Source organism: Streptomyces sp. NPDC053427 (genome assembly GCF_044544985.1).
Classification (GTDB): domain Bacteria; phylum Actinomycetota; class Actinomycetes; order Streptomycetales; family Streptomycetaceae; genus Streptomyces.
This window is the reverse complement of record NZ_JBITYA010000022.1, coordinates 1-43,699: the sequence shown is the minus strand read 5'-3', so window position 1 is coordinate 43,699 and position 43,699 is coordinate 1. Positions and strand designations below refer to the sequence as shown.

The window sequence follows — 43,699 nt, the reverse complement described above, 5'->3', positions numbered from 1 at the left end:
GGTGACCGTGGTGGGTTCCGTGGTGGCGATCGTCGGGATGATCGGCCGCGTGGGCCGCGTCGTGATGATGAGCGGGGCGGCGGTTTCCGGCGTGATGACCGGCGCGATGACCGTGGTGGCGAGCGCGGTGGTGACCGCGGCGGGTTCCGTAGGGACGACCGTCCCTCGGGTGGTGACCGTGGTGGGTTCCGTCGGGACGACCGTCCGTCCGGTGGTGACCGTGGTGGGTTCCGTGGTGGCGATCGTCGGGATGATCGGCCGCGTGGGCCGCGTCGTGATGATGAGCGGGGCGGCGGTTTCCGGCGTGACGACCGGCGCGATGACCGTGGTGGCGAGCGCGGTGGTGACCGCGGCGGGTTCCGTAGGGACGACCGTCCGTCCGGTGGTGACCGTGGTGGGTACCGCGGTGGCGACCGGCGCGACGACCGGCGCGACGACCGTGGTGGGTTCCGGCGGGATGACCGTCCGTCCGGTGGCGACCGGGGCGGGTTCCGGCGGGACGAGCGTCCGTCCGGTGGCGACCGCGGCGGGTTCCGCAGGGACGATCGGCGGGATGAACGTGGCGGCGAGCGCGGCGGGTTCCGTCGGGATGACCGTCCGTCCGGTGGTGACCGTGGTGGGTACCGCGGTGGCGACCGGCGCGACGACCGGCGCGATGACCGTGGTGGGTTCCGCAGGGACGACCGGGGGCCGCGTCGGGACGACCGGGGTGGGTTCCGTCGGGACGATGAGCGTGGGCGCCGGCCGTACGGTGCGGGGCGCGGGCGTGACGACCGGCGCGATGACCGGCGGGATGGGCGTCCGGACCGGGAGCCGATCAAGCGGATCCCGATTCCGGACGACGTCACCGGTGAGGAGATCGACAAGGATGTGCGGCAGGAGCTGCTGAGCCTGCCGAAGACGCTTGCCGAGGATGTCGCCAAGAACCTGGTGATGGTCGCCAAGCTGCTGGACGAGGACCCGGAGAAGGCGTACGGGTACTCGCGGGTGGCGCTGCGGCTGGCGTCGAGGGTTGCGGCGGTGCGGGAGGCCGCGGGCTTTGCGGCGTACGCGGTCGGCAAGTACAGCGAGGCGCTGGGGGAGTTCCGGGCGGCGCGGCGGATGACCGGCGGTGTCGAGCTGTGGCCCGTCATGGCGGACTGCGAGCGCGGTATGGGCCGGCCGGAGAAGGCGCTGGCGATGGCCGGTGAGCCCGAGGTGCAGCGGCTGGACCGGGCCGGGCAGGTCGAGATGCGGCTGGTCGCGGCGGGTGCCCGTCGGGACATGGGGCAGGCGGACGCGGCGGTGGTGACGCTGCAGAGCCCTGAGCTGGCATCGAATGCCGTGCACCCGTGGACCGCGCGGCTGCGGTATGCGTACGCGGATGCGCTGCTGGAGGTCGGGCGCGAGGGCGAGGCGCGCGACTGGTTCGCCAAGGCGCTCGAGGCCGACCAGGCCGGTTCGACGGATGCCTCGGACCGACTGGCGGAGCTGGACGGGGTGCAGTTCACCGATGCGCTGGAAGACGGCGACGAGCTCGGTGAGGACGAGGCCGAGGGCGCCGATGAGGGCGCGGGCGCCGCTCGCGATGAGCGGTCCGAGCAGGACTGAGCGAGGCTGAGCAGGGCTGAGCGGTAAAGCGAAGGGCGGGATCCCGAGGGGATCCCGCCCTTCGGCGTTTGGGGGGTCAGGGGGCGTAGGGGGCGATGGGGTTGCGGAGGGTGCCGACGAGCTGGAGGGCGCCGGCCGGGTCCTGGAGGTCGACCATCTGCTGGTTGTCGCGCAGCTGGAGGCGGTTGAGGCAGGAGAGGGCGAACTCGTCGGTGAAGAGGTCGTATTGGGCGAACTTGGCGGCGAGGTGGGGGTGGGCGGCCTGGTAGTCGGTGATGCAGTCGGCGACCGTGCGCCAGAAGGATTCCTCGGTGAGGATGTCGCGGTCGGCGAGGGTGCCGCTCAGGAAGCGGAAGAAGCAGTCGAAGACGTCGGTGAAGAGGGAGAGGAGCTTTTTGTCCTCGGGGACGTCGGCGCGGATGCGTTCGACGGTCGGCGGCAGGACCGCGGCGGGGTCCATGACGGCGATTTCTTCGGCGATGTCCTTGAAGATCGCGCGGGTCACCGCGCCGTCCTCGAGGACGAGGATGACGTTCTCGCCGTGCGGCATGAAGACCAGGTCGTAGGCGTAGAAGGAGTGGAGGACGGGGGTGAGGTAGGCGTCGAGGTAGCGGCGGAGCCAGGTGGTGGGTTCCAGGCCGGACTCATCGATGAGGGCGGCGGTGAGGGAGGCGCCGTCGGGGTCGGTGTGGAGGAGGGACGCCATGGTGGCGAGGCGCTGGCCGGGTTCCAGGGTGGGGACGGGGCTTTCGCGCCACAGGGCGGCGAGCATTTTGCGGTACGGGGAGCCCTTGTCGGTGGCGGCCTCGTACCGGCGGTGGTGGTAACCGATGGCGGCGCGTTCGCGGATGATCGAGAAGCGGGCGGCGCGGAAGGTGTCGTCGGCGGCGATCAGGCGGGCGAGCCAGTCGTTGATGGCCGGGGTGGCCTCCATGTAGGAGGCGGAGAGGCCGCGCATGAAGCCCATGTTGAGGACGGAGAGGGCCGTCTTCACGTAGTGCTTGGTGGGGGTGGTGGTGTTGAAAAAGGTACGGATGGACTGCTGGGCGAGGTAGTCGTCGTCGCCGGGGCCGAGGCACACCAGGCGCTGCTGGGCGACTTCGGCGGCGAAGGTGACGGAGAGCTTGTTCCACCACTGCCAGGGGTGGGTGGGGAAGAAGAAGTAGTCGGAGGGGGTGAGGCCGAGGTCGGTGAGGGTGGTGGTGAAGCGGGTGCGGGTGGCTTCGTCGAGTTCGGAGTGGATGAGGGTGTCGTAGTCGAGGTCCGTGCCGGCGGTGAAGGTGGCGTGGTCGCGGTGGGCGGCGAGCCAGAGGAGGCGTACGGGGCTCGCGGTTTCCGGGGCGTAGGCGTGGTACTCGTGGATGCCGAAGCCGAGGCGGCCGTTGTTGGCGACGAAGCAGGGGTGGCCCTCGGTCATGCCGGTCTCGATGGCCTGGAAGCCGGAGGTGGCGAGTTCGGTGGCGGTGGGCCGGTCGGCGGCCAGTTTGTAGGCGGTGCCGGAGAGGGTGGAGCTGATCTCCTCGAGATAGACGGGGAGGATCGAGGGGGTCAGGCCCAGGGTTGTGCGGAGTTCAATGAAGAACTCCAGGGCGTCCAGGGGGAGTTCGGTGTGGTCGTCGCGGTGGCGGGTGATGCTGTCCGCGTCGATCGCCCAGTGGTCGAGGGCCTGTCTGCGGGCGGCGAAGCGGTATGCGGTGCTGCCGTCGTCGCTGTGGACGGTGTAGTGGCCGTCCGGGGGGAGGCGCTTGGGGGTGAGCAGCCGTTCGTGGGCGAATTCGGCCAGGGCCTTGCGGATCAGAAGGCGGTTGGCGCGGGCCCACAGGTCGGGGGTGAGGTGGGCGACGGCGTCCTGGGGGGTGGGCCGGGTGCCGGCGGTCATCGGTGGTCTCCTCGGGTGGCCAGGAACTGGTCGCGGGTGCAGGTGCTGAGGTAGGCGTCTTTGGAGGGGAGGCTGACGGTGCGGACGATCTCGAAGCCGACGGCCTTGTTGAGGCTGTGGACGGCGGTGTTGCGGGCGTCCGGTTCGACGACGACGCGGTGGGTGGCCGGGTCGGCGAAGAGCATGTCCATGACGGTGGTGATGACGGCGTGGGTGAAGCCGTGCAAGGGGGTGGCGGTGGGGGCCGTGAGGAAGTGCATGCCGACGTCGCCGGGTTCGGCGGCGTGGATGCCGACCAGTTCGCGGTGGGCCGGGTCGTAGCGCTCCATCAGGAAGGCCGGGGTGCCGTTGTGCAGGCCGAGGAAGGCGTCGTGGAAGGGGTCGGCGGCTATCCGTGTGAATTCCTTCTCCACGGCGGCGAGGTCGCAGTCCTGCATCAGCCAGAAGACGGCTTTGGGGTGGGTGACCCAGCCGTGGAGCAGTTCGGCGTCGGCGGGCGGGTCGACAGGCCGTAGGGAGAAGTCCCCGAGTGCGGGGTCGGTGCGGGTGAACAGGGGGGTGGTCATGCGGGGATCTCCAGGGGGTGGTGCGGGGCGGCCGGGGCGGCGAACTCCTGGAAGGCGATGGCCTTTTCGACCGGGTAGTACTCGCGGCCGAGCAGCTCGCGGATGATGCAGGAGTTGCGGTACGCGGCCATGCCGAGGTCGGGCGTGACGAAGCCGTGGGTGTGCAGCTCGGCGTTCTGCACGTAGATGCCGTGGCCGGTGGTGTCGATGCTGTAGTTGCGGGCGACGTCGTAGCGGCCGGCGTCGTCCCAGGCGATGCGGTCGCGGACCGGGGCGAGGAAGTCCGGTACGCGGTAGCGGTAGCCGGTGGCGAGGATCAGGCCCTGGGTGTCGAGGGTGAAGTCCTGGCCCTGTTCCTCCTGGCGCAGGCCGAGCGTGTAGGTGCCGCTCGCCGCGTCGTAACTCGCCTGGTTCAGCGCGGTGTTGGTGAGCAGGCGGGTGGGGACGGGGCCCGCGAGGTTCTTCTGGTAGAGCAGGTCGAAGATGTCGTTGATCAGCTCGGAGTCGATGCCCTTGTAGAGGTGCTTCTGGGTGGCGTTGAGGTGGTCGCGGGTGGCCTGCGGGAGGGCGTGGAAGTAGTCGACGTACTCCGGGGAGGTCATCTCCAGCGTGAGCTTGGTGTATTCGAGGGGGAAGAAGCGGGGGGAGCGGGTGGCCCAGGTCAGGTGGTAGCCGTGGCTGTCGATGTCCTGGAGGAGGTCGTGGTAGACCTCGGCCGCGCTCTGGCCGCTGCCGACGATGGTGATGCTGTCCTTGGCCTGGAGGGTTGCCTTGGCGTCGAGGTAGTCGGAGTTGTGGAGGAGGTCGCCGCCGAGGTCGCGGCAGGCGTCGGGGACGTGTGGTGGGGTGCCGGTGCCCAGGACGAGCTTGCGGGCGCGGTGGGTGGTGCGGTCGCCGGTGGGGAGGTGCTCGGCATGCACGACGTACAGCTCTTCGCTCTCGTCGTACTCGACGCCGGTGACCTGCTGGGCGAAGCGGACCGAGTCGAGTCTGCCGGCCGCCCAGCGGCAGTAGTCGTTGAATTCGGCGCGCAGCGGATAGAAGCTCTCGCGGATGTAGAACGGATAGAGCCGCCCGGAATCCTTGAGGTAGTTGAGGAAGGAGAACGGGGAGGTGGGGTCGGCGAGCGTCACCAGGTCGGCCATGAAGGGCACTTGGAGGTGGCTGCTGTCGAGCATCATGCCCGGGTGCCAGTCGAAGGCCGGCTTGTTGTCGAGGAACAGGCCGTTCAGTTCCTCGATCGGGTCGGTCAGGCAGGCCAGGCCGAGGTTGAAGGGGCCCAGGCCGATGGCGATGAAGTCGTACGGGGAGGGGTGCGGGGCGGACACGGGGTCTCCGATGGGGATGGACGGCTCGGTGGGGGCAGCTCCCATGCCCTTGAGGCATGGGGGAGGGTCAGCGGGCGCTGAGGGCCGGTGCGGCGGCCTCGGCCAGGTAGCTGCCGGCGTGCTCGGCGATCAGGTCGAGGACGGTGGCGATGTCCTCGAGCGTGGTCTCCGGGTTGAGCAGGGTGAACTTGAGGTAGTGGCGGCCGTCGACGACGGTGCCCGCGACGATGGCGTCGCCCGAGGCGAACAGGGCGTCCCGGGCGTGCAGGTTGACCTGGTCGCTGAGCTCGGGGTCCCGGTCGGCGCCGGGTACGTAGCGGAAGACGAGGGTGCTCAGCTGCGGTTCGGCGACGACGTCGAAGCGGGGGTCGTCGTGGAGGAGTTTCCAGGCGTCCGCGGCGCGGTCGATGACCTCGTCGAAGAGTTCGCCGAGGGCCCCGGCGCCCATGATGCGCAGGGTGAGCCAGAGTTTGAGGGCGTCGAACCGGCGGGTGGTCTGGATCGACTTGTCGACCTGGTTGGGGATGCGCCGTTCGGCCATCCGGCGCGGGTTGAGATAGTCCGCGTGGTAGGTGACGTGCTTCAGGGTGGCGCGGTCGCGGACCAGGACGGCGCTCGAACTGACCGGCTGAAAGAAGGACTTGTGGTAGTCGACGGTCACCGAGTCGGCGCGTTCGATGCCGGTCAGCAGGTCACGGCGGCGGGAGACCAGCAGGCCGCAGCCGTAGGCGGCGTCGACGTGCATCCAGGCGCCGTGCCGGGCGCACAGGTCGGCGATGTCCGGGAGCGGGTCGATGGAGCCGAAGTCGGTGGTGCCGGCGGTGGCGACGACGGCCATGGGGATCAGGCCCTCGCGCTGACAGTGCGCCAGCTCGTCGGCCAGGTCGGCGGTGCGCATCCGCTTGTGCTCGTCGGTCGGGACGGTGATGACGGCCTCCGGGCCCATGCCCAGCAGGGTGGCCGCTTTACGGATGCTGAAGTGGCTGCATGCGGAGGTGAGGATGCGCAGCCGGGGCAGGACGTCGGTGAGCCGGGTGTCCGGCGGTGTGGCGTCGCGGGCCAGCTCGTGGCGGCAGGCCTCGTCGCGGGCGAGCAGCATGGCCTGGAGGTTGGACTGGCTGCCGCCGCTGGTGAAGATGCCGTCGGCGAGGTCGCCGAGGCCTATGCGGTCGGCGGTCCAGTCGATCAGCCGGCGCTCGATCAGGGTGCCGCCGGCGCTCTGGTCCCAGGTGTCCAGGGAGGAGTTGACGGCGGCCAGGACGGCCTCGCCGATCAACGCCGGGATCACCACGGGGCAGTTGAGGTGCGCGAGATAGCGCGGGTGGTGGAAGTAGACGGCGTCGCGGAGGTAGACCTCGTCGAGTTCGTCGAGTGCGGCGGCCGGGTCGTACAGGGGCGCTTCGAGGTCCACGGCGGCCACGGTGGGCGCGAGGCCGTCGACGGATATCCCGGTGAACGGGCGGTCGGTGGCGGCGATTTTGGCGCTGACCCGGGCGACGGATGCGGTGACGGCGTCGCGGTAGCGGGCCGCCGTGGCGTTGTTGAGCAGATGGCTTCTGCTGTCGGCCGGTTCGGCGGGGGATGCGCCGGCGGGCGACGGATCCTCGGCAAAGGGCACGAGGAGAGTCATGAAGGTGTCCTCCTGATACGGGTGTGACCACGTCCTGCGCAGGGCGGAGGGGTGCGCAGAGGCAGGAAAACCCACCCGAGCGACGTAGTTAGGTAAGCCTAACCTAACTAATCGCTCGGGTGGGTATGGGGTGTCTTCCCCGGGAGGACGGCCCGCGGTGGGGTCAGTTCGTGTCGTCGTCCAGCGTGCGCAGGACGAGACCGGTGGCCGGCTTGGGGCCGAAGGAAGTGGACTTGCGCGGCATGGTCACGCCGCGCTGGGCGAGTTGACGGACCGTGTCCTCGGACGTGGCGCGCATCAGGACGGCCGTGCCGCCGTGCCGGGCGGCCTGCGCGACGGCGGCCTCGGTGTGATGCAGATAGCCGATGTCCGACGGATGGTCGGGAATGCGCCAGACCTCGTCCAGGAGGACGGAGTGCAGAACGGTGGCATCCAGCCGCCGCCACGCCTCGGGCCGGTCGGTGCGGACCGTACGCGCGAGCAGCCCGGGATCGGGACGGTCCAGGAGGTGGAAGGCGTCCGGCCCGCCCGCGAGGACGAAGGCGTTGCCGGGCGTCTCCTCCAGGGCCTCCAGCGCGGCGGACAGCTCGCCGGGCAGCCGGCGGACGCGGAAGGCGTCGCCCACCCCCGCCAGCGCCTTGCTGAGCGGCAGATGCGGCAGTACGCGGTGGATCGCCCGGACCTGGAGCGGATAGCGGGCGGTGTCGACCAGCAGCACCAGGCCGGACGCCCAGGGGGAGGCCGAAGTGGCGTCCGGCTGCTGCTCGTAGAGCCGCTGGTAGGTCGCCCAACGGTGGTGGCCGTCGGCGATCAGGGCCTCCCGGTGGGCGAGATCGTCGTCGATGGCGGCGAGGTCGGCGGGGGCGGTGACGGCCCACAGGCGGTGCGCGAAACCGTCCTCCGTGGTGGTGGCGAGCAGCGGGGCGCTCTGCACGGTCCGTTCGATCACGGCGGTGGCGCCGGTGGCCGTGCCCTGGCCGCGGTAGGAGAGCAGCAACGGCTCGAAATTGGCGGCCGCCGCACGCATCAGCGCGGCCCGGTCCTCGACCACCTCCGGGATGACGTCCTCGTGCGGCAGCACCGGCCCGTCCAGGCGCAGCGCGCCGATCAGCCCGCGTTGCAGGATCTCGCCGCTGCGCTGCTCGTACACGTAGAGCGCGGGCCGCTCGTCGGGCGTCAGGATGCCCTCGTCGCGCCAGCGGCGCAGGGTGTCGGCGGCCTGGCGGTGGCGGGCGGCGGGCTCCGGGGCGTGCGGCAGGATCAGCCGGACGATGTTGTAGGGATCCGCGGTCTCCAGTTCGCGCACGCCGTCCGGCCGGACCACGACGTCGTACGGCGGGGAGGTGACAGCGGTGAGGCTGCTGACCCGTTCCGGGGCGTAGCGCAGTCCACGGAACGGGAGGAGGCGAAGGCCGTCGGTGCTGGTCATTGAAGAATGCTATGCGGATCGGGCGATGAGGGAAGATCGGGGTACAGCCCGGGATCGGCCGGAAATTTCGGCTGGATTTCGGCTGGCGAAGCCGGGGCGGGCAAGGTCCGGTACGGCCCCCGGAGGGCGGGTGTCCGGGCGCGCGTCGGACACTGGGGGGACGACGTGTGGGAGCGAGGAGCGAGACGGCATGAACGAGCAGGATCGCAGGCAGCCCGACGGGTGCGAGCGCGCGCTGAACGAGGCATACGACACCGCGCTGCTGGATCTGGACGGGGTCGTCTACGCCGGCGGGGAGGCCATCGCGCACGCCGTGGCGTCGCTGACGGCGGCGCGGGAGGGCGGGATGCACCTGGCGTATGTGACCAACAACGCAGCCCGCACCCCGCAGGCCGTCGCCGATCAGCTCACCGGCTTCGGGCTGCCGACCGGCACGGACGATGTGATCACCTCGGCGCAGGCGGTCGCCCGGCTGATCTCCGAGCAGGTGCCGGCCGGCGCGCGGGTGCTGGCCATCGGGGGCGAGGGGCTGCGGGTGGCGCTGCGCGAGCGGGGGCTGGAGCCGGTGGCGTCGGCGGACGACGACCCGGCGGCCGTGGTGCAGGGCTATGACCCGACGCTGGACTGGGGGCGGCTGGCGGAGGCGGCGTACGCGGTGCAGCGCGGGGTGCCGTGGTTCGCGTCCAACACCGATCTGACCATTCCCAAGGAGCGCGGGATCGCCCCCGGCAACGGCGCGTTGGTGGAGGTCGTACGGATCGCCGCGGGCGGCGCGCCCCAGGTGGCGGGCAAGCCGCAGCCGCCGATGCACCGGGAGACCGTGCTGCGGACCGGCGCGCGGCGGCCGCTGGTGATCGGCGACCGGCTCGATACGGACATCGAGGGCGCCTGCAACGGCGGGGTGGACTCGCTGCTGGTGCTCACCGGCGTCACCACGGCCGCCCAGCTGCTGGCCGCGCCGCCGCAGCACCGGCCGACGTATGTGGACGCCGATCTGCGGGGGTTGCTGGCGCCGCAGCCGCCGGTGACGCCGGAGGACGGCGGCTTCCGGTGCGGCGGCTTCCGGGCCGGGGCGGCCGGGGGCGCGCTCGTCCTGGAAGGTGACGGGGCGCCGCTGGACGGGCTGCGGGCGCTGTGCGCGGCGGCCTGGACGGCGGCGGGGGACGGCAGTTGCGCGGCGGACGCGGGGAAGGCGCTGGCGCGGATCGGGCTGTGAGGAGCGGGGGCCCGCCGGGTGCGCGGCCCTCGCTCGACGGCGGTTCAGGTTCAGTCCTCGTCGGACGGGGCGGCCGCGCCCGCCATCAGCTCCGCGATCAGGTCCTCCTCGGTGGCGCCGCGCCGCCAGTAGCCGGTGAACTTCACCGCTCCGCGGTCGATTCCGCGCTCGCGTACGAGATGCCGGCGCAGGGCCTTGACGGTCCCGGCCTCACCGGCGATCCAGGCGTACGGGGTGCCCTCGGGCAGCTTTGCGGCGCGCACCGCGGACAGCACCGGTTCGGGGTGCGCGGCGCCCGCCCCGTCCCGGACGAGCCAGGTGATGTCGGCGTCGGCGAAGGTGGGCAGGTGCTGCCGGTCGTCCTCGTGGTCGATCTCGATCCAGACCTTGGCGTGGGTGCCCGGGGAGAGCCAGGACAGGATGCCGGCGATGGCGGGCAGCGCCGTCTCGTCGCCGGTGAGCAGGATCCAGTCGGTGCCGGCCGGCGGGCGGAAGTCGATGCCGCCGTTGTCCTCGACGGCCGGGGCGAGGACGGTCAGCCGGTCGCCGGGCCGGGCGGCGGCGGCCCAGCGGGAAGCGGGCCCGCCCGCCGTGGACGGCGTTCCGCCGCCGGCGCCGTGCAGCGCGAAGTCGACGTCGAACTCCCGTGGCTCATGGCGCTGTTCGCGGATCGTGTACGAGCGCATCACCGGCCGTTCGGCCGGGTCCTGCGCCCGCCAGGCGGTGTACCAGCCGTCGCCGGTGTCGTCGAAGACCGGCCGGTCCTGGTGGGGCTGCGGGAGGAAGAGCTTGAAGCGCTGGTCGCGACCGCCGGACGCCAGCGCATCCAGCCGTTCGCCGCCGAAGGTGATGCGGACCACGGAGGTGCTCACCCGCAGGGCGCGGACGACCTGGACATCGAAGAAGCGGAAGGGCGCGGTGGCGGGGGCGGCGGTCGTGGTCATGTCGGGGACCTTCCGTGGCGGTGGCGGGGGGTGGGATGCGCCCGCGGTGGACGCCGGGCTCGGGGCCCGCGGTACACCGCGGCCGGGTGTCACGTGGTCTTCTCGGCGCCCTCGATGGCCCGGGCGAGCGACTCGATGAGCGGTGCGGCGCCCGCGTAGGAGAAGCGCGGCTCGCTCGACCAGGGCGTGATCTGGCCGGCCTTGACGGCGGGCAGCTTGGCCCAGGAGGGCTTGGCGGCGAGGTCCTTGGGCTGGAGGGTGGCGGTCCGGTTGTCCAGCAGCAGGACATCGGCCTTGTACTTGTCGGCGTTCTCCCAGCTCAGGCTCTCGAAGTAGCCGCCCTTGTCCAGGTGGTCGGGGACGATCAGATCGACGCCGAGGGACTTGTAGTACATGAGGTCGGCGTTGATGCCGGGGTTGGAGGCGTAGAAGAGGCCGGGGCTGCCGGAACAGGCGAGCACCTTGACCGGGTTGCTCCTGGCGGCCTTGCGCAGCGCGGCGGAGGCCTTCTCGAAGCGGGCCTTGGCGTCGGTGACCTTCTCAGCCTTCAGGTCGGCGCCGAGCGACTTCGCGAGCGCGGCGTACCGCTCGATGATCTTGAGGAGCGGGACCCGCGCGGAGGTGAGGGCGACGGACTCGGCGAGCGGTGTGATCTTGCCCTTGCTGTCGTCCGGGACGAACCACAGCGCGCCCGGCTCGTACATGTTGGTGACCAGCAGATCGGGGTTCAGGCTCGCGTACTTCTCGACGTTGAACTGGTTGTAGGCGTTGCCGATGATGGTGACCTTGCGGATGTCGAGGTCGCCGGCCTGCGGGTCGGGCTTTCCGTTCTGGAGCCGGGTCGGGCCGAAGACGCCGACGATCCGGTCGTCGATGCCGAAGTCGTGCAGCGCGGCGGCGGTGCCGGTGAAGGCGACGATGCGCTGCGGGGTGTTCTTGAGGGAGACCTTCTTCCTGCGGTCGTCGGTGAACGACCAGGGGCCGCCCTGGGCACCGCCGTTGGCGCTCCCGGAGCCCTTGCCTTTGCCGCAGGCGGCGAGCAGGGCGCCGATGCCGACGGCGCCGCCCGCGGCCAGGATGCCGCGGCGGGACGGGGTTACGCTTCGGGAGGTGCTCATGGTGGTGCGGCTTCTCTCTGGAGGCGGGCAGGGCGGGGCCCGGCACGGGGTGCCCGCAAGATGAATGTGAGGGTAGGCTAACCTAACTACCGTGTTGGTTGACAGTCCCCCCGAAGCGCCCACGGCCCCGGCCCCGATGGCGCCGCAGCGTCGGCACCTCACGCGCTCCGCGGGGCTGGCCGCCTCCGTGGCCCTCCTGGCTGTCGTCACCGTCGCCGGTATCGCCGTCGGCGCCAAACAGATCCCCCTCGACCAGGTCTGGCACGGGGTGTTCCACTACTCCGGCTCCGACACCGACGTCGTCATCCGCGATGTACGGCTGCCCCGCACCCTGCTCGGCGTCATCGTCGGCGCCGCCCTGGGCCTGGCCGGCACGGTCATGCAGGCGCTGACCCGGAACCCCCTCGCGGACCCCGGAGTCCTCGGCATCAACGCCGGCGCCTCGGCCGCGGTCGTCTCCGCCATCAGCTTCTTCGGCGTCACCTCACTGACCGGCTATGTGTGGTTCGCCTTCGTCGGCGCCGCGGTCGTCTCCGCCGCGGGGTACGTCCTCGGCGGCACCCGCAGCGCCACGCCCGTACGCCTCGCCCTGGCCGGCACCGCGCTCACCGCCGTCCTCACCGGCTACCTCAACGCCGTCAACCTCATGGACACCGCGGCGCTGGACAAGATGCGCTTCTGGACGGTCGGTTCGCTGGCCGCCGCCACCATGCCGACCGTCACCGAGATCGCGCCGTTCCTCGCGGTGGGCGCCGTCCTCGCCCTGCTGCTCGCCCGGCCGCTGAACGCCATCGCGCTCGGCGACGACCAGGCGCGCGCCCTGGGCACCAGGCTGACCCGCACCCGCGTCCTGGCGATGCTCGCGGTCACCCTGCTGTGCGGCGGTGCGACCGCGGTCTGTGGCCCCATCGTCTACGTCGGCCTGATGGTGCCGCACGCCGTACGCGCCGTCACCGGGCCCGACATGCGCTGGATCCTGCCGTACGCCGCGGTGCTCTCGCCGGTGCTGCTGCTCGGCGCCGACATCCTCGGGCGGGTGGTGGCCCGGCCGGGCGAGCTGCAGGTCGGCATCGTCACGGCCGTCATCGGCGGCCCCGTCTTCATCGCTCTCGTACGACGCCGGAGGATGGCCCAGCTGTGAGCGCGACCAGGACGCCCGAGAAGGGCACGAGACCTGCGGCGCGGGCCGCCCGGCGGATGATTTCGGTACGGACCCGGCGCGGGCTCGCACTTCGGCTGGACGTACCGGCCGTGACCGCCTGCCTCGTACTGCTGGCCCTCGCGCTGGCCGCCGCCGTCGCGCTGATCGGCACCGGCGACTACCCGATGACGCCGGGCGAGGTGCTCACCACGCTCACCGGCGGCGGCAACCCCGGCCAGGAATTCATCGTCCAGGACCTCCGGCTGCCCCGCGTCCTGGTGGGACTGCTGGTCGGCGCCGCGTTCGGGATCTCCGGCGCGGTCTTCCAGACCGTCTCCCGCAACCCGCTCGGCAGCCCCGACGTACTGGGCTTCGCCCAGGGGTCGTCCGTCGGCGCCCTGATCGTCATCGTCTTCTTCCAGGGCGGCACCTTCGCGGTCGCCGCCGGGTCCGTCGTCGGCGGCGTGGCCACCGGCATCGCCATCTTCCTGCTCGCCTGGAAGCGCGGCATCCAGGGCTACCGCTTCGTGCTCGTCGGCATCGGCGCCTCCGCGATGCTCTACGCCGTCGTGCTCTACCTCCTGACCAAGGCGAACATCGTCGAGGCGACCCGGGCCACCACCTGGATGAACGGCTCCCTCAACGGCCGGGACTGGGACCAGGTCCGGCCGCTGGCCGCGACCTGCGCCGTACTCGTCCCGCTGCTCCTGCTCCACGGGCGTCCGCTGCGGATGCTGGAGATGGGCGACGACGCCGCGTACGCGCTCGGCGTACGGGTCGGCCGGGTGCGCACCGTGACACTGCTGGCCTCGGTCCTGCTCGTCGCCTCCGCCACCGCCGCGGCCGGGCCCATCGCCTTCGTGGCCCTCACCGCACCCCAGCTCGCCCGGCGCCTGAGGCTCCCCCGCCGGCTCGGGGGCGCCTCGGGCGGCCCCCTGCCCGGCCCCAACCTGCTGCCCGCCGCCCTGATGGGCGCCCTGCTCCTGGTCGCCGCGGACTGGGTCTCGCAACGCCTCTTCGGCGCCGACCAGCTGCCGGTGGGCGTGCTGACCGGCGTCCTCGGCGGCGGCTATCTGCTGTGGCTGCTGGCGACCGAGCGCAGGGCGGGGCGGATGTGAGAGCCACAGGCGGCGCGCCGGACGCCGGCCGGACAACAGCAGTGATCACGACAATCCCAGGAGCCATGCAGTGAGCCGTCTCGCGGCCGAGAACGTCACCCTCGCCTACGACCAGCGGGTCATCGCCGAGAACCTCTCGGTCGCCGTCCCCGACCACTCCTTCACGGTCATCGTCGGCCCCAACGCCTGCGGCAAGTCCACGCTGCTGCGCGCCCTGTCACGGATGCTCAGGCCCAGCTCCGGATCGGTGCTGCTGGACGGCGCTGCGATCTCCTCGCTGCCCGCCAAGAAGGTCGCCCGGACGCTCGGGCTGCTGCCGCAGACCTCCATCGCCCCGGACGGCATCACCGTCGCCGACCTGGTGGCCCGCGGCCGCTACCCTCACCAGGGCCTGCTGCGGCAGTGGTCGGCCGAGGACGAGCGGATCGTCCAGGAGTCGATGGCGGCGACCGGCGTCGGCGAACTGGCCGGACGCTATGTCGACGAGCTCTCCGGCGGCCAGCGCCAGCGCGTCTGGATCGCCATGGCACTGGCCCAGCAGACCCCGCTGTTCCTCCTGGACGAGCCGACGACCTACCTGGACATCCAGCATCAGATCGAGGTCCTGGACCTGTGCGCGGAGCTGCACGAGGAACAGGGACGCACCCTGGTCGCCGTGCTGCACGACCTCAACCACGCCGCCCGCTACGCCACCCACCTCATCGCCATGAAGGACGGCGCCGTCATCGCCGAGGGCGCGCCGTCCGACATCGTCACCGCGGAGCTGGTGGAGCGGGTCTTCGGGCTGTCCTGCCAGGTCATCGACGACCCGGAGACCGGCACCCCGCTGGTCGTCCCGGCGGCGCGCCGGCACCGCAGGGCGGTCGTGGCGGCTACAGCAGCGTCCTGAGGCGCAGCAGGTCGCGCAGGCTCGCTTCCAGCTTGATGCGGCCGCTGCCCCAGGCCCGGGCGAAGTTGAGCCTGCCGTCCACCAGCGCCAGCAGGTCTTCGCCGGCCATGGTCAGACGGATCTCCGCGCGGTGCGGCGGCCGGCCGGGGACGCTGGTGACGTCCTTGATGGTGCCGTCGGCCAGGCGGCCGAGGAACGTCACGTCCAGGTCGGTGATGCGGCAGCTGAGCGAGCGGTCGAGTGCGGCGGCGCTGCGTACCTTGCCGTCCGCCGTGGTCATGTTCTGGGCCAGCCGGTCGAGCGCGGCGCGGCACTGGTCGAGGGTTGCCATCGCGAGCGACGATACGCCAGGTCGTGGGCGGCCCGTTCGTCGTCGGCGAGCCGGAAGGGGCGACGCGCACGATCCCGCCGGGGGACGGCGTCCGGGCGGTGGGCGGGTCGGCCGAGGTAGCGTCGGGGGTATGCAAGAGCCGACGCCCGGCCAGGAGCCGGAGGCAGCCGCGGAGGACGCGACCGGGGAACCCGCGGGGGCCGCCGGCGCCGAGCCCGCGTGGACCCTCGCATCCGGGACGCCCGACGGGACGCCCGCCGGGCCGCAGCCGCTCGGGGTCGCGGTCACGGCGACCGGCGACGCCATGGTCGACGCCCAGCTGCGGCGTCTCGCCGATGCCGACCACCTCCCCGCGAGCGGCCACCTAGAGGTGTACGAGGATGTCCACCGTGGGCTGCGCGATGCGCTGGCCGCTCTCGACCAGCGCCCCGGGCCGCCCGCCCCTTCCTCGACGACGCACGACAACAGGAGCTGAACCACAGGTGGCAGGAGTGGCACGACGCCGACTCGACGCGGAGCTGGTGCGCCGCAATCTGGCCCGCTCGCGCGAGCACGCGAGCCAGCTGATCGCCGCCGGACGGGTGACCGTCGGCGGGACCACCGCGACCAAGGCGGCCACCCAGGTCGAGACCAGCGCCGCGGTGGTCGTACGCGAGGACGCCGGCGACCCCGATTACGTCTCCCGCGGCGGCCACAAGCTCGCCGGTGCCTTCGCCGCCTTCGTCCCGCTCGGCCTGGAGATCAAGGGCCGGCGGGCCCTGGACGCCGGCGCCTCGACCGGCGGCTTCACCGATGTCCTGCTGCGCGCCGGAGCCGGGCACGTGGTCGCCGTCGACGTCGGCTACGGACAGCTCGCCTGGTCGCTGCAGAGCGACGACCGGGTCACCGTGAAGGACCGTACGAACGTCCGCGAGTTGACGCTCGAGGCGATCGACGCGCAGCCCGTCGACCTCATCGTCGGCGATCTCTCCTTCATCCCCCTCGGCCTGGTCCTGCCCGCGCTCGTCGCCTGCGCCGCCCCCGACGCCGACCTCGTCCTGATGGTCAAGCCGCAGTTCGAGGTGGGCAAGGAGCGGCTGGGCAGCGGCGGGGTGGTGCGCAGCGCGGAGCTGCGCGCCCAGGCGGTGCGCGGCGTCGCGGCCCGCGCCGCCGAGCTCGGGCTCGGCGTACTTGGCGTGACCGCGAGCCCGCTGCCCGGACCTTCCGGTAATGTCGAGTACTTTCTGTGGCTGCGCGCCGGGGCGCCAGCACTCGACCCGGCGGATGTCGACCGTGCAGTGGCGGAGGGGCCTCGTTGACCACAACCAAGGCAGTTGAAGGCAGCGCAGCACACGAACACAACGACGCGAAGCGGACGGTCTTCCTGCTCGCGCACACCGGCCGCCCGGCGGCCATCCGCAGCGCCGAACTCGTCGTCCAGGGACTGCTGCGCAGCGGCATCGGCGTGCGGGTCCTGGCGGAGGAGGCCGCGGACCTGCCGCTGCCGCCGGAGGTCCAGCGCGTGGAGTCCGAGCAGTGCGCGGCCGAGGGCTGCGAACTGCTGGTGGTGCTCGGCGGCGACGGGACGCTGCTGCGCGGCGCGGACTTCGCCCGCACGTCCGGGGTGCCGATGCTCGGCGTCAACCTCGGCCGGGTCGGCTTCCTGGCGGAGGCCGAACGCGACGATCTCGACAAGGTCGTCGACCGGGTCGTCACCCGCGCGTACGAGGTCGAGGAGCGGATGACCCTCGATGTCCTGGTCCGCAACAACGGCAGCGTCGTGCACACCGACTGGGCGCTGAACGAGGCGTCCGTGGAGAAGGCCGCGCGGGAGCGGATGCTCGAGGTCGTCACCGAGGTCGACGGCCGGCCCGTCTCCCGCTTCGGCGGTGACGGCGTGGTCTGCGCGACCCCCACCGGCTCGACCGCGTATGCCTTCTCGGCGGGCGGCCCGGTGGTCTGGCCCGAGGTCGAGGCCCTGCTGATGGTCCCGATCAGCGCCCATGCGCTGTTCGCCAAGCCGCTGGTCACCTCCCCGCGTTCGGTACTGGCGGTCGAGGTCCAGCCCAAGACCCCGCACGGTGTGCTGTGGTGCGACGGACGCCGCTCCGTCGAACTGCCCGCGGGTGCCCGCGTGGAGGTCCGCCGCGGCGCCGTCCCCGTACGCCTGGCCCGGCTGCACCATGCCTCCTTCACCGACCGCCTGGTGGCCAAGTTCGCCCTGCCGGTGGCCGGCTGGCGGGGGGCGCCGCACTAGGGCGAATCCGCAGACCTCCGCCCTCCGCCCGTCGCCCGTCGCGTGCCGGGCCCGCTGGTGCGGAGATCCCTGCCGGGGCCGCTCGCTCCCGGGCGGCCCCGCGCCCGGGAGCGAGCGGGCGCGGATGCGTGCCGAGTCGCGGCGGGCACCGAGCTCCTTGTCGGTGAAGTCGGGGGTCGGACCGTTCCGCACCCGGACGCCTTCCGTTTCCATGGGGACACCCTTCGCTTTCCCGGGAAGATCTCGCGTTTCCTTTCGTGACTCAGCGTGACGGACGAGCGGGGGCCGCACCATGAGGAATCCCGCAGGGTTCCGGTGGGGTTTTCCGCAAGGTGTCGGGCGGGAGACAGCAGGAGACAGGGGGAGGCCGTCGCGGGGTGGCCCCCGGACCTCGTAAGGTCGTATCCGTGTTGGAGGAGATGCGGATCCGGTCCCTGGGCGTCATTGACGATGCCGTTGTCGAGCTGTCCCCGGGCTTCACGGCGGTGACGGGCGAGACGGGCGCGGGCAAGACCATGGTCGTCACCAGCCTCGGCCTGCTGCTCGGCGGGCGCGCGGACCCTGCCCTGGTGCGGCTCGGCGCCAAGTCGGCGGTCGTCGAGGGCAGGGTGACCATCCGCCCCGAGACGCCGGCGGCCGTACGGGCGGAGGAGGCCGGCGCGGAGCTGGACGACGGGGCGCTGCTGATAAGCCGTACCCTCTCCGCCGAAGGCCGCTCCCGGGCGCATCTGGGCGGCCGGTCCGTCCCGGTCGGGCTGCTGGGGGAGTTGGCGGACGACCTGGTCGCCGTGCACGGCCAGACCGATCAGCAGGGCCTGCTGCGCCCGGCCCGCCAGCGCCAGGCCCTGGACCGCTACGCGGGGGACGCGGTCGCGGTCCCGCTCGCCAAGTACACCTCCGCCCACAAGCGGCTGCGTGCCGTCGCCGCCGAGCTGGAGGAGCTGACCACCCGGGCCCGCGAACGCTCCCAGGAAGCCGATCTGCTGCGCTTCGGCCTGGACGAGATCGCCGCCGCCGAGCCGCAGCCGGGCGAGGACACCGAGCTCGCCGCCGAGGCCGAGCGGCTGGGCCACGCCGAGGCGCTGGCCTCCGCCGCGACCGCCGCGCACGCCGCGCTGGCGGGCAACCCCGAGGACCCCGAGGACGTCGACGGCACCACCCTGGTTGCCGGCGCCCACCGCGCACTGGACTCCGTACGCAGCCACGACCCGGAGCTGTCCGCGCTGGCCGACCGGCTCGGCGAGATCGGCATCCTGATGGCGGACGTGGCGGGCGAGCTGGCAAGTTACGCGGACGGCCTGGACGCCGACCCGCTCCGGCTCGCCGCCGTCGAGGAGCGCCGCGCCACCCTGAACCACCTGACCCGCAAGTACGGCCAGGACATCGCGGGCGTCCTGGCCTGGGCCGAGGAGAGCGCCGCGCGGCTGGCCGAGCTGGACGGCGACGACGACCGCATCGGCGAGCTGACCGCCGAGCGCGACGCGCTCCGCGCCGAACTGGGGGACCTGGCACAGGTGTTGACCGACGCCCGGACGGCGTCGGCGAAGCGCTTTGCCGACGCGGTGACTGCAGAGCTCGCCGAACTCGCCATGCCGCACGCCCGGGTGAGCGTGCAGATCCGGCAGACCGAGCTGCCCGACACGGCGGACGGCGCCGACGGCATCGAGGTCGGCGGCCGCGTGGTGGCCTACGGCCCGTCCGGCGCCGACGAGGTCGAGCTCCTCCTCGCCCCGCACCCGGGCACCCCGCCCCGCCCCATCGCCAAGGGCGCGTCCGGCGGTGAGCTCTCCCGCGTGATGCTCGCCGTCGAGGTGGTCTTCGCCGGATCCGACCCCGTACCGACCTACCTCTTCGACGAGGTCGACGCGGGCGTCGGCGGCAAGGCGGCCGTCGAGGTCGGCCGGCGGCTGGCCCGGCTCGCGAAGTCGGCACAGGTCGTGGTCGTCACGCACCTCCCGCAGGTCGCGGCGTTCGCGGACCGGCAGCTCCTGGTGGAGAAGACCCACGACGGTTCGGTCACCAGGAGCGGGGTGACGGTCCTGGAGGGCGAGGAGCGGGTCCGTGAACTCTCCCGGATGCTGGCCGGCCAGGAGGACTCCGAGACGGCTCGGGCGCACGCCGAGGAACTGCTGGAGACGGCCCGTACGGGGCGCTAGGCGGCGCCCGTACACGAGGAGCCGGCCGACGTCCCCGCCGCAAACCCGCAGCTCCGCGCACCCCTGGACCGCCGCCCCACAAACCGGCGCACCCGCGCAAAGCGTCCCCTGCCGCTCCTTTCGGGACGGGCCGCGTCATCCCGGGCCGGCGGCCGGAGCCGGGCGCGGCCGGGCAGCTCCCGCCCCCTAGGGTGACGGGAAGTTGAGCCCGGCACGGTGCCGGGGGAGGGGAGTGACATGGCGGCGGCAGGCGGCAGGGCACTGGGGCGGATCGGGGCGCTGCTCGGGGCCGCGGGGGCGACCCGCGCCGCGTACGGCGCGCTGCGCAAGCATCCGCCGGGCGGCGCCGTCCTGTGGGACCGGAAGAACTACGCCGGGCGGACCGTCGACCTGCATGCCGGACTCGCGACGGCCACCGGCACCGCGCTCGCCGCCGCCACCGCACCGGGGCTGTCCGCCCGCACCCGGGGCGCCACCGCGCTCGCGGTACTGGCCGCCGGCGGCTGCGGGGCGTACGACGACGTCTTCGGCGCCGACGACGCCCGGCGCGGCTTCCGGGCGCACCTCTCGGCGCTCCGCCAAGGGGAGGTCACCAGCGGGGCGGTGAAGCTGTTCGGCATCGGCGCCGCGGGGCTCGCCGCGGGCGCCCTCCTCAAGCGTCGCACGGCCGACAGGCTGCTGGCGGGCGTGGTGATAGCGGGCTCGGCCCATCTGGTGAACCTCCTGGACGTCCGGCCGGGCCGGGCGACCGGCGCCGTACTGGCCATCGGCGCACCGGGGCTGCTGCGCCGGGGAGAGGCCGGGACGCTGTCCGCCGCGCCCATGGGGGCCGCGGCCGCGGTGGTCGGCGACGACCTCGGTGAGCGCACGATGCTCGGGGACGCCGGGGCGCATGCGCTCGGCGCGGCCCTCGGTGTCGCCATCGTCGCGGGCAACGGGCGCAAGGGGCTGGCCGCGCACGCCGCGGGACTGGTCGCCGCCGCGGCGGCCGGGGACCGCGTCGGCCGGGCGGCGGCCGCGATCTGAGACCGGCCATCGCGGGACGGTGCACCACGTCGGCCGCCGGGCCCGCCCGGAGCGTCGATTTCCGGCCTGCTGTTCCGCTTCGCGGCGGCCGGCGAACGGGGGGTTTGTCGCCCATGTGGGTGATCCCGGGGCGGCGAGGGTGAGACATCCCACCGGAACGGCGCCCGCACGGTGCCGAACCGGTGCCCCGGGGCTGGCATCCTGGGCGCGGTGCGCGGGCCCGGGCGCGCTCGTTCCGTCCCGCCCGCTCGGGGGACGTCGTGCGCATCCACCGGCAGCGTGCCGCAGCGCCTTGTAGTACTCGGACCGCACCACCGGTACGGTCCGTACCGTCCCCCGACCCAGGAGCCCCGACCACGTGACCAGCACCCCGACCTCGTCGCACGGGCAGTCGCCGCTGCGCACGGTCCAGGTGCTCGGGCACGGCAGCGCCGGCAGCGCGGCGCACGTCCGCTCGCTGGCCGAAGGGCTGGTCGCGCGCGGCGTGCGGGTCACGGTCTGCGCCACGGCCGACGCCGAGCAGACCTACGGCTTCACCGCCGCGGGTGCACGGTTCACGCAGGTCAGCCCCCGTATGGACCCGGCGGCCGTGGCCTCGCTGCGCAGCGCCTGCTGGGACGCCGACCTGGTGCACGCGCACGGGCTGCGGGCCGGACTGCGGGCCTCGATGGCGCTGCGCGGGCTGCGCGGACCCCGGGGCGCGCGCGTCCCCCTGGTCATCACCTGGCACACCAAGGCGCACACCGAGGGCGCGCGGGCCGGGCTCGTGCATCTGATGGAGCGGCGGGTGGCCCGCGCCGCCGCCGTCGTCCTGGGAGCCTGCTCCGACCTGGTGGACCGGGCGCGCGAGCGGGGCGCGCGCGACGCCCGTCTGGCGCCGGTCGCGATTCCCCGCCCCCGCCCCGGCCATGCGCCGTCCGAGCCCGAGGATCATGACCGGATGCGGCGCAAGGAGCGGGCGGAACTGGGCGCGGTGGACCGGCCGTTGCTGCTCGCCGTCGGCCGCCTCGAGCCCCACCAGGGCCATGATCTGCTGCTGGACACGGCGCACGCCTGGTCCTCGCTGGACCCCCAGCCGCTGCTCGCCATCGCGGGCGAGGGCGGGCAACGGGCGGAACTCCAGCGGCGGATCGACACCGAACGGCTGCCGGTCCAGCTGCTGGGCCGCCGCGACGACGTGCCCGAACTCCTCGCCGCCGCCGACCTGGTGGTGCTGCCCAGCCGCTGGGAAGCCCGGTCCCTGATCGCGCAGGAGGCGCTGCGGGCCGGCGTCCCGCTGGTCGCCACCGATACCGGCGGCACCCGCGAACTGGTCGGGCCGGCCGCGGAACTCGTCCCCTACGGGGATGCCGCGGCCCTCGCCCGCAGCGTCCTCGGCCTCCTCGCCGACCCCGTACGCCGGGACGCGCTGGCCGCGGCGGGCCGCATCCAGGCGGCCGGCTGGCCGAGCGAGGACGACACCGTCGCGCAGGTCCTGAGCGTCTACGACGAGCTGACCGAGCCGCTGCAGGCGGTCTGAGGCGGCGGAAGCGGCCGCCCGGCACGCCGGACACGGCGCGGCGCCGGACGGATAGGGTCGCGGCACCTGACCTCGAACGACGGGAGATCGCCGTGCCCACTGCGGTACTGGGGTTTGCGCTGTTCGCCCTGCTCATGACCATGACGCCGGGTCCCGACACCCTTCTTGTGCTGCGCAATTGCGTACGGGGCGGACGGCGTACGGGCGCCGCCACGGCCCTCGGCGCCGCGATCGGATCGCTCGCCTGGGCGGTCGCCGCGGCGGTCGGTCTCGCGGCGGCGCTGCAGCGGTGGGACGCGGCGTTCACGGTCGTGCGGCTGGCGGGTGCGGCCTATCTGGTGGTGCTGGGCGGGCAGGCGCTGTGGGCCCACCGGCGGTCCGGGGCGGCGGCGGGGGACGGGGCCGCGCGCGCCGTGACGGAGGCGGCGGACCGTACCGCCGCGCCGCTCGGACCCGTACGCGCCTTCCGCCAGGGGCTGTTGAGCTGCCTGCTCAACCCCAAGGTCGGCATCTTCTTCGTCGCCGTGGTGCCGCAGTTCCTGCCCGAGGGGCAGTCGGTCCTGGGGGCGACGCTGCTCCTGGGGGTCGTCGACGCGGTCATAGCGGCGGGCTGGCTGCTGCTGGTCGTCGGCTGCGCCGGCCGCCTGCTGGACCGGCTGCGGCGGCCCCGCGTCCACCGCAATCTGGAGCGCACGACGGGCGGGGTGCTGGTCGCGCTCGGCGTCGGCACCGCGGCCGACACCGTCGCGGGGTAGCGCGCCCTCGGAACCCGCGCCCGGCAGGGACCGTGGGACCGCGCCCGGCGCGGGCGCCTACGGCTTGTCCGTATGGCGCCTGGCACGGAGGGCCAGCCGCAGCCCCAGGACGGTCTGGGGGTCGTCCAGGTCGGTGCCCAGGAGCTGGGAGATGCGGGCCAGGCGGTCGTAGAGGGTCTGGCGGTTGACGTTCAGATCGCGGGCGGTCTCGGCCTTGCGGCCCGCGCTGGCCAGGTAGGCCTCCAGGGTCGGCAGCAGCGGCTGGCGCGCGCTGCGGTCGTGGGTGAGCAGGGGGCCGATGGCGCGGTCCACGAAGTCGGCCAGGACGCCCTGTTCGCCGTGTTCGCGCATCCGCCACAGCAGCAGCTCGATGTCCAGGCGGCGCGCGTCGTACCAGGGCTGCTCGGGCAGGCCCTGGGCCGCGGCCGCCGCCTCCGCCGCATGCCGGAGCCCGGGGCCCGCGGCCGCCCAGTCGCCCGCCGTGCCGACGACGACCACGGGGCGGTGCCCGGCCGGGCGGTCGAGGCCGGCGCGGACGACTCCGGCGCGCAGGGCCTCGGCGATGCGGTCGGCGAGCGCGTCGCGGTCCTGGCCCGCGCGCAGGGCGACGAGCATCGGCACGCGGCTCTCCACCGGCCGCACGCCGAGGAGCACGGCCACCCCGGGGGCGGCGAGTTCCTCGCGCAGCGCCTGGGCGAGCAGGGCCCAGCTGCCCGGGGTGGGGAGCCCGGCGGGCAGCCGCATGACGACCGGGAGCACCGGTTCCGCGCCGGGGCGGAAGCCGAGCAGGCGGGCCTGCGCGGGGGCCTCGGCCGCGGAGATGCGGCCCTCGGCCAGATCGGCCAGGAAGTCGCCGCGCCCTCGGGCGGCCAGTACCTCCTCCTGACGGGACTGGAGCAGGACCACGGCGAGGAGGTCGGCGGCGCGCTCGGCGGCGATCCGATGGACGGGCGCCAGAGGGGCGTTGACCGGGAGCAGGACCAGACGGGCGCGGACGGCGTCGGGGCCGTGGCCGCCGCCGGGGATGTCGATGCGTACGCCGGTGTCCCGCAGGCCCTCCCAGGCCAGCAGGGGGTCGGCCTCGGCCGGCCCGTCCTCGTCGCCGCTGCCCGGGCCCGCCGCATAGAGCGGGCTGCCGTCGGGGGCCTCCAGGCAGAGGGGGTTGCCGGTGAAGACGGCGAGCAGCCGCAGCACCTCGGGGGCGCCTCCCCCGCGCAGCAGGACGTCCGTGCACCGCCGCAGGATCTCGTCGGCCCGGCGCAGCAGCGCGTAGTGGCTGTTGATGATCTCGGTGTGGATGGCTTCGGTGACGGTGACGTACGGGACCTCGCGGTGCAGCTGGATCAGCGGCAGGCCGCAGTCCCGGGCGCTGTCGATCAGCGCCGAGGGCAGCGATTCGAAACGAGAGCCCAGCTCCACGACGAGAGCGGCGATCTCGCGGTCGGCGAGCTTGCGGATGAAGGCGCGCTGCTCCGACGGCCGGGTGCCCAGCCCCAGCCCGGTGGTCAGCAGCAGCTCGCCGCCCTTGAGCAGCGAGGCGATATGCGGCACCTCGCCCGCATGCACCCAGCGCACCGGCCGGTCCAGCCGGTCCTCACCGGCCAGTACCTCCGGCAGGCCGCGCCGCAGCGCGGGCAGCTCCAACGCCCTGCGTACCGTGATCTCGGCTTCGACTTTCGCTTCCGGCCCCATGGCGACGAACGGTACCCGTAGTCCGCTATCCGGAGTTGCACGGTCCGGATGGCAGCACGCCAGCGGCGGGCGGCGGACCTCACGCCGATTCGCGCACCACCAGCCGCGCCTCCGTGATCACCGGCGCGAGCTCCCCGGCGTCCGTCCCCCCGGCGTCCGTCCCTCCGGCCCCCAGCCGTCGCAGCAGGAGACGGGCCATCAGCCGGCCCATCTCCTCGACGTCCTGCCGCACCGTGGTCAGCGGCGGATCCGCCCAGCCCGCGGGCTCGAGATCGTCGTAGCCGACCACCGCCACCTCGTCCGGCACCCGGCGCCCACGGGCCCGCAGGGTGCGCAGCGCGCCGTTCGCCATCAGGTCGGAGCAGGCGAAGACGGCGTCCAGATCGGGCGCGGCATCGAGGAGTTCGGCCATGGCGCGCTCGCCGCCGCGGGCGGTGAACCCGCCGTCCGCGATGAGCCGCGGGTCGGGCTCCGCGGTGCCCAGGGCGTCGCGGTAGCCGTCCAGGCGGTCCAGCGCCGACGTCTGGTCGAGCGGCCCGGTGATCACGGCGATCCGGCGGCGGCCGCGGCCGAGGAGATGGCGTACGGCCTGACGGGCGCCGTCGCGGTTGTCGGTGTCGACGTAGAGCGGCCGCGGGTCGCGGTCGGCGCCCGCCCAGCCGGGGCGGCCGCCGTAGACCGTGGGCAGTCCGGCGCGTTCGGCCATGGCGGGCAGCGGGTCGTCGCCGTGCAGCGAGAACATCAGCGCGCCGTCGACATGGCCGGCCGCCAGATAGCGCCCGATGCGGCCGTAGTCGTCGCGGTGCTCGACGAACAGCAGCAGGAGCTGGGTGTCGGCGGCGGACAGTTCGCGGCTGATGCCGCGCAGCTGGCGGCCGAAGAACGGGTCGGAGAAGACCCGGGTCTCCGGCTCGGCGATGATCACGGCGACCGCGCCGGTGCGGCGGGTGACCAGGGAACGAGCCGCGCTGTTCGGGACGTATCCCAGCTCGGTCACCGCCCGGCGCACCCGTTCCTGGACCGCGGCCCGTACGCCCGTACCGCCGTTGACCACGCGGGAGACCGTCGCCCGGGAGACTCCGGCGCGCGCCGCGACGGCCTCCAGCGTCGGCCGGGGGCCGTGCGCCGTGTGCGGACCGTTGCGTTCAGAGGTCATCCGGCACCGTCCAACTCCTTTTTCTCCGCGATGACTTGACGGTATGCCGCCGAGTCGGCAGGGTTCCCCTTGGATGCGGGGTGAGAGCGCTCTCATGCCGCGCACTCCTCAGAACTCCTCACTACCCCCCACTGTGCGAGGAGAATGTCATGAACATGAATATCGGCGTAAGTATGCGCCGGAGCGCGAGCGCGGGCAGGAGAAGCCCGAGAGCGGTGCTCCGTGCCGCGAGCGCCGCCCACGAGATATCCGTCGCCCGGCCCGCCCGTGTCCGGCCCGCCCGGACCAGGCCTTCCCATGCCCGGCCCGCCCGTCCCCGCCCCGCCCGGACCCGTACCGCACGGCAAGGAGCCGCCTCGTGATCACTCGACGCACCCTCCTCGGCGGTCTCGCCGCCGGTGCCGCCGCCGCGTCCGGCCTCACCCTCGCCGGCCGCGCCCTCGGCACCCCGGCCCCCGACGGCCGGGCCACCGCGGGCCTGCCCCTGCACATCGTCAACAACACGGGGGAGTACGCGAATTCCTCGGTATGGGTCTACATCGTGGGCAACGACGGCACGCAGCAGGTGCACGTCACGCCGGACGGCGAACTCAGGCCCGTCGCCGTCGCCGACAACGGTCCGGACGGGTTCACCGACTACGCCATACCGCTCGCCGGCAGCGGCGCCACGACCCTCCAACTGCCCCGGATGTCCGGACGGATCTACACCGCGCTCGGCGGCAAGCTCAAGTTCAAGGCCGTCGAGGACGGCAACGGCAAGGCCGCGCTCGCCTATCCGGCGGGCTGGGTCGCCTCCGACCCCAATTACGACGTGCTGCACGACTGCGCCGAATTCACGTACAACTCCGGCGGGATGTACTGCAACACCACCATGGTCGACATGTTCAGCGTGCCGCTCGCGATCGGGCTCAGCGGGGCCAAGGAGCAGACCACCGGCACGCTCAAGGACGGTGCCCGCGCCAAGGTCTTCTCGGACGTCAAGGGTGCCGAGGGATTCGACCGTCTGGTCGTCGGCGACACGCGCGTGATCGCCCCGGGACACGGCCTGGACAGCGGACTCTTCGCCGGGGACCACCTCGCGCCGGCCATCGACGAGGCCTGGTCGGCCTACGCGTCCAAGGACCTGAAGGTGACCACGAACGCGGGCACCTTCACCGGCCGGGTCGTCGGCGGCAAGCTCTCCTTCACCGGCCCCGGCACCGTCGCGTTCGACAAACCCTCCACCCGCGACGTCCTCTTCTGCGACGGGACCCTCGCCGCCCCCAACGACGGCACCCTCGGCCCGGTCGCCGCCATCCTGGGCGCCGCCCTCAACCGCTCCACGCTGACCACCCAGGCCGCCCAGCCCACCACCGACCCGACGGCCTTCTACCGGGAGCGGCTCACCAACCACTACGCACGGGCCATGCACGCGGCGACCCGGGACGGCAAGGCGTACGGCTTCGCCTTCGACGACGTCGCCGGGTTCGCCTCGTACATCGAGGACGGCGCCCCGAAGGAGCTCACCCTCACGCTCACCCCGTTCTGACCCCGTTCCGACCCACCCCGTGCGGCCCCGCGCGTCCGTACCCTGTGCCGTATGTCAGGTACCGCACAAGCTTGCAACGGCCCCGCCGACGGTGGCGATCCCGCCGGCAGCGAAGGTCCCGCCGGCGGACGAACTCCGGACGGCGGGCCGGCACACGGAGCGCAGGGCGCCGCAGCCCAGGACCCGACGGCCCAGCACGCCATGGCCCGAACCCGCATAGCCCAGGACCCGGACGCCGCGACCGTTGCCGCCGCGCAACGACGCACCGTCCGGGTCCTGATGTCCGCGCAGGTCGTGTCCGGGATCGGGATGGGCTCGATGCTCTCCTCCGGCTCCCTGCTGGTCGGCCGGCTCACCGGATCCGAGGCCGCGGCGGGGCTCGCGACCACCTTCATCACCCTCGGCGCGGCGCTGCTGGGCATCCCGCTCGCCGCGCTCTCCCGCTCCCGGGGCCGCCGCGCCGGTCTCGGCGCCGGCTGGCTGCTCGGGGCCGCGGGCTCGCTGCTGGTGCTGGTCGCCGCCCGGCCCGGCTGGTCCGCCCTGGTGTTCGCCGGCATGCTCCTCATCGGTTCCGCCACCGCCGCCAACCTCCAGTCCCGTTACGCGGCCGCCGATCTCGCCGAGGACGCCCACCGGGCGCGCGCCCTGTCCCTCGTCGTCTGGGCCACCACGGCCGGCAGCGTCATCGGCCCCAACCTCAGCGGCCCCGGCGAGCCGGTAGCCCGCGCCCTGGGCCTGCCCGAGGAGGCGGGCACCTTCGTGTTCTCGGTCGGGGCGTTCCTGATCGGATGGCTGCTGATCTGGGCGCTGCTGCGTCCGGACCCGCTGCTTCTCGTGGCCGCCAGGGCACGGGCCACCGTGGCACCCGGCGGTGCGGCACCGGTCCCTGGCGGCGCGGCACCGGCCCCCGGCGGTACGGCACCGGCCCTCGGCGGTACGGCACCGGCCCCCGGCCCCACGGCGGCAACCCCGAGCGCCGGGCCCGAACCCGCCGCCCCCTTCACCGCCCGCCTCACCGCCGCCCTCCGGCACGTCCGTGCGGCCCCCGCGGCGCGGCTCGGCCTGGCCGCCGTCGTCCTCGGGCATGTCGTCATGGTGTCCGTGATGACCATGACGCCGATCCATCTCGCCCACCACGGTGCGGGGTTGAGCGTCGTCGGCTTCACCATCAGCCTGCACATCGCCGGGATGTACGCGCTGTCGCCGCTCGTCGGCTGGCTCGCCGACCGGATCGGCCGGATCCGCGTCATCCTCATCGGCCAGGCCGTCCTGCTCTGCGCCGCCGCCGTCGCCGGCACCGCGGGCGGCACCCAGTGGGCCACCGCCACCGGCCTGTTCCTCCTGGGCCTGGGCTGGTCCTGCGCCACCGTCGCCGGCTCGACCCTGCTGACCGAGTCCACCGAGGCCGCCCACCGCTCCGAGGTCCAGGGCTTCTCCGACACCCTGATGAACCTGGCCGGGGCGGGCGGCGGCGCACTGGCGGGCGGCATCGTGGCACTCATCGGCTACGGCGGGCTGAACGCGGCCGTGGCGCTGCTGATCCTGCCGGTCGTCGTCCTCGCACTGGCCCCGCGGACGCGGGACTGAGGGGCGGCCCGCGGGACTGGTCACCGAAAGTCCCTCAGGGACCGGTCACCGAAATCCCTCGCGGGCCCGGTGCCCGAAAACCCGTAGGGGCTGGTCAAACAGATCCCGTAGGGGATACGCGGCCCCCCTGCGGGGCCACAACGCGGCGCGACGCGGGGAGTATTCCCGGTGGCGTGGCACGGGGGACCCCCCGCGGCGGCGGCGCAGGAGCATTCCCGTGGAGCGGGCGGTGCAGGAGCATTCCCCGCGCCGCCGCGCCCCGCAGGCGTGTCCCCCTGCGGCCCTACCCGCCCCCGTACGCCCCGCTGGCCGTCAGCCGCAGTGCCGTGTCGATCAGCGGGACGTGGCTGAACGCCTGCGGGAAGTTGCCCACCTGCCGCTTGAGCCGGGGGTCCCACTCCTCCGCGAGCAGGCCCAGGTCGTTGCGGAGCGCGAGCAGCTTCTCGAAGAGCTTGCGGGCCTCCTCCACCCGGCCGATCATCGCCAGGTCGTCGGCGAGCCAGAAGGAGCAGGCCAGGAACGCGCCCTCCTCGCCCTCCAGGCCGTCCACGCCGAGGTCGTCCTCGCCGGATGTGGGGTAGCGCAGGATGAAGCCGTCCTCGGTGGACAGTTCGCGCTGGATCGCCTCGATGGTGCCGATGACGCGCTTGTCGTCCGGCGGCAGAAAGCCCATCTGGGGGATGAGGAGCAGCGAGGCGTCCAGCTCCTGGGAGCCGTACGACTGGGTGAAGGTGTTGCGCTCCTTGTCGTAACCGTTCTCGCAGACGTCCCGGTGGATGGTCTCGCGCAGGTCCTTCCAGCGCTCCAGCGGGCCGTCGACGTCGCCGGACTCGATCAGCTTGACGGTGCGGTCGACGGCGACCCAGGTCATGACCTTGGAGTGGACGAAGTGCCGGCGCGGGCCGCGGACCTCCCAGATGCCCTCGTCGGGCTCGTCCCAGTGCTTCTCCACCCACTGGATCAGCTTGAGCTGGAGGAGGGAGGCGTAGTCGTTGCGGGCCAGCCCGGTCATGTGCGCCAGGTGCAGCGCCTCGGTGACCTCGCCGTAGACGTCCAGCTGGAGCTGTCCGGCGGCGCCGTTGCCGACCCGTACGGGCTGCGAATTCTCGTACCCGGGAAGCCAGTTGAGGTCGTTCTCGCCCAGCTCCCGCTCGCCGGCGATGCCGTACATGATCTGGAGGTTCTCCGGGTCGCCGGCCACCGCCCGCAGCAGCCATTCGCGCCAGGCGCGGGCCTCCTCGCGATAGCCGGTGCGCAGGAGGGAGGAGAGGGTGATCGCGGCGTCGCGGAGCCAGGTGAAGCGGTAGTCCCAGTTGCGGACGCCGCCGATGCACTCGGGCAGGGAGGTCGTCGGCGCGGCGACGATGCCGCCGGTCGGGGCGTAGGTCAGCGCCTTGAGGGTGATCAGGGAGCGGACCACGGCGTCACGGTAGGGGCCGTGGTACGTGCAGTGCTCGACCCACTCGCGCCAGAAGTCCTCGGTGGCCACCAGCGACGCCTCCGGATCGGCCAGGGCCGGTGGCTGCTTGTGCGAGGGCTCCCAGCTGATGGTGAAGGCGATCCGGTCACCGGGGGAGACGGTGAAGTCGGAGTACGTCGTCAGATGCTTGCCGTAGGTCTCGGCCTCGGTGTCCAGCCATACGGAGTCGGGCCCGGCGACCGCGACGGTGCGGCCGTCGACCTTGTGGACCCAGGGCACCACCCAGCCGTAGGCGAACCGCATCCGCAGCTCCGAGCGCATCGGGACGCGGCCGCTGACGCCCTCCACGATGCGGATCACCTGCGGGGCGCCGTCGCGCGGCGGCATGAAGTCGATCACCCGTACCGTGCCGCGCGGGGTGTCCCACTCGGATTCCAGGACGAGGGAGTCGCCCCGGTAACGGCGGCGGTCGGCGGCCTTGGGGCCGGCGCCGGGACCGTAGGCCGGACCGATCCGCCAGAATCCGTGCTCCTCGGTGCCCAGCAGCCCCGCGAAGACCGCCGGTGAGTCGAAGCGGGGCAGACACAGCCAGTCGACGGTGCCGTCCCGGCACACTAGAGCGGCCGTCTGCATATCGCCGATGAGTGCGTAGTCCTCGATGCGCCCGGCCACGTGCATCTCCCGTCGAACTGGAGTGACGCCCCCCATGGGACGTGTGTGCTGTCCGTCCTGCCCATGAAACGTCGCCGAGCAGCGGGACCGGAAATCGGGCGGGGGTGGTGCCTTCCCGGACGGCTCGGAAGCGAGTGTCCGAGCAGGATACGACGCAGATGAGCGTTCCGCGCGACGCTCGCGACGAGTGGGGTGGTCCGATCGGGTGGCCTGTGTCACCTGGATGTAACGATGCGTGGCCGGGCGCGACCATGCCCGGTCGCTGATAGCCTGGTACCCCGTGGACCGGTGGGCACGAGAACCCCCGAACCGCAGCGACGGCACCCCTGAAAACCCCGGACGGCGCCGCTTCGCACCTCTCCACCTCGCGACCACGGGAGCCCCCTCTTGGCCATGCCGCCCACTGCTTCTCGAATGAATGCAGCCTCGACGACCAAGCACCTCTTCGTCACCGGGGGCGTCGCCTCCTCGCTCGGCAAGGGGCTCACCGCCTCCAGCCTGGGTGCGCTCCTCAAGGCGCGCGGCCTGCGGGTCACGATGCAGAAGCTCGACCCGTACCTGAACGTCGACCCGGGAACGATGAACCCGTTCCAGCACGGTGAGGTCTTCGTCACGAACGACGGCGCCGAGACCGACCTGGACATCGGTCACTACGAGCGTTTCCTCGACGTCGACCTCGACGGCTCCGCGAACGTGACCACCGGCCAGGTCTACAACACCGTGATCGCCAAGGAGCGCCGCGGCGAGTACCTCGGCGACACCGTGCAGGTCATTCCGCACATCACCAATGAGATCAAGCACCGCATCCGGCGGATGGCGACCGACGACGTCGACGTCGTGATCACCGAGGTCGGCGGCACGGTCGGCGACATCGAGTCGCTGCCGTTCCTGGAGACCGTCCGCCAGGTCCGCCACGAGGTCGGCCGCGACAACGTCTTCGTCGTGCACATCTCGCTGCTCCCCTACATCGGCCCGTCCGGTGAGCTCAAGACCAAGCCGACCCAGCACTCCGTCGCGGCGCTGCGCAACATCGGTATCCAGCCCGACGCGATCGTGCTGCGCGCCGACCGCGAGGTGCCCACCGCGATCAAGCGCAAGATCTCGCTGATGTGCGACGTGGACGAGGCCGCGGTGGTCGCGGCCATCGACGCGCCGTCCATCTACGACATCCCCAAGGTCCTGCACACCGAGGGCCTGGACGCGTACGTCGTACGGAAGCTGGACCTGCCCTTCCGCGATGTGAACTGGACCCAGTGGGAGGACCTGCTGGACCGCGTCCACAACCCCGACCACGAGGTCAAGGTCGCGCTGGTCGGCAAGTACATCGACCTGCCGGACGCCTACCTCTCGGTCACCGAGGCGCTGCGCGCCGGCGGCTTCGCGAACAAGACCCGCGTGAAGCTGAAGTGGGTCACCTCCGACGACTGCAAGACCCCGGCGGGCGCCGCCGAGCAGCTCTCCGACTGCGACGCGGTCTGCATCCCCGGCGGCTTCGGCGACCGCGGTGTGGACGGCAAGGTCGGCGCCATCACCTACGCCCGCGAGAACAAGGTCCCGCTGCTGGGCCTGTGCCTGGGCCTGCAGTGCGTGGTCATCGAGGCGGCCCGCAACCTCGCCGGCATCAAGGGCGCGAACTCCACCGAGTTCGACCCGGGCGCCGCCGACCCGGTGATCTCCACGATGGCCGAGCAGATGGACATCGTCGCCGGTGAGGGCGACATGGGCGGCACGATGCGGCTGGGCATGTACCCGGCCAAGCTCGCCGAGGGCTCGATCGTGCGCGAGGTGTACGACGACCAGCCCTACGTCGAGGAGCGCCACCGCCACCGCTACGAGGTCAACAACGCCTACCGCGGTGAGCTGGAGAAGAAGGCCGGGCTGCAGTTCTCCGGCACCTCCCCGGACAACAAGCTCGTCGAGTACGTCGAGTACCCGCGCGAGGTGCACCCCTACCTGGTCGCCACCCAGGCGCACCCGGAGCTGCGCTCCCGCCCGACCCGCCCGCACCCGCTCTTCGCCGGGCTGGTGAAGGCCGCGGTTGCGCGCAAGACGGCTACCGGGACGGGCTCCGCGAAGTAGCGCACCGCACGACGGATACGGTTACCGGGGTACGGCCTCATCTTTCGAGGTCGTGCCCCGGTTTCTGCGTCGGTACGGGCACATACAGGAGGACGGGACATGGCGATCAAGGACACCCCCGAGGAGTGGACGGTCACCGCGACCACGACGCCGTTCACCGGGAACAAGACCAGCGTGCGCACCGACGAGGTCGTCATGCCGGACGGCAGCACCGTCACGCGCGACTACCAGGTCCACCCCGGCTCGGTGGCCGTGCTCGCCCTCGACGGCGAGGGACGGGTGCTGGTACTGCGCCAGTACCGCCACCCCGTACGCCAGAAGCTGTGGGAGATCCCCGCCGGGCTGCTCGACATCCCCGGCGAGAACCCGCTGCACGCCGCGCAGCGCGAACTGTACGAGGAGGCGCACGTCAAGGCCGAGGACTGGCGGGTGCTGACCGATGTCTACACCACGCCCGGCGGCTGCGACGAGGCCGTGAGGATCTTCCTCGCCCGGGACCTGTCCGAGGCGGAGGGGGAGCGGTTCGAGGTCTCCGAGGAGGAGGCCGACATGGAGCTGGCGAGGGTCGCGCACGACGAACTGCTGCGCGGGGTGCTCGCCGGTGAGCTGCACAACAACTGCCTGGTGGTGGGGGTGCTGGCGCTGGCCGCGGCCCTGGGCGGCGCGGGACTGGACGCGCTGCGGCCGGCCGACGCGCCGTGGCCGGCCCGTCCCTTCGAGGCCTGACCGGCCGGTCATCGGCCCGTTCCGCACCGGTCCGATGATCTGTTGTTCCGATCGAGTGACTCAACCGCCGTGCTCAACGCGGATGGTGACGGATCGTGAACTACGCTCGGCATCGATCCCGTCGGCGATCGCGGTGGGGTCGTACGCGCAGGTGGACGGGAGCGTGGCCGGTGAGGGATCAGGCGGTGGGCGGCGGGCAGCGCCCGCCGGAGGCGACCAGCCGGCCGGCCGGGGGTGCCGCGACCGCGCCGTCCCGTCGGGCATCGGGGCCCCGCCGGGACGGCGCCAGCGTCCCCGCGCCCGCCGCCCCGCCCGCCGCCCGGATCGCCGGCCGCCGCCGTGAGCTCAAGGCACTCCGCGCCGACATCGAACGCACCGGCCTGGACACCCTCACCGGCCGCCGGGGCACCCGCAGCCGCGTCCTGCTCATCGCCGGCCGGCCCGGCTCCGGCCGCACCGCGCTCGCCGAGGCGCTGCTGCGCGAGCTCGCCGCCGACTACCCCGACGGGGTGCTCAGCGCCACCCTCACCGGCCGGGACGGCGAGCCGGCCGCCACCGACGCCATCGCCCGCGAGCTGCTCGACGCGCTCGGCACCGCCGCCCCGCCCGGCGCCGCCGAGGACGAGCTGAGCGAACTGCTGCGCGGCGCGCTCGCCGGGCGCCGCGCGCTGCTCTTCCTGGACGACGCCCCGGGCGCCGAACAGGTCGAACCGCTGCTGCCGGACGCCCCGGACTGCCTGGTCGTGGTGGTCTCCCAGGGGCCGCTGACCGGCATCCCCGATGTCCGGCCGTGCACCCTGGGCGGCCTGGACGCCGCGGCCGCCGTCGAGATCCTCGCCCGCTACGCCGGGCCGACCCGGATCACCGTCGACCCGCGCACCGCCGACTCGGTCGCCGAAATGTGCGCCGGCCAGCCCGCCGCCCTGGTGCTGGCCGGCGGCTGGCTCGCCGACCGCCCCAAGTCCTCGCTCGCCGATCTGTACCAGGCGCTGGCCGCCGTACCGCTGCCCGAGGGGCTCTCCAGCGGCGCCCGCCCGCTGGTCCGCGCCTTCCGGCTCGCCTACGAGGCGCTGCCGCCGCCCGCCGCCCGGATACTGCGGCTGACCGTCCTGGCCCCGGGCTGCCTGGTGGACGCCCCGACGGCGTCCGCGCTGGCCGGCTGCTCGGTCTCCACAGCCGGGGCGGCGCTGGCGGAGTTCGCCGCGCTGGGCCTGCTGCGCCCCGGGCAGGACCCGGTGGACGCAGCCCCCGACGGCGCCGTCGGACACCCCCGGTACCGGGTCCCCGGCTGTCTCGCCCCCCTCCTGCGCACCCTGCTCGAGGACTGCGAGCGGCCCACCGACATCCAGCTGGCCCGCGCCCGGATGCTGCAGCGGACCGTACGGCTGCTGGTGTCGTGCCGGGCGATGAGCGAGGAGCCCGGCTCGCCCGCGCGCCAGAAGGTCGCCGGACTGCCGCGCTCGCTGCGCTTTCCCTCCCGGGCCGCCGCCGCGGACTGGCTGCGCGGCCGGCGAGCGGTGCTGCTGGACGCCGCCCGGATCGCCGTCGCGGACGGTGAACTCGACACCCTGGACCGGCGGTTGATGGCCGCGCTGACCCGTACGCTGCTCGCCCACCAGGGTCCCGAGGCGGCCGCACCCGACCTCTACGCGCTGCACCGACTCGTCCTGGAGGTCGCCGAGCGGCGCCGGCTGCCGCGCGAGAAGGCCGCCGCGCTGCTCAATCTCGCGGACCTGGACGCCCAGGCCGGACGTACCGCCGCGGCGCTCACCCGCTACCGCGGCGCCCTGGAGGCGGCCCGCGCGGCGGGCGATGCGGTGGCCACCGGGCGGGCGCTGGAGTCGCTGGGCGGTATGTACGGCGAGCTGGGCGACTGGCAGCGGGCCGCGGACTGGTACGGGCGGGCGCTGGAGCTGCGGCTCGCCCGGGGCGAGCGGGCGGACGCGGCGCGGCTGCACGGCCGGATCGGCGGCGCGCACGCCCAGGCGGGCCGGTGGGACGAGGCGCTCAGGGAGTTGCGGGCCGCCGCGCGCACGTACCGCAGGGCCGGTGATCTTGCCGGCCAGGCGCGGGCGGCCGGCGAGCTGGCGCGGGTCCAGGAGTGTGCGGGAACACCCGAGGAGGGGCTGCGGACCGCCCTCGAGGCCCTCGAAACCGTCCGGAAAGCGGGCGACGGACCACTGGAGGCGGCACTCCGGCTACGGATTGCGGACACCCTCGAGCGGCTCGGCGACCCAGCAGCGGCACGGCTCCATCGTGCCGCTGGAGAGCGACTTCTCGAAGATCACCCCGACTGACCTACGAAATCGGTAGTGGCACTCGCAAGAATTATTGCTTTACAAGGCTAGACAAGAAGAGCTCCTTCAATAGACTGGGTGGGCCGCGTACGGCGCGGTCAGTTCCGTCATGCACCGCATGAGGGGATAATTCCTCCTGCAAGCTCTCTTTCAAGGACCGTGATCGACGTGAAGGTCGGTATCCCCCGCGAGGTCAAGAACAACGAGTTCCGCGTGGCCATCACGCCCGCCGGAGTCCACGAGCTCGTTCGCCACGGCCACCAGGTCGTCATCGAGAAGGACGCCGGTCTCGGCTCGTCCATCACGAACGAGGAGTACGTCGCCGCCGGCGCCGCCATCCTCGACACCGCAGACGAGGTCTGGGGCACTGCCGACCTGCTGCTGAAGGTCAAGGAGCCGATCGCGGAGGAGTACCACCGTCTCCGCAAGGACCAGACGCTCTTCACCTACCTGCACCTGGCCGCCTCCAAGGAGTGCACGGACGCGCTGCTGGAGTCCCGTACCACCGCCATCGCCTACGAGACCGTCGAGACGGCCGGCCGCGCGCTGCCGCTGCTCGCCCCGATGTCCGAGGTCGCGGGCCGCATCGCCCCGCAGGTCGGCGCGTACCACCTGATGCGCCAGGCCGGCGGCCGCGGCGTGCTCCCGGGCGGCGTCCCGGGTGTCCAGGCGGGCAAGGCCGTCGTCATCGGCGGTGGCGTCTCCGGCTGGAACGCCGTGCAGATCGCCGTGGGCCTCGGCTTCCACGTCACCCTGCTCGACCGGGACATCAACAAGCTCCGCGAGGCCGACAAGATCTTCGGCACCAAGGTGCAGACGATCGTCTCCAACGCCTTCGAGCTGGAGAAGGCCGTCGTCGAGGCCGACCTCGTCGTCGGTGCGGTCCTGATCCCGGGCGCCAAGGCCCCGAAGCTGGTCACCAACGAGCTCGTCGCCAAGATGAAGCCCGGAAGTGTCCTTGTCGACATCGCGATCGACCAGGGCGGCTGCTTCGAGGACTCGAAGCCGACCACCCACGCCGAGCCGACCTTCCAGGTCCACAACTCGGTCTTCTACTGCGTCGCCAACATGCCCGGCGCCGTGCCGAACACCTCCACCTACGCGCTCACCAACGCCACGCTGCCCTACATCGTGGAGCTGGCGAACCGCGGCTGGGTCGAGGCGCTGCGCCGTGACCCGGCGCTGGCGAAGGGCCTGAACACCCACGACGGCAAGGTCGTCTACCCCGAGGTCGCCGAGGCGCACGGCCTCGAGTCGGTGGAGCTGCGCACGCTCCTCGGCTGATAAAGCGTCAATCAAGCGCGTCAAACCGCTGTGCACCCGGCCGGGCCTTGTCGACAAGGCCCGGCCGGTCGTATGTGCGACACGCCGAGGACCGGTCGTCGGCCGACGGGCTCCCAACTCGCCGTGAACGTAACCCTTTAACCGATTCGCGACCCCCCGAAACATTGGGCGGATACCGCCTGCGCCCTTGACATCGAGGGGTCCGGTTACCGACACATCGTGCCGGGTCCGGTGGATTGTGTTGCTGCGAACGCCCGACACGCCATAGAGTCGCCAACCGTCGGCATGGTGCCACGCTGACCTATCGATAAGTTTCCTGGTCACATCCAAGGAGGTAAGACGACTTGTGAATGAGTCGACATTTTCTCCCGGAGGTGGTCGGCCAGGAGCGGTTGCACGGGGCCAGGGTCCCTCGGGGCTCGAGGCTGTCGGCTCCGTCGCGGTCCACACCTTCGCAGCCCACCAGAGCACTTCCTCGACAGCCCACCAGAGTATGGACGGCCATCACGTGAACGCCATGGCCGGCGACCGGGGCAGTGGAGATCCCGCCCGTCTCGCCGACTACGACGACCTGCCCGAGGGGCACTTCTACGATCCGGACGCGGAGTACGAACCGGATCCCGAGTACGCGGCGACGCTCGCGCCCGACGCGGCCCGTCAGCGCCGCGAGCGCGTCGGCCCGACCGGACGCCCGCTCCCGTACTTCCCCATCCCGGGACCGCTTTCGGACCACGGCCCGGCGAAAATCATCGCGATGTGCAACCAGAAGGGCGGGGTCGGCAAGACCACCTCGACCATCAACCTGGGCGCCGCACTCGCCGAATACGGACGACGGGTGCTGCTCGTCGACTTCGACCCGCAGGGCGCCCTGTCGGTCGGGCTCGGCGTCAACCCGATGGAGCTCGACCTGACGGTCTACAACCTGCTCATGGAGCGGGGCATGTCGGCCGACGAGGTGCTCCTGAAGACCGCGGTCCCCAACATGGACCTGCTGCCCAGCAATATCGATTTGTCAGCGGCAGAGGTGCAGTTGGTCAGCGAGGTCGCGCGCGAGTCGACCCTGCAGCGCGCCCTGAAGCCGCTGCTGGCCGACTACGACTACATCGTCATCGACTGCCAGCCGTCCCTCGGTCTGCTCACCGTCAACGCCCTGACGGCCGCTCACAAGGTCATCGTGCCGCTGGAGTGCGAGTTCTTCGCGCTGCGCGGTGTCGCGCTGCTGACCGAGACGATCGAGAAGGTCCAGGAGCGGCTCAACCCCGAACTGGAGCTGGACGGCATCCTGGCGACGATGTACGACTCCCGTACCGTGCACAGCCGCGAGGTCCTGGCGCGCGTCGTCGAGGCCTTCGACGATCACGTCTACCACACCGTCATCGGCCGCACGGTGCGCTTCCCGGAGACCACCGTCGCCGGCGAGCCGATCACGACGTACGCCTCCAACTCCGTCGGTGCCGCCGCCTACCGCCAGCTCGCCAGGGAGGTGCTCGCCCGGTGTCACGCCGAGTGAGTCTGCCCGGAGCCGACGAACTGTTCCGCACCACCGGGGGGACGGGACTGCAGTCCTCGCCGCCCCGTCGGCCGGCGAACGGTTCCCCGGCGGGCGGCTCCCCGGCGGCCGGCGAGCCGCCCCGGGTGCCCGCACCGGCCGGTGAGGCCGATCCGGCCGGGGAGGCGGCGCAGGCGTCCACCGCCGTACGGCACGCCGACGCCCCGGCCGCCGACGGCGGCCGCACCCCCACGTCCCCGTCGTCCGCTCCGGCCGAGCACAGCGGCCGGGCGGCGGACGCGGAGGCCCCCAAGGGCCACCGGCCGCAGCCGAGCCAGGCGAGCCAGGAGGCGGCCGCGGCGGTCGCGCAGAGCGGCGCACAGGCCCGCCGCCGCGGCGGCGGGCGGGGCGCCAACCGCCGCCCCAGCGGCCGCGAACGGCACGACGAGAAGATCACCGTCTATGTCTCCGCCGAGGAGCTCATGGACCTCGAACACGCCCGCCTCGTACTCCGCGGCGAACACGGCCTGGCCGTCGACCGCGGCCGGATCGTCCGCGAGGCGGTCGCCGTCGTCCTCGCCGACCTGGAGTCGCGCGGGGACGCCAGCATCCTGGTGCGGCGGCTGCGCGGGCGCTAGGCGCGTACCCGGTAGCCTGCCCCTTCGATGCCGACGACGAACGACCACGCCTCCGCTCCCCGCGCCCGCCGCCCTCTGGGGCGCGGCCCGGGGACGGACCCGGCGCAGGAGCCGCCGGCGGCCGCGGTGGACGACCCGGCCGCGCCACCGACACCACAGGCCCCCCAGGACGCACCGGCGGCCGCCGCCGCGCCGCAGCAGGACGCCGTACCGGACGATGCCGCACCGGCCGCCGCCGTACGGAACGACGCCGCGCCGGACGCCGCCGACGGCCCCGTCGCCGAGCCCTCCGCACCCGGCGACGGCAGGTTCACCGTCCGCCTGGACAACTTCGAGGGCCCCTTCGATCTCCTCCTCCAGCTGATCTCCAAGCACAAGATGGACGTCACCGAGGTCGCGCTGTCGAAGGTCACCGACGAATTCATGGCACACATCCGGGCCATGGGGCCGGACTGGGACCTGGACCAGACCACCGAGTTCCTCGTCGTCGCGGCGACCCTGCTGGACCTGAAGGCGGCCCGGCTGCTGCCCGCCGCCGAGGTGGAGGACGTGGCCGACCTCGCGCTGCTGGAGGCCCGTGACCTGCTCTTCGCGCGACTGCTCCAGTACCGCGCCTACAAGCGGATCGCGGACATCTTCGGCGAGCGGCTGACGGACGAGGCGCGGTGCCACCCCCGCACGGTCGGGCTGGAGCCGGAGCATGCCGAGCTGCTGCCCGAGGTGGTCATCAGCATCGGGGCGGAGGGGTTCGCCAAGCTGGCCGTCAAGGCGATGCGGCCCAGGGCCAAGCCGCAGGTCTATGTCGATCACATCCACGCGCCCCTGGTGAGCGTGCGCGAGCAGGCCGAGGTGGTGATGGCGCGGCTGCGCGCGGCGGGCGAGGCCGACTTCCACGAGCTGGTCGCGGACGCCCCGGACACCCTCACCGTCGTGGCGCGTTTCCTGGCGCTGCTGGAGCTCTACCGGGAGCGGGTGGTCGTCCTGGACCAGGAGGAGGCTCTGGGGGCGCTGACGGTCCGCTGGACGGGCGCGGAGGGGGCGGCGCCGGTCGTGACGGACGAGTTCGACAAGCCGGCGGGGGAGCGTGCGGCGGAAGCCCGGGAGGGCGAGGCCCAGGAGAGCGAGGCCCAGGAGAGCGAGGAGAGCGCATGACCGGCGTGGAAGGTGCCCACGAGGACGCGTACGGGGCCCACGAGGACGCGTACGAGGTCCAGGAGGCCGGGGGCGCGGCATCCGGGGGCCCGGCGCCCACCGGAGCGCTCGGCGTCGCCGAGCTGCCGCTCGGGCCCGCCCTGGAGGCCGTCCTGATGGTCGTCGACGAGCCCGCGACCGAGGAGCACCTGGCGAAGGTCCTCCAGCGCCCGCGCCGCGCGGTGGCCCTCGCGCTGCGCGAGCTGTCCGACGACTACGCCCGCCAGGGCCGCGGTTTCGATCTGCGCCTGGTGGCCGGCGGCTGGCGTTTCTACTCCCGCGCCGAGTACGCGGACGCGGTGGAGAGCTTCGTCCTGGACGGCCAGCAGGCCCGCCTCACGCAGGCCGCATTGGAGACTCTGGCCGTGGTCGCGTACCGTCAGCCGGTCAGCCGTTCCCGAGTCTCGGCCGTACGCGGCGTGAACTGTGACGGTGTGATGCGCACGCTTCTCCAGCGCGGCCTGGTGGAGGAGGCGGGGACGGAACCTGAATCAGGTGCGATCCTGTACAGGACGACGAATTACTTTCTGGAGCGGATGGGCCTGCGCGGCCTGGACGAGCTCCCTGAGCTCGCACCGTTCCTCCCGGAGGCGGACGCGGTCGAGGGCGACTCCCCGGAAGGTATCCCGTCGTTCGACGTAGACGACAGCGGCGACTCTCAGACGGATCATTGATGCGAAGCAGCGGCAGGAACAACAGGGACAGCGGCAGCGGCAGCGGTCGGGGCAACTACCGTGGCGCGGACGGCGGCCCCTCCCGGCCCAAGGCCGGGGGCAAGCGCGACGACAAGCAGCAGCGCGCGGGCCGCCCCCGTCCCGAGGAGCGCCGCTACGACGTGGGCGGATCCGGCGGCTCCACGGAGCGCAGGGACGAGCGCGGCGGCGGCCCCAAGAGCGGCGGCAGCCGGGGCGCGGCGGCCCGCGGCGGCGCCAAGGGCGGTCCCCGTACGGGCGCCAAGTCGGCTCCGGGCGGCAAGGGCGCGCCCCAGCGCGGCCGCGGCCAGGCGCCTTCCCGGCCCCGTGAGCTGGACGCCAAGATCGAGGAGCGCAACCGCGCCCGCCACAGCAAGCCGCAGGTCAAGACCCCCAAGACCTTCCCCGGCGCCGAGCAGGAGGGCGAGCGGCTGCAGAAGGTGCTGGCCAGGGCCGGTATGGGCTCGCGGCGGGCCTGCGAGGAGCTGATCGACCAGGCGCGCGTCGAGCTCAACGGCAAGATCGTCACGGAGCAGGGCGTCCGGGTCGACCCGGAGAAGGACGAGATCAAGGTCGACGGCCTGACGGTCGCCACCCAGTCGTACCTCTTCTTCGCGCTGAACAAGCCGGCCGGCGTCGTCTCCACGATGGAGGACCCCGACGGCCGCCAGTGCCTCGGTGACTACGTCACCAACCGCGAGACCCGGCTCTTCCACGTCGGCCGTCTCGACACCGAGACCGAGGGCATCATCCTGCTCACCAACCACGGCGAGCTGGCCCACCGCCTGACCCACCCCCGCTACGGCGTCAAGAAGACCTACCTGGCGGCCATCCAGGGCCCCCTCCCGCGCGACCTGGGCAAGCAGCTCAAGGACGGCATCCAGCTGGAGGACGGCTACGCCCGTGCCGACCACTTCCGGGTGGTGGAGAACACCGGCAAGAACTACCTCGTCGAGGTCAGCCTCCACGAGGGCCGCAAGCACATCGTGCGCCGGATGCTCGCCGAGGCCGGCTTCCCGGTCGACAAGCTCGTCCGGACGGCCTTCGGGCCGATCGCGCTGGGCGACCAGAAGTCGGGCTGGCTGCGCCGGATGACCAACACCGAGGTCGGCATGCTGATGCGCGAGGTCGAGCTCTAGCCGAAACGGCTTGCGGCGCGGCCCCACCACCCCTTAACGTCATCATGACATTAAGGGGTGGTTTTCATGGGGGACGCAACGGGGGACCGGCGGTCCACTGCCACCGGCGCGCTCATCGGGCTGGCGCTCGGTGACGCGCTCGGCTTCCCGACCGAGTTCAACGACGTACCGTCGATCCTCGCCAAGTGCGGGCCGTGGCGGGAGATGGCGCTGCCCGCTCCCGCCATCGTCACCGACGACACCCAGATGACGCTGGCGCTGGGCCGCGGGCTGCGGACGGCCATGGAACGCGGCGAGCTCACGCCACTGAGCCTCGAGCGCCCCGTCCGCGAGGAGTACGTCGACTGGTGGCGCTCGCCGGAGAACAACCGGGCACCGGGTAACACCTGCCTGCGCGCCTGCCAGCTGCTGAGCGACGAGGACCTGCCCTGGGCCGGCGCCAGCCAGATCGGGTCCAAGGGCTGCGGCGCCAATATGCGCGTCGCGCCCGTCGCACTGGTACCGGGGCTGAACCCCCGCCAGCGCTCCGGCGCCGCCCAGCTCCAGTCCGCGCTCACCCACGGCCACCCCACGGCGCTCGCCGCCAGCGACCTGACCGCGTACGCCGTACGGGTGCTGGCCGACGGAGCCCGCCCGGCCGAGCTCACCGGCCTGCTGCGCGCCTACGCCCACGCCCACCGCACCGACTACCGGGAGGACTGGCTCGGCGACCTCTGGCGGCGCTCCCAGGACCCGGCGCCGACGACGTTCATCGCCCGCGGCTGGGACGACTGCCTGGGCGTCCTGGACCGGCTGGAAGCCGCGCTCGCCGCACCGGACCCGGAGGCCGACCCCTGCCTGGCCACCGGCGCCGGCTGGATCGCGGAGGAGGCGCTGGCCACCGGCCTGCTGTGCTTCCTGCTCTTCCCGAACGAGCCCCTCACCGCACTCCGCCGGGCCGCCTGCACCTCCGGCGACTCCGACTCGATCGCCTGCCTCACCGGCGCTTTCGCGGGCGCCCACCTGGGGGCCGCCGCCTGGCCCGAGGAATGGGCCGGCCGCATCGAGTACCGGGAGGAACTGCTTGCTTTGGGGGCGGCGTGGTGCGTTCGCTAGGGCGGCCCACGTTTTTGGCTTTCCCGCCGTGGTGGTTGTTCGCCGTTTCGCCTGGCGGCGGGCCCCTCCGCTGCGCTTTGCCTGCGCCCGTACGTTGTCGGCTGTCCCGCCGTGGGGGTGTTTCGCCGTTGCGCCTGCGGCGG

The 43,699-nt window shown here is 72.9% G+C and carries 36 protein-coding genes; 25 read left to right on the top strand and 11 right to left on the bottom strand.

Annotation, left to right across the window (positions count from 1 at the left end; translation table 11 throughout):
- A partial coding sequence (locus ACIGWZ_RS38655) for a hypothetical protein (protein WP_400072607.1) occupies window positions 1-889 on the top strand: 889 nt, incomplete at its 5' end.
- A complete protein-coding gene (locus ACIGWZ_RS38650) occupies window positions 826-1,590 on the top strand; it encodes a hypothetical protein (RefSeq protein WP_400072606.1) in 765 nt (254 codons plus the stop codon). The genes ACIGWZ_RS38655 and ACIGWZ_RS38650, both read left to right, overlap by 64 nt.
- Before the next feature lie 76 nt (window positions 1,591-1,666).
- Here ACIGWZ_RS38650 and ACIGWZ_RS38645 read toward each other — a convergent pair whose 3' ends face one another.
- From ACIGWZ_RS38645 to ACIGWZ_RS38625, 5 genes are all read right to left on the bottom strand, one after another.
- On the bottom strand, window positions 1,667-3,469 hold the full coding sequence (locus tag ACIGWZ_RS38645) for an IucA/IucC family protein (protein ID WP_400072597.1): 1,803 nt from the start codon (window positions 3,467-3,469) through the stop codon (window positions 1,667-1,669).
- On the bottom strand, window positions 3,466-4,035 hold the full coding sequence (locus tag ACIGWZ_RS38640) for a GNAT family N-acetyltransferase (RefSeq protein WP_400072595.1): 570 nt from the start codon (window positions 4,033-4,035) through the stop codon (window positions 3,466-3,468). Before ACIGWZ_RS38640 ends, ACIGWZ_RS38645 begins: the two co-directional genes overlap by 4 nt.
- Window positions 4,032-5,408 carry a lysine N(6)-hydroxylase/L-ornithine N(5)-oxygenase family protein gene (locus ACIGWZ_RS38635; RefSeq protein ID WP_400072593.1) on the bottom strand — a complete coding sequence of 459 codons (1,377 nt, stop codon included), beginning with the start codon at window positions 5,406-5,408 and terminating at the stop codon, window positions 4,032-4,034. The genes ACIGWZ_RS38640 and ACIGWZ_RS38635 overlap by 4 nt, the downstream gene beginning before the upstream one ends.
- Before the next feature lie 22 nt (window positions 5,409-5,430).
- Entirely contained in the window at window positions 5,431-6,993 is a 1,563-nt protein-coding gene (locus ACIGWZ_RS38630) for a pyridoxal phosphate-dependent decarboxylase family protein (protein ID WP_400072591.1), read from the bottom strand.
- Window positions 6,994-7,156: 163 nt separating this feature from the next.
- A complete protein-coding gene (locus ACIGWZ_RS38625; RefSeq protein ID WP_400072590.1) occupies window positions 7,157-8,422 on the bottom strand; it encodes a DUF1015 family protein in 1,266 nt (421 codons plus the stop codon).
- A 190-nt stretch (window positions 8,423-8,612) separates the two neighbouring features.
- On the opposite strand from ACIGWZ_RS38625, the gene ACIGWZ_RS38620 reads away from it, so the two are divergent.
- Complete coding sequence (locus tag ACIGWZ_RS38620) at window positions 8,613-9,638, top strand: HAD-IIA family hydrolase (RefSeq protein WP_400072588.1); 1,026 nt, start codon at window positions 8,613-8,615, stop codon at window positions 9,636-9,638.
- Window positions 9,639-9,688: 50 nt separating this feature from the next.
- Here ACIGWZ_RS38620 and ACIGWZ_RS38615 read toward each other — a convergent pair whose 3' ends face one another.
- On the bottom strand, window positions 9,689-10,582 hold the full coding sequence (locus tag ACIGWZ_RS38615) for a siderophore-interacting protein (protein ID WP_400072586.1): 894 nt from the start codon (window positions 10,580-10,582) through the stop codon (window positions 9,689-9,691).
- Between the two features lie 89 nt (window positions 10,583-10,671).
- The gene (locus tag ACIGWZ_RS38610) at window positions 10,672-11,700 is read right to left on the bottom strand and encodes an ABC transporter substrate-binding protein (RefSeq protein WP_400072584.1); all 1,029 of its coding nucleotides are present in this window, start codon (window positions 11,698-11,700) and stop codon (window positions 10,672-10,674) included.
- A gap of 136 nt (window positions 11,701-11,836) precedes the next feature.
- Here ACIGWZ_RS38610 and ACIGWZ_RS38605 point away from each other — a divergent pair, with 136 nt between their 5' ends.
- From ACIGWZ_RS38605 to ACIGWZ_RS38595, 3 genes are all read left to right on the top strand, one after another.
- On the top strand, window positions 11,837-12,841 hold the full coding sequence (locus ACIGWZ_RS38605) for a FecCD family ABC transporter permease (protein ID WP_400072604.1): 1,005 nt from the start codon (window positions 11,837-11,839) through the stop codon (window positions 12,839-12,841).
- Window positions 12,842-12,897: 56 nt separating this feature from the next.
- Entirely contained in the window at window positions 12,898-13,959 is a 1,062-nt protein-coding gene (locus ACIGWZ_RS38600) for a FecCD family ABC transporter permease (protein ID WP_400072602.1), read from the top strand.
- Between the two features lie 70 nt (window positions 13,960-14,029).
- Window positions 14,030-14,848, top strand: a complete 819-nt coding sequence (locus ACIGWZ_RS38595; protein WP_400072582.1) for an ABC transporter ATP-binding protein — start codon at window positions 14,030-14,032, stop codon at window positions 14,846-14,848.
- Here ACIGWZ_RS38595 and ACIGWZ_RS38590 read toward each other — a convergent pair.
- Window positions 14,832-15,179 (bottom strand): sterol-binding protein, encoded by a 348-nt coding sequence (locus tag ACIGWZ_RS38590; RefSeq protein WP_400072580.1) that lies wholly within the window; start codon window positions 15,177-15,179, stop codon window positions 14,832-14,834. The two genes, ACIGWZ_RS38595 and ACIGWZ_RS38590, sit on opposite strands and share 17 nt — an antisense overlap.
- Before the next feature lie 130 nt (window positions 15,180-15,309).
- Between ACIGWZ_RS38590 and ACIGWZ_RS38585 the strand changes: the two genes are divergently transcribed.
- The 7 genes from ACIGWZ_RS38585 to ACIGWZ_RS38555 all read left to right on the top strand — a co-directional run bounded on the left by ACIGWZ_RS38585 (window position 15,310) and on the right by ACIGWZ_RS38555 (window position 22,871).
- On the top strand, window positions 15,310-15,654 hold the full coding sequence (locus ACIGWZ_RS38585) for a hypothetical protein (protein WP_400072578.1): 345 nt from the start codon (window positions 15,310-15,312) through the stop codon (window positions 15,652-15,654).
- Window positions 15,655-15,661: 7 nt separating this feature from the next.
- A complete protein-coding gene (locus tag ACIGWZ_RS38580; RefSeq protein ID WP_400072577.1) occupies window positions 15,662-16,477 on the top strand; it encodes a TlyA family RNA methyltransferase in 816 nt (271 codons plus the stop codon).
- Window positions 16,474-17,415, top strand: coding sequence for an NAD kinase (locus tag ACIGWZ_RS38575; RefSeq protein WP_400072575.1), 942 nt, complete (start codon window positions 16,474-16,476; stop codon window positions 17,413-17,415). Before ACIGWZ_RS38580 ends, ACIGWZ_RS38575 begins: the two co-directional genes overlap by 4 nt.
- Window positions 17,416-17,834: 419 nt before the next feature.
- Entirely contained in the window at window positions 17,835-19,571 is a 1,737-nt protein-coding gene (recN, locus tag ACIGWZ_RS38570; protein ID WP_400072600.1) for a DNA repair protein RecN, read from the top strand.
- A gap of 237 nt (window positions 19,572-19,808) precedes the next feature.
- Window positions 19,809-20,597, top strand: a complete 789-nt coding sequence (locus ACIGWZ_RS38565; protein ID WP_400072573.1) for a hypothetical protein — start codon at window positions 19,809-19,811, stop codon at window positions 20,595-20,597.
- Between the two features lie 358 nt (window positions 20,598-20,955).
- Entirely contained in the window at window positions 20,956-22,116 is a 1,161-nt protein-coding gene (locus ACIGWZ_RS38560) for a glycosyltransferase family 4 protein (protein WP_400072572.1), read from the top strand.
- 92 nt (window positions 22,117-22,208) lie between these two features.
- Window positions 22,209-22,871, top strand: a complete 663-nt coding sequence (locus ACIGWZ_RS38555; RefSeq protein WP_400072571.1) for a LysE family translocator — start codon at window positions 22,209-22,211, stop codon at window positions 22,869-22,871.
- Between the two features lie 57 nt (window positions 22,872-22,928).
- Here the strand turns inward: ACIGWZ_RS38555 and ACIGWZ_RS38550 are convergent, their stop codons facing one another.
- On the bottom strand, window positions 22,929-24,563 hold the full coding sequence (locus tag ACIGWZ_RS38550) for a PucR family transcriptional regulator (RefSeq protein WP_400072570.1): 1,635 nt from the start codon (window positions 24,561-24,563) through the stop codon (window positions 22,929-22,931).
- Between the two features lie 79 nt (window positions 24,564-24,642).
- Window positions 24,643-25,719 (bottom strand): LacI family DNA-binding transcriptional regulator, encoded by a 1,077-nt coding sequence (locus ACIGWZ_RS38545; RefSeq protein ID WP_400072568.1) that lies wholly within the window; start codon window positions 25,717-25,719, stop codon window positions 24,643-24,645.
- 358 nt (window positions 25,720-26,077) lie between these two features.
- Here ACIGWZ_RS38545 and ACIGWZ_RS38540 point away from each other — a divergent pair, with 358 nt between their 5' ends.
- Window positions 26,078-27,247, top strand: coding sequence for a beta-1,3-glucanase family protein (locus tag ACIGWZ_RS38540; protein WP_400072566.1), 1,170 nt, complete (start codon window positions 26,078-26,080; stop codon window positions 27,245-27,247).
- A 51-nt stretch (window positions 27,248-27,298) separates the two neighbouring features.
- A complete protein-coding gene (locus ACIGWZ_RS38535; protein WP_400072564.1) occupies window positions 27,299-28,834 on the top strand; it encodes an MFS transporter in 1,536 nt (511 codons plus the stop codon).
- Window positions 28,835-29,117: 283 nt separating this feature from the next.
- Here the strand turns inward: ACIGWZ_RS38535 and ACIGWZ_RS38530 are convergent, their stop codons facing one another.
- Window positions 29,118-30,932 (bottom strand): glycoside hydrolase family 15 protein, encoded by a 1,815-nt coding sequence (locus ACIGWZ_RS38530; RefSeq protein ID WP_400072562.1) that lies wholly within the window; start codon window positions 30,930-30,932, stop codon window positions 29,118-29,120.
- Between the two features lie 387 nt (window positions 30,933-31,319).
- Between ACIGWZ_RS38530 and ACIGWZ_RS38525 the strand changes: the two genes are divergently transcribed.
- From ACIGWZ_RS38525 to ACIGWZ_RS38480, 10 genes are all read left to right on the top strand, one after another.
- Window positions 31,320-33,005 (top strand): CTP synthase, encoded by a 1,686-nt coding sequence (locus tag ACIGWZ_RS38525; RefSeq protein WP_400072560.1) that lies wholly within the window; start codon window positions 31,320-31,322, stop codon window positions 33,003-33,005.
- A gap of 99 nt (window positions 33,006-33,104) precedes the next feature.
- Window positions 33,105-33,731, top strand: coding sequence for an NUDIX domain-containing protein (locus ACIGWZ_RS38520; RefSeq protein ID WP_400072559.1), 627 nt, complete (start codon window positions 33,105-33,107; stop codon window positions 33,729-33,731).
- A 170-nt stretch (window positions 33,732-33,901) separates the two neighbouring features.
- On the top strand, window positions 33,902-36,028 hold the full coding sequence (locus ACIGWZ_RS38515) for a tetratricopeptide repeat protein (RefSeq protein WP_400072557.1): 2,127 nt from the start codon (window positions 33,902-33,904) through the stop codon (window positions 36,026-36,028).
- Between the two features lie 168 nt (window positions 36,029-36,196).
- Entirely contained in the window at window positions 36,197-37,312 is a 1,116-nt protein-coding gene (gene ald, locus ACIGWZ_RS38510; RefSeq protein WP_400072555.1) for an alanine dehydrogenase, read from the top strand.
- Window positions 37,313-37,805: 493 nt separating this feature from the next.
- The gene (locus tag ACIGWZ_RS38505; RefSeq protein WP_046928739.1) at window positions 37,806-38,822 is read left to right on the top strand and encodes a ParA family protein; all 1,017 of its coding nucleotides are present in this window, start codon (window positions 37,806-37,808) and stop codon (window positions 38,820-38,822) included.
- Window positions 38,819-39,439, top strand: coding sequence for a hypothetical protein (locus ACIGWZ_RS38500; RefSeq protein WP_400072599.1), 621 nt, complete (start codon window positions 38,819-38,821; stop codon window positions 39,437-39,439). The genes ACIGWZ_RS38505 and ACIGWZ_RS38500 overlap by 4 nt, the downstream gene beginning before the upstream one ends.
- Before the next feature lie 27 nt (window positions 39,440-39,466).
- Window positions 39,467-40,591 (top strand): segregation and condensation protein A, encoded by a 1,125-nt coding sequence (locus tag ACIGWZ_RS38495; protein ID WP_400072552.1) that lies wholly within the window; start codon window positions 39,467-39,469, stop codon window positions 40,589-40,591.
- Window positions 40,588-41,304 (top strand): SMC-Scp complex subunit ScpB, encoded by a 717-nt coding sequence (gene scpB, locus ACIGWZ_RS38490; RefSeq protein ID WP_400072551.1) that lies wholly within the window; start codon window positions 40,588-40,590, stop codon window positions 41,302-41,304. The genes ACIGWZ_RS38495 and scpB overlap by 4 nt, the downstream gene beginning before the upstream one ends.
- The gene (locus ACIGWZ_RS38485) at window positions 41,304-42,461 is read left to right on the top strand and encodes a pseudouridine synthase (protein ID WP_400072549.1); all 1,158 of its coding nucleotides are present in this window, start codon (window positions 41,304-41,306) and stop codon (window positions 42,459-42,461) included. The genes scpB and ACIGWZ_RS38485 overlap by 1 nt, the downstream gene beginning before the upstream one ends.
- A gap of 66 nt (window positions 42,462-42,527) precedes the next feature.
- A complete protein-coding gene (locus tag ACIGWZ_RS38480; RefSeq protein WP_400072547.1) occupies window positions 42,528-43,556 on the top strand; it encodes an ADP-ribosylglycohydrolase family protein in 1,029 nt (342 codons plus the stop codon).
- Window positions 43,557-43,699 lie beyond the last annotated feature (143 nt).

Coding starts and splice junctions, on each gene's coding strand:
- ACIGWZ_RS38645 (WP_400072597.1), bottom strand. CDS start 3,469: ATGACCGCCGGCACCCGGCCCACCCCCCAGGACGCCGTCGCCCACCTC.
- ACIGWZ_RS38640 (WP_400072595.1), bottom strand. CDS start 4,035: ATGACCACCCCCCTGTTCACCCGCACCGACCCCGCACTCGGGGACTTC.
- ACIGWZ_RS38635 (WP_400072593.1), bottom strand. CDS start 5,408: ATGGGAGCTGCCCCCACCGAGCCGTCCATCCCCATCGGAGACCCCGTG.
- ACIGWZ_RS38630 (WP_400072591.1), bottom strand. CDS start 6,993: ATGACTCTCCTCGTGCCCTTTGCCGAGGATCCGTCGCCCGCCGGCGCA.
- ACIGWZ_RS38625 (WP_400072590.1), bottom strand. CDS start 8,422: ATGACCAGCACCGACGGCCTTCGCCTCCTCCCGTTCCGTGGACTGCGC.
- ACIGWZ_RS38620 (WP_400072588.1), top strand. CDS start 8,613: ATGAACGAGCAGGATCGCAGGCAGCCCGACGGGTGCGAGCGCGCGCTG.
- ACIGWZ_RS38615 (WP_400072586.1), bottom strand. CDS start 10,582: ATGACCACGACCGCCGCCCCCGCCACCGCGCCCTTCCGCTTCTTCGAT.
- ACIGWZ_RS38610 (WP_400072584.1), bottom strand. CDS start 11,700: ATGAGCACCTCCCGAAGCGTAACCCCGTCCCGCCGCGGCATCCTGGCC.
- ACIGWZ_RS38605 (WP_400072604.1), top strand. CDS start 11,837: ATGGCGCCGCAGCGTCGGCACCTCACGCGCTCCGCGGGGCTGGCCGCC.
- ACIGWZ_RS38600 (WP_400072602.1), top strand. CDS start 12,898: ATGATTTCGGTACGGACCCGGCGCGGGCTCGCACTTCGGCTGGACGTA.
- ACIGWZ_RS38590 (WP_400072580.1), bottom strand. CDS start 15,179: ATGGCAACCCTCGACCAGTGCCGCGCCGCGCTCGACCGGCTGGCCCAG.
- ACIGWZ_RS38585 (WP_400072578.1), top strand. CDS start 15,310: ATGCAAGAGCCGACGCCCGGCCAGGAGCCGGAGGCAGCCGCGGAGGAC.
- recN (WP_400072600.1), top strand. CDS start 17,835: ATGCGGATCCGGTCCCTGGGCGTCATTGACGATGCCGTTGTCGAGCTG.
- ACIGWZ_RS38565 (WP_400072573.1), top strand. CDS start 19,809: ATGGCGGCGGCAGGCGGCAGGGCACTGGGGCGGATCGGGGCGCTGCTC.
- ACIGWZ_RS38550 (WP_400072570.1), bottom strand. CDS start 24,563: ATGGGGCCGGAAGCGAAAGTCGAAGCCGAGATCACGGTACGCAGGGCG.
- ACIGWZ_RS38545 (WP_400072568.1), bottom strand. CDS start 25,719: ATGACCTCTGAACGCAACGGTCCGCACACGGCGCACGGCCCCCGGCCG.
- ACIGWZ_RS38535 (WP_400072564.1), top strand. CDS start 27,299: ATGTCAGGTACCGCACAAGCTTGCAACGGCCCCGCCGACGGTGGCGAT.
- ACIGWZ_RS38530 (WP_400072562.1), bottom strand. CDS start 30,932: ATGCACGTGGCCGGGCGCATCGAGGACTACGCACTCATCGGCGATATG.
- ACIGWZ_RS38525 (WP_400072560.1), top strand. CDS start 31,320: ATGCCGCCCACTGCTTCTCGAATGAATGCAGCCTCGACGACCAAGCAC.
- ACIGWZ_RS38520 (WP_400072559.1), top strand. CDS start 33,105: ATGGCGATCAAGGACACCCCCGAGGAGTGGACGGTCACCGCGACCACG.
- ACIGWZ_RS38505 (WP_046928739.1), top strand. CDS start 37,806: ATGGACGGCCATCACGTGAACGCCATGGCCGGCGACCGGGGCAGTGGA.
- ACIGWZ_RS38495 (WP_400072552.1), top strand. CDS start 39,467: ATGCCGACGACGAACGACCACGCCTCCGCTCCCCGCGCCCGCCGCCCT.
- scpB (WP_400072551.1), top strand. CDS start 40,588: ATGACCGGCGTGGAAGGTGCCCACGAGGACGCGTACGGGGCCCACGAG.
- ACIGWZ_RS38485 (WP_400072549.1), top strand. CDS start 41,304: ATGCGAAGCAGCGGCAGGAACAACAGGGACAGCGGCAGCGGCAGCGGT.
- ACIGWZ_RS38480 (WP_400072547.1), top strand. CDS start 42,528: ATGGGGGACGCAACGGGGGACCGGCGGTCCACTGCCACCGGCGCGCTC.